Source organism: Streptomyces sp. NBC_01317, assembly GCF_035961655.1.
Taxonomy (GTDB): domain Bacteria; phylum Actinomycetota; class Actinomycetes; order Streptomycetales; family Streptomycetaceae; genus Streptomyces.
In genome coordinates this window covers 5,171,998-5,228,603 of the sequence record NZ_CP108393.1, presented here as the reverse complement: position 1 = coordinate 5,228,603, position 56,606 = coordinate 5,171,998, and the positions used below count along the sequence as shown (strand labels likewise).

The window sequence follows — 56,606 nt, the reverse complement described above, 5'->3', positions numbered from 1 at the left end:
CGCGGCCTCAAGCAGGCCGCGCCCGACGCGGACGTGACGGTGATCGGCAACACCGGTGACGACATCCATCTGTTCGGGCTGAAGGTCTGCCCCGACCTCGACACGGTGATGTACACCCTCGGCGGTGGCATCGATGAAGAGCAGGGCTGGGGGCGTACGGACGAGTCCTTCCAGGTCAAGGCGGAACTCGCGGCGTACGGGGTGGGACCGGAGTGGTTCGGCCTCGGCGACCGCGACTTCGCCACCCACATCGTCCGTACGCAGATGCTGGGCGCGGGCTATCCGCTCAGCACCGTCACCGAGGCGCTGTGTGCCCGCTGGCAGCCCGGCGTCCGGCTGCTGCCGATGTCGGACGACCGGGTCGAGACGCATGTGGCCGTCGAGGTCGACGGCGAGCGCAAGGCCGTGCACTTCCAGGAGTACTGGGTGAAGATGCGCGCGTCCGTGGACGCGCTCGCGGTTGTCCCGGTCGGCGCGGACCAGGCCAAGCCGGCGCCGGGTGTCCTGGAGGCCATCGCCGCCGCCGACGTCATCCTGTTCCCGCCGTCCAACCCCGTGGTCAGCATCGGCACGATCCTGGCCGTCCCCGGCATCCGGGAGGCCATCGCCGACGCGGGGGTGCCGGTGGTCGGCCTCTCGCCCATCGTCGGGGACGCGCCCGTGCGCGGCATGGCCGACAAGGTGCTCGCGGCGATCGGTGTCGAGTCGACGGCCACGGCGGTCGCCGAGCACTACGGCTCGGGGCTGCTCGACGGCTGGCTCGTGGACACCGTGGACGCGGCGGCGGTGGCTGGCATCGAGGGCGCGGGCATCCGGGCCCGCGCGATCCCGCTGATGATGACGGACGTGGACGCGACCGCCGCGATGGCGCGTGAGGCGCTGGCGCTCGCCGAAGAGGTGCGGGCATGACGTCGTTCCGCGTACGGGCCCTGCCGGGGCTGCCGGAGGTCCGCCCCGGCGACGACCTCGCGAAGCTGATCGCGTCCACCGAACCGGGGCTGGCCGACGGTGACATCCTCCTGGTCACCTCGAAGATCGTCTCCAAGGCCGAGGGCCGGATCATGGAGGCGGCGGACCGCGAGGCGGCGATAGACGCGGAGACGGTACGGGTGGTGGCGCGGCGCGGTCCGCTGCGCATCGTCGAGAACCGGCAGGGGCTGGTGATGGCGGCGGCCGGGGTCGACGCCTCGAACACCGCGCCCGGGACGGTCCTGCTGCTGCCGGAGGACTCGGACGCGTCGGCGCGGACGATAAGGGCCGGGCTGCGGGACACACTCGGGGTGGACGTCGGGGTGCTCGTCACGGACACGTTCGGGCGGCCCTGGCGCAACGGGCTGACGGATGTGGCGATCGGCGCGGCGGGCGTACGGGTCCTGGACGACCTGCGCGGCGGGACGGACGCGCACGGCAACCCGCTGAGCGCGACGGTGGTGGCGCTGGCGGACGAACTGGCCGCGGCCGGCGACCTGGTGAAGGGCAAGGCCGAAGGGCTGCCGGTGGCGGTGGTGAGCGGTCTGCCGCACCTGGTCGGTGACACGGACCCGTCCTCGGCGGAGGGCGCTCGGGCGATGGTGCGCGTGGCGGCGGACGACATGTTCCGGCTGGGCACGTCGGAGGCCGTACGGGAAGCGGTGACGCAGCGGCGTACGGTACGGGAGTTCACGGACGAGCCCGTCGACCCGGGCGCGGTCCGCCGCGCGGTGGCGGCGGCGGTCACGGCGCCCGCGCCGCACCACACGACACCGTGGCGCTTCGTCCTCCTGGAGTCCGCCGAGTCGCGGCTGCGGCTCCTGGACGCGATGCGGGACGCGTGGATCGCGGACCTGCGCGGCGACGCCAAGTCCCCGGAGTCCATCGCGAAGCGCGTGCGGCGCGGCGACTTCCTCCGTACCGCGCCGTATCTGGTCGTGCCCTGCCTGGTGATGGACGGCGCGCACACCTACGGCGACGCGCGGCGGGACGCGGCGGAGCGCGAGATGTTCGTGGTCGCGGCGGGCGCGGGGGTCCAGAACTTCCTGGTGGCCCTGGCGGGCGAGCGTCTGGGCTCGGCGTGGGTCTCGTCGACGATGTTCTGCCGGGAGGTGGTCCGGGACGTCCTCGGCCTGCCGCCGGGCTGGGACCCGATGGGCGCGGTGGCGGTGGGCCATGCGGCGGCGCCGCCGAAGGCCCGTCCGGCGCGGGAGGCGGGGGCGTTCATCGAGGTGCGCTGACGCATGGTAGGCGCGGAGGGGGCGACGTACGGCGTAAAGGCGTGAAACAGCCGTACCCCGCCGCCTCTAGGGTTTGCTGTACGCACATGCCGCGCAACTCCGCGCGACAACGCGCAACCCTCGCAGCCGCTCCGGGAGGAACCCTGTGTCGTCGCCCCTCAGCCCCCAGCACGCCCCGGTCGGCGATGTGGGGGCGGCGCTCATGTTGATCGACTCCCAGCTCAAGGCGGTCCACAACGGCAGAACCGCGACCGACCCCGAACAGCAGGCCCTGATCGACCAGTTCACCGCGTCCCTGGGCCCCGAGGGAGCCAACGACGTCCTGGACGGCGCCTGCACCCTCATCTACATGTTCATGACGTGGCTGCGGAAGGCCCACGAGGACGTGGACAAGGACGTCATCGAGTACGTGGTGCCGACCCTCGTCGCCTCGATGCGCAGGATGCCGAGGAGTGTCCGCCCGGAGGCGATCCCCATCATGGCGGGCCTGGTCATCGCGGCGGGCACGGGCCTGAGCCCCAACCTGTGGCGCAAGCAGTACGGGGACTGGACGGAGGAGGAGATGACTCCCCTGGAAGTCACCACGTTCCTGCTCGCGGAACACATCAACCGCATCACCGAGGACCCGGACTTCGCGACCCGCATGGTCGCGGAGGCGCTGTCCCGCTCGGACGAGGACTGACAGGGCACGCGCCCCGGCTCACGACCTCAAGAACTGGCCATCCGGGCCAAGGACTCCGCCTTCCCGGCCGCCCACCGGGGAGGCAGGACGACCCCGAAGCCCTCCAGCTTGTCGAAGACGTAGTCCTTGGTGTCGTCCGTCATGAACGGGTAGGGCGCGTCCAGCAGTTCCGCACTGTCCAGCAGCGGCTCCAACACCTGGAACCAGATCGCGTCGTTCAAGGACTTGTCAGGGCTGCGCAATCCGAGATCGACGCACGTGAAGCAGCGCGTGAGAAGTTCCTCGTGCCCGGCGGGGGATTTCAGGGCGGGCAGGACAACGGGATCGGCGAAACCGTCCCGCAGGAGGGGGTAGAGCAGCGCTTCACCGTGCTCTTCCTCCAACTGCCTGACGAATGGCGCCGCCTCCGGCACGATCTCCAGAATCACTTCCCGCACGTGCTCACGCGTCATACCGGACGGCACCATTCACGTCACCTTTCCTCGGCACCCGGCGCTGGGAAAAGCACCGCCGCGTCCACCACTCACGCCCTCATCCCGGCGGTGAAGGCGGTCGCCACCGCCCTGACCTGAGCTCCTCCAGCAGGCTTTGGCTCACCACGGTGAAGTGGTGAGTCGGGCCCAGGCCGCGCTCGCGTCCGACGACAACCTCGGCCATGAGCTCGATCCCGGCGTCCACGTACCCCAGTGCGGCCCGGGTCTGGGCGTGCAACTGTCTCGCGGCCAGGACGGCGGGATAGTCCGGCCCGAGGACGCGTCGGTAGTCCTCCACGACCTGTCGGATCTCGTCATCGGCGGCCCTGTGCCGGCCGAGCACGAACTGGGCGCGGGCGTGATTGTGCCTGGCGCTCAAGGTGACGGCGTGATCGGGGCCCAGGTGCAGGGTGCACAGCCGGGGCACCGCCAGCAGGGCGTTGTCGCCCACGTCATCGCCTTCGTCATCGGTCTCCGCCGCGATTTCGGCCGCCGACAGCATGGCCAGCAGGCTCGCACGTGAGCGCAGGGTCGCCGGGTGCCGGGCTCCCAGCACCGCCTGTCGGCCTGCCACGACCGACCGGAGGAGGGCAACGGCCTCTTCCCGTCTTCCGCTGTTGCCGAGCACGAGTTGCAGCCCTTGACCGGTGTCGAGGGTGTCCGGGTCGTCGGCGCCGAGCAGGCGGAGTTGGGTGTCCCGGACTCGGCGAAGCAACCGTTCCGCTTCCTCGTACCGTCCCAGCCGGAAGAGCGAACGGCCGGTCCTCGCGTATGCCGCGAGGACGAGCCGGTGCTCTTCGCCGAGCGTCCTCGCCGCGAGGCCGGCTGCGGCGCCAGCCGTTTCCCAGGCGGACAGGTAGTCGCCGGTACGGTGCAGTGCCACGGCCAGCCGGGTGGCTACGCGCAACGCGTCCTCGGTGCCGGACCGCTCGGTGGTCCTGCGCAGCAGGGCGAGGCAGTGTGGCGCGAGCAGCCGCAACCGTGGTTCGTACGGTCCGGCGTCGGGGACCGACGGCACCGCGGCGTCCAGCAGCCGGGCCGCCGTCGTGTCGAGCACGGCGAGGTCCGCCGGAGGCGTGGCAACGGCGACACTGTCGAGGAGTACTCCATGACTGTGCGCGCACCGCAGGCCGTCGAGATCCACCAGCTGGGTCAGCGAGTGGTCGAGCAGCACGGTCAGCGCGGCGTCGGCTCGGGTCAGGGGAAGGACCGCGCTGATGTCCTGATGGTTCAACACGGGCAGCGGCAACGGCTCGGGAGCCAGCCGGGCGAGCAGTCTCAACAGCGCGACCGTTTCGGGCAGTCCACGTGCCTCGAACGAGTCGAGCGTCAACTGCCACGTCCGGCCGACCAGATGCCGTGGGTCCTCGGCACTCAGGACGTCCGCCCCCTGGTCGATGAGACCGACCGCTTCGTCGCCTTCGAGCCGGCCTCCGTAGTGGTCCATCGTCCAGGGGTCGATCACCTGGTGGGCCAGGAAACCGCCCGCGAGAGTGAGCGCCAGTGGCAGCCGTCCCAGCCGGTCGGCGACCTCGGCCGCCTGTGCCATCGTGCCGCTGTGCGGGGCGAGGTCGCAGAGCACGCGGGCCGCGTCCTCGCGCGGGAGCACACCGATGTGCTGCAACTCCGCGCCGGGCCACCAGCGGGCGGCCGCACGGCGGGTGGTGACCAGAACGGTGCCACGCGTGCTTCCGCGCAGCCAGCCGCCGTCGCGGAGGATCGCCGGGTCGTCGGCGTTGTCGAGCACCAGGAGCCAGGGCACCGCGGATCTGTCCAGGTAGTGCCAGACCAGATCCGCCGCGGGGCGGTGTCCCTGGTGAGCGGCGAGCAATTCAGCGTCAAGGGCGCCTCGATCGGCCGCGGCGGCGAGCATCCCGGCTCGGAGAGCGGCCCGGTCGGCGGCGTTGACCCACAGGCCCACCCGGCCGTACTCAGTGGTCGCGATGTCGAAGAACGCCTGCGCGACGGCGGTCTTGCCGCAGCCTCCCATGCCGTGCAGGACGTATGTCCCGGCGCCACGGCCCGGCGCCAGGCCTTCCCGTAACCGTGCCAGCACTTCGCCGCGGTCACGCAGCGCCAGAGGCGTACGACCCACTGCCGGACGGCGGACGGAGTCCGGTCCTCCCCCGGCGGCCGGGCTGCTTCCCGCGTAGTGGTGGTGGTGTTCCGTGATGTGCTGGTCACCTGTCGTCTGATAGACGCGGCCGTCGTCCTCGGCGCGGCCGTCCATGGGGCCGCTCATCGCTCGATGATGTGCTGGTCGCGTCCTGCCTGGTAGACCCGGGCCTGCCCGGAAGCGGTCGCGTGCTGGGTGACGGCGGGAGGATCCGCCGAGGCCTGCGGGGCGATCTCGTCGAGCAGCCGGCGCAGCTCCGCCGCGGCGTCGGGCCGGGCGACGAGCAACCGCCGTAACCTGCCCTGCCATTCGGCGCGCAGCTCGCTCAGCACCTCTTCGCCGTCGGCCCCCGTGGCCGCCACGGCCTCCGCCTGGCCCGCGTCCAATTCGGCGGCGACCGCGTCGGCCCGGTGCGGCTGCGCACGCCGCCACAGCCCGACGACTCCCTCGCGGGTCGCCTGCCAGGCGTCGGACGCCATCAAGGCCACGAGTGCGGCTCCGCCGGCCTGTGCGAGTGAGGTGATTTCCGGGTCCACAGCTCTCCCCCGTGTCAGCCGGTACGGCACACTCAACGTACATGGAAATGACGTCATTTGGTTTACCGGACCGAACCGAGGAGTGGGTTGTGGCGAGATCATGGGAAGCGGATCCGGAGACGACATTCCTCAGGAGGATCGGTAAGTCCCCGCAGGAACTGGGGGTCACGTCCGACACTCCCGACTGCCCCGACATGTGGGAACTGGAGAACGGCGATGTCGCCGTCATCGGCAGGGATCTGTCAGGTTCGCTCGGTACGAAGCTGCCCGCCGGCGTCTCGATCGGTCCCGACGAACGGCTCGTGGTGATCCCCAGGAGCATGCTCATCGCGGCGAAGCCGGATATTCCCCATGTTTGATTCGTTCCCGGAGGGAGTCTCGACGCGCCTCGACCGTCCGCGCTACCACGAGGAGTACTACCGCGCCCTCGAAAGCGGAATTCGGCATCTCAACAAGCTGGAGCGCGGGCAGAATTTCAAGGAACGCGGTTTCGCGAGCTGGGAGGCTTTCGCGGCCGGACAGTGGGACACGTCCCTCTCCCTGATCAAGGAGAGGCGTGACGCCTACGTCCAGCAGGTCGAGGAGGCGGAGCGCGCCGGGATGCTCCAGCGCCGCCTCAGGGTGGTGGAGTTCCCCGTGACGCCTTATGTGCAGTGGGAACTGCACGTCCTGCGCCTGCGGGTCGAGGTGGGGGACCGGATCCGGCTGCTCGACGCCCGTACGATCGCCGGCGTCGAGAAGCACCGACCTGTTCCCGAGGTGGTGATCCTCGGCGACGTGGTCATGTTCGAGGTGCGGTACGACGACGACGGGAACGCGGCGGGCGCGAACCGGTTCACCGACCGGGCTCTGATCGAGGAGACCTCGGCGGGCTTCGACACGCTCTACGAGCAGGCGGAGGAGTACGGCGACTTCTTCGCCCGCGAGATCGCTCCTCTCCCCGAGCCGGCCGTCACCCCGTGACTGTCGTGAGTACGGTGACTGCCGGGCCTTACATGCCGGCGAAGTTTCGCAGGGGCATGCGGGGGGCGCGGCGGGCGGGGAGGTGGCCGCTGAGGAGGATCAGGCGGACCGCTCGGTGGCGGTGGCCTGCGTAGGGGGCCAGGAGTTCCAGCATTTCCTCGTCGTCGGCGTCGCGGTTGCCCGCGAGGGCGTGGCCGACGATGCCGGGGAGGTGGAGGTCGCCGACCGTGACGGCGTCGGGGGCGCCGTTGGTGCGCTGGATCACCTCGGCGGCCGTCCAGGGGCCGATGCCGGTGATCAACTGGAGGCGGGCGGCGGCCTGTTCGGGCTCCATCGCGGCGGCCTCCTCCAGGCGGCGGGCCACGCGGGCCGCCCGCAGGATCGTGGAGGAGCGTTTGGCGTCGACGCCTGCCTTGTGCCACTCCCACGACGGGATCATCGCCCAGGTGTGGGGGTCGGGCATGACGTGCAGCGTCTCCGCTGCGGGGCCCGGGGCCGGCTCGCCGTACTTGCGTACCAGGAGGCGCCAGGCGCGGTACGCCTCGATGGTGGTGACCTTCTGCTCCAGGACGGACGGGATCAGGGATTCCAGGACCAGGCCGGTACGGCACAGGCGCAGCCCCGGGCGGTTGCGGTGGGCCGTGAGGACCGCGCGGTGGCGGGGGGTGAAGGTGCCGGGGTCGTCCGACGCGCCGAGCAGGTCGGGGAGGCGGTCGAGCAGCCACTCGGCGCCGGGGCCCCAGGCCTGTGCCTCTACGGCTCCGCCTCGGTGTTCGGCGCGGAGGGTGGCGGGGCCGGCGGGTGTCCTGCTGGCCCGCCAGATCGCGCCGTCATTGGCGGCGAGGAACGTGGGGTCGCCGGGGCCCCTGCGGAGCGGGCCCAGGGCGAGACCGAGGTCGTACGGGGCGCCGTCCGGCGGGGTCCAGCGTCGGCGGAGTCCGTCGGCCGGCGGGGGCGTGGGAGTGGGGTTGGTGTGGGGCGCCGGGACGGTCGGGGTGGGCGCGGTTGTCTCGGTCCCCGGGACCGTCGAGAGCGCCGGTGTGGTCGTACGCGGCGGGATGGTCCGCGTCGTCGGCACGAGCTGGGTCGCCGGGGCGGCGGGGAGCGCCGGGGCGGTCGGGAGCGTTGATGGGCCTCGGGGGGTGGTGCGGGGGCGGGGGGCGAAGCGGCCTGCCACGGGGTGTGTCCGGGTTCGTCGGGGGCGGGGTCACTGACGAGGGTAGGCGGTGGCCCCCGGAGTGTGCTCCGCCGCCCCGTCTCTCCGCCGTGCCTCCGGCGCGGGTCGCCGGAGACGCTGGAGCATCGCGCCGTCCGCCGTGAAGGTGGTGACGACGGTGGGAAACGCGACGACGCCCGTGTTCTCGTCCTGCACCCCGGCGTACTCCTCCCACCACGGGACGTCCCCTTCTCCCCCGGTCACCCCTCTCCCCCGCTCAGCGGGCCGCGAGGCAATGCGGGCAGTTCACGGCTCGCAGCCATTGCGTGGGGTCGACGTTGGCCACAGGACAGACGGGCTCCAGCGTGGTGTGATCGTCGCCGTCCGTGACGACCTTGAATTCGTGCACCGTGAGGAGGTCGTCACCTACCGTGCCCGCTACGTACTGCGTCGTCTGAGCGTCTGCGCCTCTCATGGCCTGCCTTTCCGCCGTACCTCGTGGGGTTCCTCTTCGGCGACCAGCTCCCACCGCTCCCGGTCGGCGACCGGATCCCATCCCCGGCTCCGCCGGTTCGCCGCCGCCACGAGGGGGCGGATGCGCCGCATGGTCGGGCTGAACGACCTGTCGTCGTCCGCCTCGTGGTGTGCGCCGGCGGGGGTATCGGCGGGAGTGCCGGTGTCACTCACCCGCCAACCGCCTTCGCAGTCCGGCCTCAACGTCCCGTAGCAGGGCGGGTGTTGGCTCGGCGTAGCCGGTACGCGGCACCCACTCGGGCGCCAGCCGCCAGAATCCGCCGGCGTCTATCAGGGCGGCCAGCTCGTGGTCCGGGTCGCGGTCCGGGTTGTTGCCCGGTCCGTCGTCGGGCCCGGGGGCAGGGGGATTGCTCAGCACAGCCGACTCCTCTCCGTAGCCATTCCGCTACCAAGCGAGTTCAGCGTGGCCTAGAGTTGATACGCCTTCAACCTGTGAGGAACGAGCGAAAGGTCGGTGTCGGGGCGTTGAATATCAAGGAGTTGAACCCGGACAGCAGCCCGGCAGCCGCCTTTGGAGCACGGGTTCGGAGCTATCGCGAAGCGCGCGGCTGGAAGCAGGAAGAGCTGGCGGAGCACACGGAATATTCCAGCACGCACATCTCTGCCGTGGAAACTGGTCGCAAGATGCCAACTCTTCGCTTTTCGAGGAGTGTTGACCTTGCCTTCGGAACCACCGATACGACCGACGCGTTCGAGCGCCAGTGGCGGGAGATCCGGCACGGCTCGTTGCTGGAGGGTTTCCCGGAGTACGTCGGATACGAGGGCCGGGCCGTGGAGCTGCGGCTGTTCGAGATCGGCATCATTCCCGGGTTGTTGCAAACCCCGGAGTACGCAAGGGCGTTGGCGGAGGGAGATGTACAGCGGGGATCCATCACACGCGAGCAGGCGTCGGAGCGGGTTTCGTTTCTGGCGGAGCGGCAGGCGGCGTTGGTCCGGCCCCGTCCCCCCATGGTGTTCTTGGTAATGGACGAGAGTTGCCTTCGACGGCCCATCGGCGGCCCCCAGGTCATGGACGCACAACTTGAACGGCTGGTCGACTTCGCGGCTCGCCCCACCACCATGCTCCAGGTGGCACCTTTCGACATAGGGGAACGGCGCTCGTTCAATCTTCCGGTCAACCTGCTGACACTGTCCGACCGGTCCGTCGTCGCCTACGCGGAGTCGCAAGCTCAAGGGCACCTGGACCGGGAAACGACTTCCGTCCTCCCCATGCTGACGGCCTACCATCAACTACAGGCCGAAGCACTGTCGCAGGCGGCATCCGTAGCCATGATCAACCAGTTACGAAAGGGCACCCCGTGACGACCGAAACCCCCCGCTGGTTCACATCCTCCTACAGCTCCAACGGTGGCAACTGCGTGGAGGTCGCCACCAACCTCGCCGCCACGCACGGCATCGTCCCCGTCCGCGACTCCAAAGACCACCGCGCCGGGCAACTGACCCTGACTCCTGCCGCCTTCGCGGGGCTCATCGACCTCGCCCGCAACGGTCGCGCCGAGGCGTAACGCACCTGCTGAGCACCGCCGTTCCTCCTGAGGGACGGGCGGGGCCCAGTACGTTGGACCGGGTTACGCGGCCTGCCACGGGGGGGCCGGGTTCGTCGGGGGCGGGGTCACTGATGGGGGTAGGCGGTGGCCGTGGGCGGCGTGGTTTCTCCCCCACCCCGCCCCTTCCCGAAACCGGGGGCAGGCCCCCGGGCCCCGGTCTGCGTCGGCTGCGCGGCGCCTTGGGCGGGGGCCCCGCCCATCGGCGGAACCGTTGTCCTCAAACGCCGGACAGGCTTGATAGGGGCCCTCGGCAGCGTCCCGTAGGCGGGAAAGTGCTGGGTGGGTGCGGCCCCGGTCAACACCCGTCGTACCCGCCCCGCCCACGGGCGGAACTGTTGTCCTCAAACGCCGGACAGGCTTGATAGGCCCCTCGGCGCCGTCCCACAGGCGGGAAAACACTGAGGGGGCGCGGCCCCGGTCGACACCCGTCGAACCCGCCCCGCCCGTCGAGCGGAAACCAACGTCCTCAAACGCCGGACGGGCTTCATAGGGCACGCACGAAACCGCCGGACGGGCGTGATCCAGCCCGTCCGGCGATTGAGGACACCACGGGGACCGCCAGGCGCGCGGCCGCCTCAAGCCGTCCGGCGATTGAGGACACCACCGGACCGCCGGGTACGCAGCCACCCCGAGCCCGTCCGGCGATTGAGGACAACCACCGCGCCGCCAGGTACGACCGCCCCCAGCCCGTCCGGCGATTGAGGACAACCACCGGGCCGCCAGGGCCCGCGAGGTTCGGCTACGCGTCCGACGAGAAGCGCAGTGCCGCCGCCGGCAACACCGCGTCGCACCAGACTCGTACGCCCTCGCGCAGTTCGTTGTCCGCGCCCACCACCGCGCCGTCGCCGATCACCACCCCCGACAGGATCGTGCGGGCCCCCACACGCGCCCCCGCCCCGACCAGCGAGTCCGTGATCACCGCGCCCGCCTCGATCACCGCTCCCGCCAGCACCACGCTGCCCGAGACGCGGGCGCCCTCGCCGATCACCGCGGCCTCGCCCACCACCGTGCCGCCCGTCAGCTTCGCGTCGGGGGCGACCGAGGCGGTCGGCAGGATCAGGCGGTCGCCGCGGCGGCCCGGGACCGCCGGGGACGGGGCGCGGCCCAGGACCAGGTCCGCGGAGCCCCGTACGAACGCCTGCGGGGTCCCCAGGTCCAGCCAGTACGTGGAGTCGACCATCCCCTGGAGGTGCGCGCCGGACGCCAGGAGGTCCGGGAAGGTCTCCCGTTCGACCGAGACCGGCCGCCCCGCCGGGATGGAGTCGATGACCGAGCGGCGGAAGACGTACGCCCCCGCGTTGATCTGGTCGGTGACGATCTCCTCCGGCGTCTGCGGCTTCTCCAGGAACGCCGTCACCCGCCCGCCCGCGTCCGTCGGCACCAGGCCGAACGCCCGCGGGTCCTCCACCCGCGTCAGGTGCAGCGAGACGTCCGCCCCCGACACCTCGTGCGTCCGGACGAGCGCCTTGATGTCGAGGCCCGTCAGGATGTCCCCGTTGAAGATGAGGACCGGTTCGTCCGGCCCCGAGCGGAGCCGTCCGGCGACGTTGCGGATGGCTCCGCCCGTGCCGAGCGGCTCGCGCTCCGTCACGTACTCCAGGTGCAGTCCGAGCGACGAGCCGTCACCGAAGTACGGCTCGAAGACCTCCGCGAGGTACGAGGTCGCCAGGACGATGTGCTCGACCCCCGCCGCCCGCGCGCGGGCCAGCTGATGCGTGAGAAACGGGACGCCCGCCGCCGGCACCATCGGCTTGGGTGTGTGCACCGTGAGCGGCCGCAGCCGGGTGCCCTTGCCCCCGACCAGGAGGATCGCTTCTGTCACCGTGTCGTCTCTGCTTCCTGCTGGGGCCGGCACCGCGTACGCGACTTCGTACATATGACCGGCCAGTGTAGGCAGCTGCGCGCAGCCTGTTCGGTACGTTCCTCAGCGGCCCTGGTACTTGGCCGATGTCGTCCGCGTGGTGCCGAGCTTCTCGTAGAGCCGGCTCCCCGGGCACTCGGTGACAAAGCCGTCCCGGTGACCGGAGATGGAGTTCAGCGCGACCTTCGTGCCCTTTTTGTATTTGTTGCTCCCCCCGGACGTCAGCGTGGACTTGCCGCGCGGGTTGACCCCGTAGAGCCCCAGCTTCCACGCGGTCAGTTTGGCGATGGCGGTCGTGGCGGCCGCCGGCGGCTTGGTGCTGCTGTACGTTCCGAGAACGGCGATGCCCACGCTGTTCGTGTTGAAACCGAGCGTGTGCGCGCCCATGACCGGCTTCGCCACGCCACCGGCACGTCCCTCGTAGATGTTTCCGCACTTGTCGATGGCGAAGTTGTAGCCGATGTCGCGCCATCCGCTGCTCAGGACGTGGTACCGGTAGATACCGCGCAGGACGGAGGGCGCCTGCGCGCAGGTGTAGTTGTTCCCTGTCGCGCTGTGGTGCACGAAAGCGGCCCTGACCGACTTGGTGTAGCCGAACCTCCGCTCGCGCAGGCTCTCGTCCGCGCCCCATCCCTTGCGCGTGATGATGCGCGGACGGGCGCCGATGTACGGCTGCGCGAAGCCGACCTGGTCGGCGAGGTCGGCCACCGTCTCCGCCTTGGACTGGGCGGTGATCTCGGTCGCGCCCAGCTCCGCCAGGTCCGCGTTGACCGCCGAACTGGCTGCGTCCCCGGCCGTCATGGCGACCGGCATGCGCTCCTCCTCGGAGGGCGTGCCCGCCGTGCCGGGTACGGTGCCGGGCACCGCCGGGGTGTCAGGGGTGTCCGACGGGCCGTCGGGGCGGGCGGCCTGCGGGCCGCTCGCCGGCAGCGCCGCCGGCGGCTCCGCGCCCGGGTCGACCAGCTCCAGCCGGAGCCCCTGCGGGAGCAGCGGACGGGCCGGACCCTTGGGGCCCGCCTCCTCCACGGCGCGTACGCGCAGCTCGACGCCGTCCGAGTTGCCGACCCACAGCGGGGCCGTGGAGCCGTGGACGGTGGCCGCCGAGCGCTCCTCCGTACCGAGGTCGGCGCCGTGCTCCTGGTTGTGCGTCTCCAGGTCCTGCCAGCCGGACCACACGTGCGTCCCGGTCGCGCGGGTGCGGACCTGGACGGTGCCGTTGAATTCGTCGTCGGCGTTGTCCCAGACGACGCCGAGGAGGGAGAAGGGCCGTACGTCCCGCCGGGCGAGGCCCTGGGCCGAGGCGGCGCCGGACGCGCGGTCCGTCGCGAGCGTGGTCAGCGGGAGCGACTGGGTGGAGCCCGCCACGGCCGGGGTGGCGCCGGTGGACTCGACGGTACGGGGGGCGGCCCGGGAGACGGCCGGGTGGGGCACGGGGGCCTGGGGGGAGGCGACCGCGCCGGACGGGAGGGACAGGGGCAGGACCAGCGCGGCGGTACACGCGACGCCGATCGAAGAAGCAAGGTAGGCACGCATGTGAAGATCGTCGGCGTGTCCCACCGCCCCCGCCCGTTCAGAAACCCGCGGAAAACTGACGGGCCACCGGGCCGACCGGTGGACACCGTCACCGGTACGGCGGCGGGCCCCTCGCCGGGCCACGTACCCTTTCCCGGGTGAACGCCACCGACCGCACCCCTGCCGACCTGCTGCGATCCGCGCTCGCCACGGATCCCGCCCGCCCCTTGGTCACTTTCTACGACGATGCCACCGGAGAGCGCGTCGAATTGTCCGTCGCGACCTTCGCCAATTGGGTGTCCAAGACGGCCAATCTGCTCCAGGGCGACCTCGGCGCGGAGCCGGGCGACCGGCTCGCGCTGCTGCTGCCCCAGCACTGGCAGAGCGCGGTGTGGCTGCTCGCCTGCGCCTCGGTCGGGGTGACGGTGGAGATCGGCGGCGACCCGGCCTCGGCGGATCTGGTGGTCAGCGGCCCCGACACGCTGGACGCGGCACGCGCGTGCGGCGGCGAGCGGGTGGCGCTCGCGCTGCGCCCGCTGGGCGGCCGGTTCCCGGCGGCCCCGGCGGGCTTCGCCGACTACGCGGTGGAGGTGCCGGGGCAGGGCGACCGGTTCGCGCCGTACGTTCCGGTCGATCCGGACGCGCCCGCGCTGGTGATCGGTGGGAGTGGGTCCGCTGCCCGTACGGAGCTGACGTGGGCCGGTCTGGTCGAGCGCGCCCGCGCGGACGCCGGGGTACGGGGCCTGGGGCCCGGGTCGCGGGTGCTGTCGGGGCTCGCGTACGACACCTGGGAAGGCCTCTCGGCCGGGCTGTTCGCGCCGCTCGCCGCAGGCGGGTCCGTCGTGCTCTGCCGGAATCTCGGGGAGCTGTCGGCGGAGAGCCTCGACAAGCGGGTCGAGAGCGAGCGGGTGACCGATCGCGCGGTGTGACCGAGCGGACGGTATGACCGAGCGGACGGTATGACCGGCCGGGCGGTGCCACCACGAGCCGCGTGTGCCGCGTTAACCGACCTTTCACATATCCGTAGGACAATCCCTTCCGCCGATAACCCGTGCCGCGCCCTGCGTGCCGAGCCCTCGGCAGGGAACGTGTATCGCACGACAAGATCGGCGAAACGTGCGGCACATCGCACAACCAAGCGCGGGGTTCGCCCGTCTACCCCTGCAACCGGCGGCCCAGCGCGCCGCCGACGCCTTGAAGGATGGACGCAGACGTGACCGACAGTGCCGGCACCCCGGCCGAACCGGACAACCCGGCCGAGGACGAGCCGCAGGGCGGGGCGCCTGGGCTCGACAAGAGTGCGACGGCGTCCCCGCCACCCGATGCCGGGACACCCACGGAACCCGTCACGACGGAACCCGTCACGACGGAACCCGTCACCACGGAAGCGGGCGCGAAAGCGGAGGCGGAGGCGAAGGCCGAAGCGGAAGCCGACAACGGCACCAACGACGCCACTGACGGCGGTACGGGCAGTGGTACGGCCCCCGAGGCCGGCGCGTCCGGCCCCGACAGCAAGAAGACCCAGCTCTCCGGGGCGACCGCCCTGCCCTTCGCGCCCGTCACGCCCGCTGTCACTCCCGCCGACACCCCCGGCGCCACTCCCGCCGACAACGATGCCGCGACCGAGCCCGGCCACCCCCGCCCCCGGCGGCACTGGCTGCGGTGGACCGCCATCGGCACCTCGGTCGTCCTGCTCGGCGTCTCAGCGGCCGGCTGGTGGTTCTATCGGAAGCTCGACAGCAACATCACCACGGACACCACCGCCGCCACCGAGTTGCGTACGTACGAGAAGGAACGTCCCGTCCCCGTCGCGACCGACGCGACGAACATCCTGATGATCGGCTCCGACAGCCGGGCCGGTGCCAACGACAAGTACGGCAGGGACGACGGCGGTTCGCAGCGGTCCGACACGGTGATCCTGCTGCACCTGGCCGCGAACCGGGAGAGCGCGACCGCCGTCTCCGTACCGCGTGACCTGATGGCGGACATCCCCAGCTGCCGCAAGGCGGACGGCTCCCGCAGCCGGGCGCAGTTCGCGCAGTTCAACTCGGCGTTCGAGCTGGGCGGCGCCGCCTGCACCATCCGTACCGTCGAGAAGCTCACCGGCATCAGGATCGACCACCACATGGTGATCGACTTCAGTGGCTTCAAGGGCATGGTGAACGCGGTGGACGGTGTCGAGGTCTGCCTCGCGGAGCCCGTCGACGACGTGGACGCCCATCTCAAGCTTCCCAAGGGCCGCCAGAAGCTCAACGGCGAGCAGGCCCTCGGGTTCGTGCGCAGCCGCCACGGCATCGGCGACGGCAGCGACACCCAGCGCATGGACCGGCAGCAGCGGTTCCTGGGCGCGCTGTTCAAGAAGGTGCAGAGCAACGGCGTCCTGCTCAACCCGACGCGGCTCTACCCGGTGCTGGACGCGGCGACGAAGTCCGTCACCACGGACCCCGGGCTGAACAGCCTCAAGGACCTTTACGACCTGGCGCGTTCGATGCGGGACGTACCGACGGAAAAGGTGCAGTTCCTCACCGCTCCCCGGCAACCGTACTCAGGCAACCGCAACCGGGACGAACTGGTGCAGCCTCAGGCCGACAAGCTCTTCAAGGCGCTGCGCGAGGACGCCCCGATCTCCGTCACGGCGAGCGACGACGCGGACACCGCGGCGGCCGCGGACAGCGACGCGACGTCAACGGCGAAGCCCTCCGGACGCCCCGAGGAGAGCCCCACGTTCTCGGGTACAAATGCCGCGGTGGGGATGTGCGGGTAAAGGCGGCGCCAAAGAGAACCGGCGCCCGATGAGAACTCGATGAGGAATAGGCGTATTGCCCGCTTATAAGGAGCGTGCAATGTGTCACTGGCGTCACTGCACGCCGAACGGGGCGGATAGTGTGACGCGATCCGGTGCGTCCGGCCGTCAGGTCGCGCACTGCTGGATCGAATGACCGAGCGCCTTCGGGGGGAGGCGCCTCGCGTGGCACCGACGGAGGATTCAAGCAACCGTGGATGCGCAGAACCGAGGACAGGCGGACGAAATCGACCCCGCCGACCAGTGGGTCCTCAACCCGCGAACCGGTAATTACGAATTGCGACTGGACCACTCCGGAGGGCAGTCACCCCCGGTGTCACCGCCCCCGGGGAGGCCTTCCGGAAGGCGCGGCGCGGCGGCGGGCACACCGGCGGAGGGCCGGCCGGGGACGGGTGGTCCCCGGCGGGGCGGCACGCGGCAGAAGGGCGCCGACACGGACACCGACGCTGCCCCGGCCCGCCCGGACGTACCGGGGCAGCGCAGCCGCCGGGCCGGCAAGGGACCCGCCAACGGCAAGGGTCCCGCCAACGAGCCGCAGGCGGCGGCCGGCCGGCGCAAGCGCAAGCAGAAGAAGTCGCGCGCGAAGAAGGTGCTGCTGTGGACCGGCGGCTCGATGGCGGTGGTGGTCCTCGCCGCGTCCCTCGGCGGGTATCTGTACTACCAGCACCTGAACGGCAACATCTCGACCATCGACGTGGCGGGCGCGAGCGACAAGGGCTTCGAGAAGGACAAGCCCATCAACATCCTCGTGATCGGTACGGACAAGCGCACCGGCGCAGGCAACGAGAGCTACGGCGACTCGGGCAGCGTCGGCCACGCCGACACGACGCTTCTCTTCCACGTGTCCAAGGACCGGACGAACGCGACCGCGCTCTCCATCCCGCGCGACCTCGTCACCGGCATCCCGGAGTGCACGACCAAGACCACGGACGGCTCCGACAAGGTCATTCCGGCCACGCCGCAGAGCGGGTCGGTCCCGCGGTTCAACACCAGCCTCGGCCAGGACGGCCGTGACCCCGGCTGCACGATGGCCACGGTCAAGGAACTCACCGGCATCACACCGGACCACTTCATGATGGCCGACTTCAACGCCGTGAAGACGATGAGCTCGGCGGTGGGCGGGGTCGAGGTGTGCGTGGACAAGGCCGTGAAGGACAAGGACTCGAAGCTCGACCTTCCCGCGGGCAAGAGCACCATCTCGGGCGAGCAGGCGCTCGCCTTCGTCCGTACGCGCCACGCCTTCGGCGACGGAAGCGACCTGACCCGTATCAAGACACAGCAGCAGTTCCTGAGTTCACTGCTGCGGCAGATGGCGTCCAAGGACACCCTCACCGATGTCTCCAAGGTGACGGACCTGGCCGAGGCGGCGACGAAGTCGCTGACGGTCGACTCCGGCATCGGCTCCATCACCAAGCTCGTGTCGCTGGCGAAGGAACTCGCCAAGGTCAATCCCAAGAACATCACCTTCGCCACCATCCCGGTGCTGGACAACCCCGCCGAGCCCGCGACCAGGAGGGCCACCGTGGTCGTCAACGAGGCCCCGGCCGAGCAGCTGTTCTCGCTGATCCAGAGCGACACGTCGCTGTCCGATGTGAAGAAGAAGGAGAGCGCGTCCAAGGCCGCGCAGAACAAGCTCCTCAAGGGATCGAAGGCGGACGCGGCGGACGTACGGGTGGACGTCTACAACGGCGGCGGCCCGCAGGGCTCGGCGCAGACGACGCTCAACTGGCTCCAGAACGACGAGGGCGTGCTCAAGTCCACCAACAAGGGCAACGCGCCCGCGAACGTGGCCAGGACGACCCTCGTGTACGCGCCCAACCAGGCCGATCAGGCCCGCGCGCTCGCGGCGATGATGGGGCTGCCGGGCACGGCGATGAAGCCGGGGACCGAGGACGCGGTGGGTCTTCAGGCGATGGAGCTGACGCTGGGCAAGGACTTCAAGGGCGCGGGGGTGCCCATCACCGGCCCGGCAAAGGCGCCGGATGCCGTGCCGACATTGAAAGCCGACAAACAGGTCTGCGCAGAGTGACGCCGGAATCCCGGCTCACGCGCACGGCGGCCTGAGCAAGGGGGGCCCGCGTGGGTCACAGCAGCACGCACAGGGAGCGGTCGCGGCGGCGTCAGCCGCACGCCCGCGAACTGGGCTGGGACGACAGCCTGTACGACGCGGAGACCGACGACGGCGCGGGTACGGACGCCGAGGACGGCTCGGACGACGGGGGCGGCGGGGGCGGCGCGGGCGAGGCCGGTACGGGGCAGGGCCCGGCCGACGACGCCGGGAGCGGCGACGCCCCGGGCCGGAGAGCCGGCAGGTCGGGTGGGGCCGGCACGTCCGGCAGAGCCGCCGAGCGCCCCAGGCGGCGGGGATGGCGCATAGTCCGCTGGATCGCCGGCGTGCTCGCCCTGCTGATACTCGTGGCGGCGGGCGCCGGCTATCTGTACTACCGCCACCTCAACGGCAACATACGCACCGACGACCGCAACAACGGCGACACCGGCCTCAAGAAGCCCGCCGCCAACGAGGCGGGACAGACCCCTCTCAACATCCTGCTGATCGGCTCGGACAGTCGCGCCGATCCGGAGAACGTCAAACTCGGCGGCAGCAAGGACACCGCGGGCAACCCCCCGCTCGCGGACGTCCAGATGCTGTTCCACGTCTCCGCCGACCGCAAGAACGCCTCGGTCGTCAGCATCCCCCGCGACACCCGGGTCGACATCCCCGAGTGCAAGGACAACGCGACCGGCAAGGTCTACCCGAAGACCAACGGCATCATCAACGAGACGCTGGCGCGCGGCGGTCCCGGCTGCACCCTCAGCACGTGGGAGAACCTCACCGGCGTCTACATCGACCACTGGATGACGATCGACTTCTCCGGTGTGGTGAAGATGGCCGACGCGATCGGCGGGGTCGACGTCTGCGTCAAGGACAACGTCTGGGACCGGCCGCTGCCCGGTGTACCCGGTGGCTCGGGGCTCAAGCTCGAAAAGGGCACGACCCGTATCAAGGGCGAACAGGCCTTGCAGTGGCTGCGGACGCGGCACGCCTTCTCCAGCGACATCGGCCGCGCCAGGGCCCAGCACATGTACATGAACTCGATGATCCGCGAGCTCAAGTCGCAGAACGTCTTCACCGACTCGGTCCGGCTCACAGGCCTCGCCGAGGCGGCCACGAAGTCGCTGGAGGTGTCGAAGGAGATCGGTACGGTCAAGAAGCTGTTCGACCTCGGCATGCAGCTCAAGGCCGTGCCGACCAACCGCCTCACCATGACGACCATGCCGTGGATCGAGGACCCGCAGAACCGCAACCACGTGGTCCCCAACAAGGCCGACGCCGAGCGCATGTGGACGATGATCCGCGACGACGTGGCGTTCGACGCCAACGGCGACAAGGCCGAGGCGACGAAGAAGCCGACCGGGCCCGCGTCGAAGGAGCCGTCCGACGCGCCCGCCGACACGGGGGTCACCGTGCTCAACGGGACCGGCGGGGAGCAGGCCCCGGTGTCGGGCCGCGCGCGGGCGATCGCGGAGGTCCTCGACGGCAAGGGCTACTCCCTGGCGGAGGCGGGCAACGAGCAGAGCCCGCAGGAGGCCACCGGGATCACGTACCCGAGCGCCGACCTGGAGGGGGACGCGCAAGCCGTCGCGAAGGCCCTCAAGATCCCGCTGACGTCGGTCACGAAGTCCACGGAGGTCTCGGGTATCACCCTGGTCGTGGGCGCCGACTGGCGCGAGGGATCGTCGTACCCGGTCAAGGCCAAGCCGGAGGCGGGGGGCATCCCCGATACGGCGGACGCCATCAGCGGGTCGGACAACGACGCCTGCATGGACGTGTACGCGCCGTACCGCTTCTGAGGAGGCGGTCACGAAACACACCGAAGCGCCGCCGGAGAGGGTCCTCCGGCGGCGCTTCGGTGTGTGTACGGGGCTTTTGTTGTACGGCAACCGGCAACTGGCAACCGGCAACCGGCAACCGCGGTCAGGCCGTCGTCACGTCGTTCGCGTCCGTGGTCTCGGCGGAGCCGGTCCGCACCGGCGGGCGGCGGCTCGCGATGACCTTCTTCGCCAGGGAGCGCGGGCTGGTGAGGAAGCCGTACCCCCACGACATGTGCATCGTCGCCAGCGCCACCGGAATCCGCAGCCGGGCCGCGAGCGGCAGTCCCTTGCCCGCCGGAATCGAGCCCGCGGTGATCGCGGCGAGGTATCCGGCCGGTACGACGAAGGCCCACGGCGTGAGCACCGCGCCGGCCACGATGCCCGCGGCGATGACACACACGGCCGTCGGCGGGGCGAGGTAGCGGAGGTTGATCGAGCCCGCGTGGTAGCGGGCCACGACGTGGCGCCAACGGCCGTAGTCCTTGTACTGCTTGGCGAGCGCCCTGACCGAGGGCCGCGGGCGGTACTGGACCCGCAGCTCCGGGGAGAACCAGATCCCGCCGCCCGCCTCGCGGATGCGGAAGTTCAGCTCCCAGTCCTGGGCGCGGATGAACTCCACGTTGTAGCCGCCCGCCCGCTCCAGCGCCTCACGGCGGAAGACACCGAGGTAGACGGTCTCGGCGGGGCCGGCCTCGCCACCGGTGTGGAAGGCCGCGTTCCCGACGCCGATCTTCGAGGTCATGGCGGCGGCGACCGCGTGCTCCCAGGTGGTCTCGCCCTCGGCGTGCATCACACCGCCGACGTTCTGCGCGCCCGTCTCCTCCAACAGCCTGACGGCGGTGGCGATGTAGTTCGGCGACAGCATGCCGTGGCCGTCGACCCGTACGACGACGGGGTGCGTCGAGGCGCCGATCGCGGCGTTCAGCGCCGCCGGGGTGCGGCCGGTCGGGTTGGGGACGGTGTGGACGCGGGGGTCCTCCCGTACCAGCTCGGCGGCGATCTCGTCCGTACGGTCCGTGGAGGGACCGAGCGCGATGACCACCTCCATCTCGCCGGCGTACTCCTGCTCCAGGATGTGCCGGACGGAGTTCCTCAGATGACGTTCCTCGTTGAGCACCGGCATGATCACGGACACCGCGGGCGGCACGACAGGCATGGAGGTTCGGGGTCCTTCGGGAGACGGCGGTATGGCCGCCACGTTACCGCGAACGGGGGACAGCGACGCGCGCCGCCCGGTCGTATCCGTTGCCGCTGATCGTATGGGCCTACGGTGCTCACGATCCCTCACCCGCCCGCCACCCCGGCTTCGTCGTACCCTCGTCCCCACCGCGGAGGTGTCCCCCGTGCCCACGCCGCCCCGCTCCCCCCGTCCCGCCCGCCGCCCGGCCGCCGCCCGCCCGCGGCCGCCCGCCCGGAGAGGAGCCGGACGGCGGCCGGTACGGCGCGACGGGCGGCCCCGCTGGGGCATGCGGGCGGCGACCACCCTGTCCGTGCTCGTCCTGGGCGCCGGCGGGATCGGCCACGCGGTGGTGACCGGCCTCGACACGGGGATCGACCGGGTCGACGCGTTCAAGGACATGAAGAACCGGCCCGACCCCGGCCACGGCCTCAACCTCCTCCTCGTCGGCACCGACGGGCGGGACAGGATCACCGAGGCGGAGCGGCGGAAGTACCGGCTCGGCGGCGCGCCCTGCCACTGCACCGACACGATGATGCTGGTCCACCTCTCGGAGGACGGGAAGCGCGCCAGCGTCGTCAGCCTGCCGCGCGACAGTTACGCCGAGATCCCCGCACACACCGACACCACCACCGGCAAGAAGCACAAGACCCACCCGGTGAAGATCAACGCGGCGTACGCGGAGGGCGGTCCCAACCTGACCGTCAGGACCGTCGAGCACATGACGGGCGTGAAGATCAGCCACTACCTGGAGGTCGACTTCACCAGCTTCATGAAGACGGTGGACGCCGTCGGCGGGGTCGAGATCTGCACGCCCCGGGCGCTGAGGGACTCGTACACCGGACTCGACCTGACCCCCGGCACGCACCGGCTGGACGGCGGCAAGGCGCTCCAGTACGTCCGGTCCCGGCACATCGACGGCAACGCCGACCTCGGCAGGATGCAGCGCCAGCAGCGTTTCGTCGCCGCGCTGATCAGCCGGGCCACGAGCAGCGGGGTGCTGCTGAACCCGGTGAGGTTCCGCGATGTCACCCGGGCCCTGCTGGGTTCGGTACGGGCGGACGCGGACTTCGGCGCGCGGCAGTTGCTGAGCCTGAACAAGGCGATGCGCGGCTTCTCCCCGTCGGCCTCGGAGTTCACCTCCGTACCGCTGCTGGCCAAGGGGGTGTCGCTGCCGGGCATCGGCTCGACGGTGAAGTGGGACCCGGAGAAGTCGGAGAAGCTGTTCCGGGCGCTGCGCGAGGACAGGCCGCTGGCGCTGCCGGGGCCGCCGGTGCCACGGGACCCGGCGGCGGGTCCCGCGCCGGCTCCGTCGCGTCCGCAGCCGTCCCCGTCCGCGGCGTTGTCCTCCCCCTCCCCCGTACCGGCGACGAAGCGGCCGGCACCGGCCGGGTCGCCCAAGGCCGCGCTGGTCGACGTGAAGCCGGAGGGAATCCGGGTGCAGGTCTACAACGCGACCCGGACGGACGGCCTCGGCAAGCAGGTCGACCACGCCCTGCGCGCCGCCGGCTTCCGTACGACCGGCGCGCCGCTCACGGCGGACGTACGGGACGTCCGGCGCACGCAGGTGCTGTACGACCCCCGGTGGGACCGCTCGGCGCGGTCCCTGGCGACCGCGCTGCCCGGCAGCGAGCTGCGGGCGGTGAAGGGGCAGGGCGGGACGCTCAAGGTGCTGGCGGGGTCGCAGTACCGGGCGGTGGTGCCGGTACGGGTGGAGGCGAAGCCGGCGGGACAGTTCGAGGCGCTGACGGGGGACCAGGTGGCGTGCCCCTGACCTGGGGACCAGGTGGCCTGCCCCTGACGTCCGGACACCGGGCGGGCCGCCGACGCACCGGCCAGGTCAGTTCTGGCCCGCGTCCGGTCAGTTCTCCCGCGCGTCCCGCGTGTCGTCGAAGCCCTCGGCCGCGCGCTTCTCCCGCAGCTCCTTGATGGCGCGGCGCCGGGCGAGCCGGTGCGTACGCCGGATCTGCGCCTCCTGGTAGCGCCGCCGGTCCCGTTCGGTCTCGGGGACCACCGGCGGTACGGGGCGGGGCCTGCCGTCCGCGTCGACGGCGGCGAAGACGAGATAGGCGGTGCCGACCTGGGTGGCGGGCGTGGACTCGTTCCAGCGCTCGGCCATGACCCGTACGCCGACCTCCATGCTGGAGCGTCCTGTCCAGTTCACCTGGGCGCGTACGTGGACGAGGTCGCCGACCCTGACCGGCTCCAGGAACACCATCTCGTCCATGGAGGCGGTGACGGCGGGGCCGCCGGAGTGCCGGCCCGCGACGGCGCCCGCCGCGTCGTCCACCAGCTTCATGATCACGCCGCCGTGCACCGTACCCAGCAGATTGGTGTCGCTGCCGGTCATGATGTGGCTGAGCGTGGTCCGGGACGCGGAGGTCGGTTTCCCCGGAAGATCCGCCTGGGCTGTCATGCCTCCACCCTATGTGGGGGGTCTGTGGCGTTCCGATACGGGTCGCATTGCATCAGCTTGGCAACAGGGCCGACCCGATTCCTCACCCGCCCTGTCAGCGGCCGGGCCGTCCCCGGCACACTGGCTGACATGAACGATTGGCCCGAGGGGCGGAACGGCGGAAGCGGCGGGCGTTACGGGCGCGGCAGCACGGGCGCACAGCCCGAGGGCGCCCGCGCGATGCCCCATGTGCAGGCGCCGCAGGGCGTGCCCCAGCAGCAGGGGTACGACAGCGGCTACAACACGGGCCAGGTCTACGGCGCGCCCGCCGGGGGCGACGGCGGCGGCCGGGGCGGTTACCCCCCGCCCCCGCAGGGCTCGGCGCCCCGGCAGGCACCGGACTGGCGCCGCCGGCTCAAGATCGGCTCGCTGGTCCTGGTCGTGGCGGTCCTGGCCGTCTCCATCGGGACGTACTTCTGGGCCGACGGGAAGCTGAAGCGCGAGGTGGACCTCTCGAAGGTCATCGACCGCCCGGCGGAGGGCGACGGCACGAACTACCTGATCGTCGGTTCGGACAGCCGGGAAGGCATGTCCTCGGAGGAGAAGAAGGACCTCCACACCGGCTCGGCCGAGGGCAAGCGCACCGACTCGATGATGATCCTGCACACGGGGTCGAACGGTCCGACGCTGATCTCGCTGCCGCGAGACTCGGACGTGACGATCCCGTCCTTCAAGGGCTCGGAGTCGGGCAAGGTCTTCCCGGCGCAGCCGAACTCGCACAAGAAGCTGAACGCGGCCTACGCCGAGGACGGCCCCACTCTGCTCGTCCGCACCATCGAGGCCAAGACCGGGCTGCGGATAGATCACTACGTCGAGATCGGCTTCGCCGGCTTCGCGAACATCGTGGACTCGATCGGCGGCGTGGAGCTCGACATCCCGAAGGCCTTCAAGGACAAGAAGTCGGGCGCCGACTTCAAGGCGGGCAAGCAGACGCTGGACGGCGAGCAGTCGCTGGCGTTCGTCCGGACGCGGTACGCGTTCGCCGGCAGTGACCTCGACCGTACGAAGAACCAGCAGAAGTTCCTCGCGGCCCTGGCCTCCCAGACGGCGACCCCGGGCACCATCCTCAACCCGTTCAAGTTCTACCCGACCATGGGCGCGGGCCTGGACACCCTGATCGTGGACAAGGACATGTCCCTGTACTCGCTGGGCAAGATGTTCTTCGCGATGAAGGGCGTCACGGGCGGCGACGGCACCTCGATGAACATCCCGCTCGCGGGCAGCTCGGGCGGCAATCTCCTCTGGGACACGGCGAAGGTCAAGCAACTGGTGACCCAGCTCAACAACGACGAAAAAGTAACGGTGAAGAGCAACTGACCCCACCACCGCAGCTCGCCACCTCGCACGCGGGGGCACCCGGATCCGGGTGCCCCCGCGGTCGTCAAATGAGCCAGGTTTGCGCCGTCTTGACGTAGGCGCCCCACCGCGACGAAGCTCATGCGACAAGTCGCAACGCGCTCGACGCGGGAGAGGTAGCCATGTCTTTAGTCTTCTTCGGCAAAGACCCGGACACCGACGAGGATCATTGCCCGACCGTGTGGGTGGATGACGAGAACGGTGACTTCGTCTTTCAGGGGTGGAGAGCGGACGCCGCGACAGAGAAGAAGTGCCTGGAAGTCGGTCCGATTCCCTGCACCGAAACCGTTGTCAGGATTCCGGCCCGGATGGTGGCGCAGATCAGGAAGGCATGCGATGCCGCGGAACGCTCAGCAGCCGAGCTTCGCTGAGTGCATCCGGGGCACGGACCGCTCAGCGGTCCACCTGGAGATGCGAGACGACTACGGCGACAACGATCGGTTCGCGGCATGGCGACGTGGCGACCGGATCGACTGGGACAACTCGTCGTCGTGGTGGAGAGCGTTTCACGACCAGATCGCCGAGGCGGTCGCGCGCGGCGTGTCCGTCCGCCGGGCCAGAATCGTCAGCGAACCGGTGTCCGAATACATTCGTTGGGAGCACGAGATGACCCGGGCCAATCTCGCCGCCGGCGAGCAGGTCCGATGGGTGCCGCGGCGTCTCGCTTCAACCCTCCTGCTTCCGTGTAACGACTACTGGCTCTTCGACGACAGGCTGGCGAGGGTGCACCACTTCGCCGGGAACGGTTCGCTCGTCACAGACGAATTCACCTCGGAGCCGGACACTCTGAAGCTGTTCGCCGCATCGTTCGAATCTGCGTGGGAGCTTGGGATCCCCCACGACGAATACCAGTTCTGATCGTCTCCCTCACCTCTCAGTCAGCTCATGCCTTCGTCTTCCCTCTCCAGTGCCCAGGCGGCACGCGAGTCCTTGGCCGCGCGGCTCAAGGAACTACGCCTGGACGCCGACCTGACCATGCAAGAGCTGGCTGATCGATGCGCCTGGAACAAGGCGAAGACCTCACGCGTCGAGGCCGCCAGGACGGCCCCCTCAGATGCCGACATCCGAGCCTGGTGCGGGGCCTGCGGCGCCGAGGAGCAAGCGGCTGACCTCATCGCCTCTTCGCGTTCCGCGGACTCGATGTACGTCGAGTGGCGTCGCATGCAGCGCACCGGCCTGCGCAGGCTCCAACAGGCGAATGCCCCGCTGTACGGGCGCACGCGGCTCTTCCGCGTGTATTGCGCCCAGGTCGTGCCCGGACTTCTCCAAACCCAGGACTACGCCCACGCGCTGCTCTCCCTCATCGCGGATTTCCGCGGCCTCCCGAACGATGTCGGCGAAGCCGCCGCAGCCCGCGTGGACCGGTCGCACCTCATCCGGGACGGCCTTCACCGCGTGGTCGTACTCATCGAGGAGGACGTACTCACCCACCGCATCGGCGGCGACAGTGTGATGGCCGCCCAACTCGCCCACCTGCTGACGGCGATGGCGTATCCAGCCGTGTCGATCGGCATCATCCCCCGGTCCACGCACCGCGTCATGTGGGGCCCTGAGACGTTCACCATGTTCGATGACCAGCGGGTGCACGTCGAGTTGCTGGCCGCGAAGGTCACTGTGACCACGCCGACGGAAGTAAAGGTGTATCAGGGGGCTTTCACCCGGCTGGCCGCGATGGCCGTGTACGGCCCCCGAGCCCGAACCCTGATCAGCAGGGCGATCGACGCCCTCGACTAATTGCTCTGCAACAGCCTGCAACATCGTGGACCGGCAACTCGACTCTTTCGTAGCGTCGTTGTCGTGACAGATTCCCCGATCGACAGGAAGCGAGCCTGAGATGAGCAAGAAGGGCGGAAGCCACTCCGGGACACCGGACACCTCCAGCAGTGACGGCCACCGGGACAAGCCGCCGGGCCCGACCCGTCCCTACGAGCCGCCGCCGAAGAAGAATTGAGGCCGATGACGACACAACACCGGCTTGTTCAGAGCCTCCTGGGAAAGGGCGCGCTGCCGCCGGAGTGGCGGGACGCCGTGGCGTCGGTGGATCGGGCCCTGTTCATCCCCGAGGTGATCGGGGGCGGTGACTTCGCCGAGGAGCCGGAAGAATGGTTGCGGATCGTCTACACCGACGGGCCGGTCGTGACCCAGGTCAACGACGGGAAGCCCACGGCCGACGATGCCTTCCGGTTGCCTACGTCGTCCTCGTCCATGCCGTCGGTCATGCTGGAAATGCTCGCCCTGCTGGATGTACGGGACGGGCATCGAGTCCTGGAGATCGGCACCGGCACCGGCTACCACGCCGCATGGCTCTCCCACCGCCTGGGCGAGAGCAACGTGACCAGCGTGGAGCTGGACGAGACGGTACTGTCCCTGGCCAACGAGAATCTGAAACGGGCAGGATTCCGCCCGACGACAGTTCTCGGCAACGGCCGCGACGGCCACCACCAAGGAGCGCCGTACCACCGGATCGTCTGCACCTGCAGCATGTGGGACGTGCCAAAAGCGTGGTTGGAGCAGTGCCCGAACGGGCGGGTCGTCACGCCTTGGGGGAGCAGCTTCTTCAGCGGCTCGTTCGCCACCCTGGACGTGGTGGACGGGAAGGCCCAGGGCACGTTCTCCGGGTCTCCGGCCTTCATGTGGGATCGCACCCGTCGGGGCGGGGCCGGGCGCGTCGCAGACCTGTACCACCAGGAGCAAGGAGTGAAGGGGACGACGGACATCCCGCCGCAGAACGTCATCCAGGACGATCCGGCGTTCTTCATCGGCCTGGCCGTCACCGACGCGTGGTTCCGGTGGTGCGACGCGGACGACAACAGCGGGGAGGCCACCCTGTGGTTCTTCGCCGACGACGGCACGTCATGGGCGACGGTGGAGTACGTCCCGGACGCGGACACTTACGAGGTCGAGCAGTACGGCCCTCGAACGCTGTGGGACGACGTACGTGAGGTGTTCCTTCGGTGGCATGACCTGGGGAAGCCCGAACGGTCCCGCTTCGGGTTGTCGGTGGACGGGAACGGCCAGCGGGTGTGGATGGACGACCCCCACCGCCCCGTCGACCAGCCCTGGCGGCTGTAGATCCCAAGCGGGCGGCACGCACACCGCCCGCCCGCTTGCTTGCTTGCTTGCTTGCTTGCTCCAAGAAAGCGTCCGACCTGCGAAGTCCCCTACGGCAGGTTCCTCGCCATGACGATGCGCTGGATCTGGTTCGTGCCCTCGTAGATCTGGGTGATCTTGGCGTCGCGCATCATGCGTTCCACCGGGTAGTCGCGGGTGTAGCCGTAGCCGCCGAGGAGTTGGACCGCGTCCGTGGTGATGTCCATCGCCGCGTCCGAGGCGAAGCACTTGGCCGCCGCGCCGAAGAAGGTCAGGTCCTCCTTCGTGCCGCCCGCCGTGACGCGTTCCGAGCGGGCCGCCGCCGCGTAGGTGAGCTGGCGGGCCGCTTCCAGCTTCATCGCCATGTCGGCGAGCATGAACTGGACGCCCTGGAAGTCCGCGACCGGCTTGCCGAACTGTTTGCGTTCCTGGACGTATCCCTTCGCGTAGTCCAGGGCGCCCTGGGCGATGCCGAGGGCCTGGGCCGCGATCGTGATGCGGGTGTGGTCCAGGGTCTTCATCGCGGTGGCGAAGCCCGTACCCTCCGCGCCGATCAGGCGGTCCGCGGGGATGCGGACGTGGTCGAGGTAGACCTCGCGGGTCGGGGAGCCCTTGATGCCGAGCTTCTTCTCCGGGGCGCCGAAGGACACGCCCGGGTCGGACTTCTCGACCACGAAGGCGCTGATGCCCTTGGTGCGCTTGTCGGGGTCGGTGACGGCCATCACCGTGTAGTAGTCGGACACGCCGGCGTTGGTGATCCAGCGCTTCACGCCGTCGAGGACGTAGTGGTCACCGTCCCGTACCGCCTTCGTCTTCATGCCGCCCGCGTCCGAGCCCGCGTCCGGTTCGGAGAGGGCGTACGAGAACATCGCGTCGCCCTTCGCCAGCGGGCCGAGGTACTTCTTCTTCAGGTCCGGGGAGCCGGAGAGGATCACCGGCAGCGAGCCCAGCTTGTTCACGGCGGGGATCAGGGACGACGAGGCGCAGACACGCGCGACCTCCTCGATGACGATCACGGTGGCGAGCGCGTCGGCGCCCGCGCCGCCGTACTCCTCGGGGACGTGGATGGCGTGCAGGTCCGAGGCGACCAGCGCGTCCAGCGCCTCCTGCGGGAAACGGGCCTCCTCGTCGACGGCGGCGGCGAACGGGCCGATCTTCGCCTCGGCGAGCGCGCGGACGGTCTCGCGGAGCATGTCGTGCTCTTCGGACGGGCGGTACAGGTCGAAATCAGCCGATCCGGCCACGGTCATTCACTCCCCAGGGATGCTAACTACCGTTAAGTAACTCGATTTTAGGGGCCTGGTGCGGAAGGGGCCTACGTGAGTTTGGTGACAGCTGTCCCACGGCCGCCCCGTACAGCTGGAATGCCCCTGCGGAACGCCCGTGACACGCGGCTATGCTCAGGCACCGCACCCCGCCCGCACCCCCAGGAGCTCCGCATGGCCCTCAAGATCACCGTGATCGGCACCGGATACCTCGGCGCCACGCACGCCGCGGCCATGGCGGAACTGGGCTTCGAGGTGCTGGCGCTCGACGTGGTGCCCGAGAAGATCGAGATGCTCTCGGCGGGCCGCGTCCCGATGTACGAACCCGGGCTGGAAGAGCTGCTCGGCAAGCACGTCGCCGGCATCGAGGGATCGAGCGGGCGGCTGCGCTTCACGATGGACTGGGCGGAGGTCGCGGAGTTCGGCGACGTGCACTTCGTCTGCGTCAACACCCCGCAGAAGCACGGCGAGTACGCGTGCGACATGAGTTACGTCGACTCCGCGATGGAGAGCCTCGCCAAGCACCTGCACCGGCCCGCGCTGGTGGTCGGCAAGTCCACCGTCCCCGTCGGCAGCGCCGAGCGGATCGCGGCCCGTATCGCCGAGCTGGCGCCCGCCGGCGGCGAGGTGGAGCTGGCCTGGAACCCCGAATTCCTGCGCGAGGGCTTCGCCGTACAGGACACTCTGCACCCGGACCGGGTGGTGGCCGGCGTGCGCAGCGAGCACGCGGAGCGGGTCCTGCGCGAGGTGTACGCGACGCCGCTCGCCGAGGGCTCGCCGTTCGTGGTGACGGACTTCCCGACCGCCGAACTGGTGAAGACCGCCGCGAACTCGTTCCTCGCCACGAAGATCTCCTTCATCAACGCGATGGCGGAGGTCTGCGAGGCGGCGGGCGGGGACGTGCAGAAGCTGGCGGAGGCGCTCGGGTACGACGAGCGGATCGGCAAGAAGTTCCTGCGGGCCGGGATCGGCTTCGGCGGGGGCTGCCTGCCGAAGGACATCCGCGCGTTCATGGCGCGCGCCGGGGAACTGGGCGCCGACCAGGCCCTGACCTTCCTGCGCGAGGTCGACTCGATCAACATGCGCCGCCGCCGCGACATGGTGGAGCTGGCGCGGGAGGCGGTCGGCGGCGACTCGTCGTTCCTCGGGAAGCGGGTCGCGGTGCTGGGCGCGACCTTCAAGCCGGACTCGGACGACGTACGGGACTCCCCCGCGCTCAACGTCGCCGGCCAGATCCACCTCCAGGGCGGTCAGGTGACGGTGTACGACCCCAAGGGCATGGAGAACGCGAAGCGGCTGTTCCCGACGCTCGGGTACGCGGACTCGGCGGTGGAGGCGGTACGGGGCGCCGATGTCGTCCTGCACCTCACGGAGTGGCGGGAGTTCCGGGAGCTGGACCCGGCGGTCCTGGGGGCGGCGGCGTCCCGCCGGCTGATCCTGGACGGGCGCAACGCCCTGGACCCCGAGGTGTGGCGCGCGGCGGGCTGGACGTACCGGGCGATGGGGCGGCCCCGCGCCTGACCCGGGGGCCGTGCCCGGCCGCCCGGCGGGCTCATCTGCCGTCCAGGTCCTCCCTCATCGCGGTCGACGGACCGCGCCGCTGCCGCGCCGCCCGGGCCGCGAACTCCGCGTCCCGTACCACCCGCGCCGCATTGCCCCAGGTCAGGGCCGCCAGATCGGTCTCGTCCCAGCCCCGGTCGAGGAGTTCCGCGATCAGCCAGGGGTAGCGGGAGGTGTCCTCCAGACCGGCGGTACGGGGGCCTTCGGCCTCCAGACCGTACGTCCCCGACAGGCCAACGGACTCCGGGCCCGCCACCTCCCGTACGTGCTCGACATGGTCGGCGACGTCCCGGACGGACGGCCGGCCCGTGGCACGGGTGACCTGTTCCGGGGCGAAGCTCACCATGCAGACGCCGTGGTTGGCGGGGAGCAGTTCCAGGACGGCGTCGGCGACGTTGGCCGGGTGGTCGGTCAGGGCGCGGGCCGCCGAGTGGGTCAGCAGGACGGGCGCCTTCGCGACCGCGAGCGCGGCGCGCGCCGTGGCGGAGGTGGTGCCGGACAGGTCGACGAGCACGCCGAGGCGGTTCATCTCCCTGACCATCTCCTGGCCGAAGCGGGTCAGTCCGTCGGCCGCCCAGCCGGCGCCGGCGAGCGCGACACACCGTACGCCCAGCGCGTGGTAGCCGCGCAGGGTGCCGATCGAGTCGCCCAGGGCCGGCCCGGCGACCGGGCCGAGCAGGGAGGCCACCCGGCCGCAGTTGCGGGCGTCGGCCAGGTCACCCGCGTTCAGCGCGAGGCGCAGGCCTTCCGGGCAGTTCGAGATCAGCGACCGTACGAGATCGATCAGCTCCAGGGTGGAGCTGATCGCCCGGTTCTGGTCGACGGCCTGCCCGGGGACGGCGAGGGACCAGAACTGCCCGCCGACGCCTCCCGCGCGGAGGCGCGGGAGGTCGGTGTCGAGTGCCGCCTCGCCCAGCTCCACGTCGTGCGGGCCGGTGTGCCGGAGCGCCTGGGCCAGGCTGTTGTGGCCGTCGATGACGGGGTGGGCGGCGAGCAGTGCCCGGGCCCGCTCGTCCGAGCCCGGCTCGGTGGGGGCCGTGTCCGTCGTTCCGGACGGATCGGCCGAGGAAGGGGAAGAGGGCGTGCTCGTGGTCGTGGTGAATGGATCGTCTTGCAGATCTGCCATTACGAGGCTCCGGGGTCGTCGGTGACGGCAGTTCTGCCACCGTGCCACGGGAGTGCCCAGGGGTCGCGGCGGACGGGGCGTTCGGGCGTACGGCCTCCGGCGGGCGGGGAGGGCGCGCGCGTGACCTCCGGCCCCGGCGGGAAATGTCAGAAACCTGTCAGGAACCGATGGCCGGTCGATGGTCCCCGCCCCTTGGGGCCCCTCCCGCCCCTCCTGACCCGCGCCCGTTCCTAGACTCGCACGCATGTGCGCGCACGTGGTGGTCGCCGAGGACGACAAGAAGCAGGCCGAACTGGTCCGCCGCTATCTGGAGCGGGAGGGCCACGACGTGGTGGTCGTGCACGACGGCAGGGCGGCGCTGGAGCAGGTACGGCGCAGGCCACCGGACCTCCTCGTCCTGGACGTGATGATGCCGAAGGTCGACGGTCTTGACGTGTGCCGGATCCTGCGGACCGAGTCCGACCTGCCGGTGCTGATGCTCACCGCGCGCTCCAGCGAGGACGACCTGCTGCTCGGGCTCGACCTGGGGGCGGACGACTACATGACCAAGCCGTTCAGCCCGCGCGAGCTGATGGCGCGGATCCGTTCGCTGCTGCGCAGGAGCGCCCGTACGGCAGCCGCCGCGCCGCCTCCCGACCCCGTCCTGACGGTCGGGGCGCTGCGGGTCGACCCCGGGCGGCACGAGGTGTGGGCGCACGGGCGGCGGATCGAGTGCACACCGGGCGAGTTCCGGCTGCTGGAGGTGCTGGCGGAGCGGCCGGGGCAGGTCTTCACGCGGGCCCAGATCCTGGAGCAGCTGCACGGCTTCGACCGCTACATCACCTCGCGGACGGTGGATGTGCACGTGATGAACCTCCGTAAGAAGATCGAGCCGCGTCCGCGTGCGGCGCGCACGCTGGTGACGGTGTACGGGGTGGGGTACAAGCTCGCGGACGACGGGGGGCCGGGGCCGAATCCGGGTCCCGGTGGGGGCGACGGGCACGGGCGTCCGGGGAGGCCCGCCCATGCGTCGTAACGCCGAGGCCGCCCCCGGCACCGGCGGGGACGTACCTCTGCGCCGGAGCCTGTTGCTGCGGCTGCTGGCGGTGACCGTGCTGGTCTCCGTCTGTTCGGTCGCCGCGACCGCGTGGGTGGTCGTCCGGACGACGGCCGTCGCGATCCAGAAGGAACAGGGCCAGGCCCTCGCCGACGACACGAAGATCTACGACCGTCTGCTGGGTTACGCGGCGACCCATCCGAGCTGGGACGGGGTCGGCCCCACGGTCGCGTCCCTCGCCGAGGAGACACAACACCGCATCGTGCTGCGGCAGGGCGAGGTGGCGGTGGCCGACTCCGTACCGGCGCCGGGGCATCCGTACCGGCCTCCGTCGAAGCCGACCGCGATCGTCAACCCGCTCTCCGTCAGCCCGGACCTATCACGGACCGGCTCGGCCGACCGGATCGATCCGCGCGCGGTGGGCCCCTTCCGGCTGCCCGTGAAGGAACGTGAGACCTTGCGCAGGGCCGCGTCGCGGAGTGCGAGCTGCCTGCGCGACACCCTGGGCGTCACCGCCCAGGTCACGGACGAGCCCAACGGCCGGCCGCGTGTGGTGGTCCCGAACGGCGACCTCGCCGCGGGGCAGCGCTGCACGGACGCGGCCCTGGACGAGTCGACGCGTACGGAGAGCAGGGCGCTGGGGGCGCTGAGCACCCTGGTGAACAAGTGCCTGGACCGGGTGCACGCGCCGCCGGTGGTGCTGGCCAGGGACTACACGTGGACGCCCCCGTCCTCGACGACGGTGCCGGTGCCGGTGCCGGCGAAGGTCCAGGAGCCGCGCGACGGGTGGGCGGGGGCGGGGGCGCCTCCGGTGGCGGGGGCCGTTCCGGGCTCGGGCGCGACCTTCGCCCCGGGCGCCGTTCCTGGCCAGGGCGCCGCCTTGGCGCCGGACCCCACCTTGGCCCCGGACCCCACCTTGGGCACGGGCCGCGCCTTGGCCCCGGGCGGTGCCTTGGCCCCGGGCCGCGCCTTGGGTTCCGATGCCGCTTCTGGCCGGCCCGCGCCCCAGGACCCGGGTGCCACGCCGAGCGCGAGCGTTCCCCCGGCCGTGGGCGGCGCCCCCGCCAAGGCGCCCTCCGAGGATCACACCTCGCTCGTCAACACCTGCGTCAGCACCAGCCGCGCGGAGCAGCTCGCGCCGTACGTGGCGCCCGTCGCCCTGCTGTACGTCAGCAGCCCCGCCCGCGCGGCCACGACGTTCTTCGACCTGTCCCGGGGCAACCGGGCCCGGATCGCCGGGGGCGCGGCGCTTGTCCTCCTGCTGACCGTCACGGTCACGACCCTGGCGGGCATCCGGCTCGTGCGGCCCCTCCGGGCCCTGACCCACGCGGCCCGGCGCATGGAGGACGGCGACACCTCCGCGCGCGTGCGCGTGACCGGGGGCGACGAACTGGGGCGCCTCGCGGTGGCGTTCAACTCCATGTCGGAGCGGCGTGAGCAGCTGGAGTCCGTACGGAAGGCGATGGTCAGCGATGTCGCGCACGAGCTGCGGACGCCGCTGAGCAATATCCGGGGGTGGCTGGAGGCGGCGGAGGACGGGGTCGTCGCGCACGACCAGCTCCTCCTGACGTCCCTCCTGGAGGAGGCGCTGCTGCTCCAGCACGTCATCGACGACCTGCGGGACCTGTCGGCGGCGGACGCGGGTGAGTTGCGGCTGCGGAAGGAGTGGGTCGATGTGGGGGAGCTGCTGGCGCAGGCCGGGGTCGCGCATCGCGTGAACGCGGAGGGGGCGGGGGTGGTGCTTTCGGTTTCGACGGAGTCCTTGGCGCCGTCCGGGGCCTCTCCCCTGCCGGGGCTGCTCCTGGAGGCGGATCCCGTACGGCTGCGCCAGGCGGTGGGCAACCTGGTCTCGAACGCGATCCGGCACACCCCACGCGGCGGCGTGGTCACGCTACGGGCCCGTGCCGACGGCCCCCACGTCCTGATCGAGGTCGAGGACACGGGGAGCGGGATCGCCCCGGACGAACTCCCCCACGTGTTTGACCGTTTCTGGCGCGCGGAGAAGTCGCGGAGCCGTCTGACGGGTGGGAGTGGGTTGGGTCTGTCGATCGTGCGGAAGCTTGCGGAGGCGCATGGGGGTGGGGTGGGGGCGAGTAGTGAGGTGGGCGTAGGGACGGTCTTCACGTTGACGTTGCCGACGTAGCCGTGGGCGCCCGCCCTTGTCCTCAATCGCCGGACGGGCTTTGTTTGTGGCGTCTGCCCGGTGCGCGGGCGCGGCTTACTGATTGTCCTCAATCGCCGGACGGGCTTGGTTGTGCCCGCTGCGGGCCGGTTGCGTATGCGCGGGTTGTTGCCGGGGGCCGGGCAGGGGTCGTGTCCTGCACTGCATGTTTTACGTCGCGTTCGGGACCTTGCTTTGTTCGGGTTCGCCACGCGACACAAAACACGCTCTACGTTCCGGACACGACCCCTGCCCGTCCCCCTTCCACGCCCGCGTTCAAGACAACCCCGGCCCGCCCCGGCGTCGGAGGACACCGGGGCCACTTCCAGCCCGTCCGGCGTTTGAGGACATCGGTAACCCGCACCCGCGCACCGCGCAGGGGCACACCCCAGCCCGTCCGGCGATTGAGGACATCGGTAACCCGCGCTCGCGCACCAGGCAGGGGCACACTCCAGCCCGTCCGGCGCTTGAGGACGTTGGTAAGCGGCACCGTCCACCGGGCAGAGGTGAGGCGCCCCGGGCGGGCGGGGTCGTTGCGTCTCCCGTCGGCGTGAGGGGGGTGGGGTCGGAGGAGGTGCGTGTGTCCGGACGTAAAGCGTGTTTTGTGGCGCATGACTACCGGTGAACTGGACGAGTCCCTGAGGCGCCGTAAAACATGCAGTCCGGACATACGTACCTCCGCAGGCCCCGGCCCCCGTCACCACGGCACACCCAGCCCGTCCGGCGATTGAGGACATCAGTAAGCCGCGCCCACCACCGGGGCGCAGACGCCCGTCCGGCGCGAGGACAATCAGTGACCCGCGTCCAAAGACACGACCGTCGCCTGCGAAGGCGCCCGTTCCGAGGACAAGGAACGAGCAACATCCTCCGCCCCCCGAAGCACCCGCACCGCATTCGCCCACGTCAGCTTCGACACGTCCGACCGCGACCACCCCCGCGACAGCATCTCCGCGATCAGGTTCGGGTAGCCCGACACATCGTCCAGGCCCACCGGCGTGAACGGCGTGCCGTCGAAGTCGCCGCCGATGCCGACATGGTCGACGCCCGCGACCTCCCGCATGTGGTCCAGATGGTCCGCCACCGTGGAAACCAGGGCCCGCGGCCGCGGATTCGCCGCCTCGAACGCCTCGTGGACCTTCATCGCCTCCGCCGTCCTGTCCAGCGCGTGCAGCCCGTGCGCGGTCATGTTCTCCCCCGCCGCGGCCGCCCACGCCACCGCCTCCGGCAGGACGAACTGCGGTACGAAGGTGACCATCGCGACACCCCCGTTCGCGGGGAGCAGCGCGAGGACGTCGTCAGGGACATTGCGCGGATGGTCGCAGACCGCCCGCGACGACGAGTGCGAGAAGATCACCGGCGCCTCGGTCACCGCGAGCGCGTCCCGCATCGTCGTCGCGGCGACGTGCGAGAGGTCGACCAGCATGCCGAGGCGGTTCATCTCGCGGACGACCTCGCGGCCGAACTCCGAGAGGCCGCCCACCGAGGGCACGTCCGTCGCCGAGTCCGCCCATGCGAGGTTGTCGTTGTGGGTCAGCGTCATGTAGCGCACGCCCAGCGTGTACAGCGCCCGCAACGTGGCCAGCGAGTTGTTGATCGAATGCCCGCCCTCCGCGCCCATCAGGGAGGCGATACGGCCCTGCCGGCGCGCCGTCTCCATGTCGTCGGCGGTCAGCGCGCCGACCAGGTCCCGCGGATAGCGCGCGAGCAGCCGGCCGACGACGTCGATCTGTTCCAGCGTCGCGCTGACCGCGTCGTCCCCGGCCATGTCGGACCTGACGTACACGGACCAGAACTGCGCGCCGACCCCGCCCTTCCTGAGCCGGGGGATGTCCGTGTGCAGATGGGCCGACTGGTCGTCGGCGATGTCCAGGCGGTCCAGGTCGTACCGGACCTGCTCACGCAGCGCCCACGGCAGGTCGTTGTGGCCGTCGACCACGGGGAACTCGGCCAGCAGGTCGTGCGCCTCTTCGAGGAAGTGCGTGGAGTCCATGGCGGTTATTTCCCGAAACCGAAGCTGTCCACACCCTGGACCTTGGCGCGCAGCCGCTTGCCCTTGTCCGTCGCCTGCTCGTTGAGGTCCTGGAGGAAGTCCCGCATCCGGGCCTGGAGCTCCGGGTCGTGCGCCGCGAGGATCCGTACCGCCAGCAGCCCCGCGTTGCGCGCCCCGCCGACCGACACGGTCGCCACCGGGATGCCCGCGGGCATCTGGACGATGGACAGCAGCGAGTCCATGCCGTCCAGATACTTGAGCGGTACGGGGACGCCGATCACCGGCAGCGGGGTCACCGAGGCGAGCATGCCGGGCAGGTGGGCCGCTCCCCCGGCGCCCGCGATGATCGCGCGCAGGCCCCGGCCGGCCGCCTGCTCGCCGTACGCGATCATCTCGCGCGGCATCCGGTGCGCCGAGACGACGTCGACCTCGTACGGGATCTCGAACTCGTCGAGGGCCTTCGCCGCGGCCTCCATGACGGGCCAGTCGGAGTCCGAGCCCATGACCACGCCGACGACAGGGGTGCTCATTCTGTGATCGTTCCTCGCAGGTAGCCGGCGGCATGGCGGGCGCGCTCCAGCACGTCCTCCAGGTCGTCGCCGTAGGTGTTGACATGCCCGACCTTGCGGCCCGGCTTCACGTCCTTGCCGTACATGTGGATCTTGAGCTGCGGGTCCCTGGCCATGCAGTGCAGGTACGCCTGGTACATGTCGGGGTAGTCGCCGCCGAGGACATTGCACATGACGGTCCAGGGCGCGCGCGGCCGGGGGTCGCCCAGCGGCAGGTCGAGCACGGCCCGCACGTGGTTGGCGAACTGCGAGGTGATCGCGCCGTCCTGCGTCCAGTGCCCGGAGTTGTGCGGGCGCATGGCCAGCTCGTTGACGAGGATCCGGCCGTCGGCCGTCTCGAACAGCTCGACCGCGAGGTGGCCGACGACGCCCAGTTCCTTGGCGAGGCGCAGGGCGAGCTGCTGGGCCTCGCCCGCCAGCTCGTCGGAGAGGCCGGGCGCGGGCGCGATGACCGTGTCGCAGACCCCGTCCACCTGCTGCGACTCGACCACGGGGTAGGCGACGGCCTGGCCGTGCGGGGAGCGGACGATGTTCGCCGCCAGCTCCCGTACGAAGTCGACCTTCTCCTCCGCGAGGACCGGGACGCCGGCCCGGAAGGGCTGCTCGGCGTCGCGCTCGGACCGTACGACCCACACGCCCTTGCCGTCGTACCCGCCGCGCACGGTCTTGAGGACGACCGGGAAGCCGCCCACCTCCGCGGCGAAGGCCGCCGCGTCGGCGGGGTCGGCCACGATGCGGTGGCGCGGGCAGGGCGCGCCCAGCTCGGTGAGCCTGGCGCGCATCACCCCCTTGTCCTGGGCGTGGACGAGCGCGTCGGGACCCGGGCGTACGGGGATGCCGTCCGCCTCCAGCGCGCGCAGATGCTCGATCGGCACGTGCTCGTGGTCGAACGTGATCACGTCACACCCTCGCGCGAAGTCACGCAGCGTGGCCAGGTCGTGGTAGTCGCCGATGACCACATCGCCGACCACCTGGGCCGCGGAGTCCTGGGGGGTGTCACTGAGGAGCTTGAATCTGAGGCCGAGGGGGATGCCCGCCTCGTGGGTCATACGGGCGAGCTGACCGCCGCCGACCATGCCGACTACCGGGAACGTCACGCCCCCAGAGTATCCGGCGTGCGAAGGGGCGGAGTCCGCGAGCCGTCCCGGAGGGGTCGGGGGGCGTCAGGACGGGCCTCTGTGCGGCCTACAGCGCGTCACATCCGCCCCAGGTGTGTCCTGGGCCACGGACCCGGCCCCGGGTCGGCCGACAGGGTCGCTGGTTAGCATGGCCGCACAGGACATCGACCGGACGGGGCTGAGCGGGCATATGGGCGAACGGGGCGCACTCCGCGCGCGACTGGACCGGCTCGTGCGCGAGGCGGCCAAGTTCGGTGCGGTGGGCGCCGTGGGGCTGCTGGTGAACCTGGTGGTCTTCAACCTCGTACGGCACGGTACGGACGTGCCGGTGGTACGGGCCGGCATCCTGGCCACCGTCGTGGCGATCGTCTTCAACTACGTCGGCTTCCGCCACTTCACGTACCGGGACCGCGACAAGACCCGGCGTACGAAGGAACTGTCACTGTTCCTGCTGTTCAGCGTGGTCGGCCTGGTGATCGAGAACGGGGTTCTCTACGCCGCGACGTACGGGTTCGGCTGGGACACCCCGCTCCAGAGCAACGTGTTCAAGTTCCTGGGCATCGGGGTCGCGACGCTGTTCCGCTTCTGGTCGTACCGCAGCTGGGTGTTCCGGTCCGTGCCGCTTCCGGCGGAGGCGGGCGAATCGTTCCTGGAGCGCAGTCCTGACCGGATACAGAGCTGATCGGTGAGCTGATCCGTACCAGCTGATCAGCGGACCGGGCGGTCGCCGCCGTCCTCGCTCCTCGGGGTGTGCGGCGCCTTGCGGGTACGCGCCTCCCTGCTGAGGAAGAGCGCGAAGACCGGCGGGTGCTGCTGGAGCAGTTCGAGCCGGCCGCCGTCCGCCTCCGCCAGGTCGCGGGCCACGGCCAGCCCGATGCCGGTGGAGTTGCGGCCGCTGATGGACCGCTCGAAGATCCGCGCGCCGAGGTCGGCGGGCACGCCGGGGCCCTCGTCGGTCACCTCGATGACCGACTGGTTGCCGGTGACGCGCGTGCGCAGCGCGACCGTACCGCCGCCGTGCATCAGTGAGTTCTCGATGAGGGCGGCGAGGACCTGGGCGACCGCGCCGGGGGTACCGACGGCCCGCATGCCGTTGCGGCCCGAGCAGACAATCGCCCGTCCCGCGCTGCGGTAGGCCGAGCGCCACTCCTCCAGCTGCTGTTTGACGACTTCGTCGATGTCGAAGGCGACGGCGGAGCCGGTACGGGGGTCTCGCGCGTTGGTGAGCAGCCGCTCCACCACGTCCGTCAGCCGCTCGACCTGCGTGAGCGCGATCGTGGCCTCTTCCTTGACGGTGTCCAGGTCGTCGGTGGCGGAGATCTCCTCCAGCCGCATGGACAGGGCGGTGAGAGGGGTACGGAGCTGGTGCGACGCGTCCGCGGCGAGGCGCCGCTCGGCGGTGAGCATGCGCGCGATCCGCTCGGCACTGGAGTCGAGGACGTCGGCCACCCGGTCCAGCTCGGGCACCGAGTACCGCTTGTGGCGGGGGCGCGGGTCGCCGGAGCCGAGGCGCTCCGCGGTCTCGGCGAGGTCGGTGAGCGGCGAGGCGAGCTTGTTGGCCTGCCGTACGGCGAGCAGGACGGCGGCGATGACGGCGAGGAGCGCCACTCCGCCGATGATCAGGAGGGTACGGCCGACCTCACGGTTGACGGAGGAGCGGCGCTCCTCGACCACGACCTTCTCGCCCTGCTCGCCGGTGGCCTTGCCCCGGATAACACTGCCGGTGGGGTGGTCGCCGAACTGGACGGGCGGGTGGCCGGGGATGTCGACGCGGGCGTAGCGGTCCTTGCTGATCTGGTCGGCCAGCATGCCGGGGGTGATGTTCTCGCCGCCGAGCAGGCGGCTGTCCACGATGCTGCCGATCCGGACGGCCTCGTTGTCCACGCTCTCCTGGGCGCTGCTGGTGATCGTGCGGGTCTCGACGATGACGAGGGACACGCCGAACACCGCGATGACGACCAGCACCACCGCGAGCGTGGAATTGATGAGACGACGGCGCAAGGTGCCCTTCCGGCTAGCTCTTCTCGAAGCGGAAGCCGACGCCCCGTACCGTCGCGATGTAGCGGGGGTTCGCCGCGTCGTCGCCGAGCTTCTTGCGGAGCCAGGAGATGTGCATGTCGAGGGTCTTGGTGGACGACCACCACGTCGTGTCCCAGACCTCGCGCATCAGCTGGTCGCGGGTGACGACCCGGCCGGCGTCACGGACCAGGACCCGGAGCAGGTCGAACTCCTTCGCCGTGAGCTGCAGCTCCTCGTCGCCCATCCAGGCGCGGTGCGACTCGACGTCGATCCGCACGCCGTGGGTGGCGGGCGCCGGGGCGGGGTCGGTGGCGCCGCGCCGGAGCAGGGCACGCACGCGGGCGAGCAGTTCGGCCAGGCGGAACGGCTTGGTCACGTAGTCGTCGGCGCCGGCGTCCAGCCCGACGACGGTGTCCACCTCGTCGGCGCGGGCGGTGAGCACCAGGATCGGCACGGTGTGGCCCTCGGCGCGGAGCCGGCGGGCGACTTCCAGGCCGTCCATTCCGGGCAGGCCGAGGTCGAGGACGACCAGGTCGACCCCACCCTGGAGGCCTGCGTCCAGGGCGGTCGGACCGTCTTCGCGGACCTCGACCTCGTAACCCTCCCGGCGCAGGGCGCGGGCCAGCGGCTCCGAGATGGATGCGTCGTCCTCGGCGAGCAGTACACGGGTCATGGGGTGATGGTAGTCCGCGCCGGGCGCGCCTTGGGTAGCGATCGGCGGCACCTGCGGGTCAGGGAGGCGATCCCGTGAAGCGCCTTCGAATGCGAAGGGATAGTTCCGCGTATGCCTGTGGTCCATCTCTCAGCAGACGGCTCACAGGAGAGGGACAGGGACGGACCGCTCGCGACGGTGGTACCGCTCGTCACGACGGTGGCGCCGCCAGCTCCGCCCAGACCGTCTTCCCGGTCTCACCGGGGTTCCGTACGACACCCCAGTCGAGGCAGAGCCGCTGGACGATGAACATGCCGTGGCCGCCGGGGCGGCCCGCGCGGTGCGGGGTGCGGGGTTCGGGCTGGCCTTCGCCGTGGTCCGTGACCTCCAGGCGCAGGACTTTCGCGTTGGTCGAGACGCGCAGTTCCTCCGGCCCTTCGGCGTGCAGGCACGCGTTGGTGACCAGCTCGGAGACCACGAGCAGGACGTCTTCCGCGGCCGCCCGCCGGTCGGGGGTCGCCGCAGGGAGCCAGCCCCAGTCGTACAGCGCCTGGCGGGTGAAGTCGCGCGCGAGCGGGACGACCCCGCTCGCGTCGGACAGCGCGAGCGCGCGTACCCGCCCGTCGGACGGCGCGAAAGGGGTTCCCGCGTCGTCCGGCTCGGGGCCGAGGTCGCCCGGCGGAGGCTGCCGGGTGGTGCTCATCAGCGCTTCACCTCACCGATTCACCGAATTCCAGTTCGTCACTACAGATCACTTCAGATCACCACAGATCACTACACATCACAGACCGGTTCGGGGAGAGCTGGGCCGGTGGGCCTGCGGGGAGACTCCTGCCCCTGCGTATCGTGACAACACCCACATCACCGGTGCGAAAGTCAGCAGGACCCGTCCGGCGGAGACCGCGGCCGGCCCGGACGGTGGCGGGGCGGGGAGAGTAAGAGGCCACGTACCCGAGTCCGCCTCAGTCCGCCAAGGCGTCTTCGACGGAATCATGGAGGGTGAAGACCGCGTCCGCCCCCGTGATCTCGAAGACCCTGGCCACGACGGGCAGCATGCCCGCCAGATGAACCCCGCCGCCGGCGGCGTCCGCCGTCAGACGGGCACCGAGCAGTACGTTGAGCCCGGTGGAATCGCAGAATTCGAGCTGCGAGCAGTCGATGACCAGGCGTACCCGGCCCTGCTCCAGCGCCGTCTCCAGCGGGACGCGCAGGACGTCCGCCGTGTGGTGGTCCAACTCGCCGGCCGCGGTGACGACCTCGCTCCGGCCCTCGGTCCGAACCTCGACCCGAAGCCGGCCCCGGTTGGCGCTGCCGACCGTCTGCCGGTCCATTCCCGTCCCTCTTCGTGTCTGGTAGCCATTAGCCATCGTCGGAAGTTCGCGCGCGCGGCATGCCTTTGGCTGCCGTCGACGCCGGTCGAACATTACGCCTTTCACAGGCCGACCGGTAGCCGAAGTCCCCCACAATAAGGGCAAACAGAACAATTAACACTTGCAACTGCCTGTACCGACCGGGTAGGGCTAGGAGGGACACATTCCAGAGGGACACATTCCACACGACCGGCTTCGGAGGCGCCGCAAACCGTAGCAACGTGTAGGGGCATCGGCGGCCACATGCCGAGAACGATGGAGGAGACCATGGCACCCCGGCTCGACGAACCGCTTTCCGAACCGCGTACCAAGGGCGGACCCCGCACCGGGGATCTGGAGAACCTGCCCAGCGAGGGTCTGGTGAACCTGCCCACCGAGGGCCTGGAGAACCTGCCTGGCGAGGGTCTGGAGAACCTGCCCGAGATCCCGCCCTTCGACGAGGTAGGGGCGGTTGATGCCCGGGCCCTGTCCAAGACGCTCTTCGCCCGTCTCGAATCCCTCGAAGAGGGCACGTACGAGCACGCATACGTCCGCAACACCCTGGTCGAGCTGAATCTCGCCCTGGTGAAGTTCGCGGCCTCCCGCTTCCGCTCCCGCAGCGAGCCGATGGAGGACATCGTCCAGGTCGGCACGATCGGCCTGATCAAGTCCATCGACCGCTTCGAGTTGAGCCGTGGCGTGGAGTTCCCCACGTTCGCGATGCCGACGATCGTCGGCGAGATCAAGCGTTTCTTCCGCGACACGTCGTGGTCGGTACGGGTGCCACGCAGGCTCCAGGAGCTGCGCCTGGACCTCGCCAAGGCGAGTGACGAACTGGCGCAGCGCCTCGACCGGGCACCGACGGTCGACGAGCTGGCGGAGCGGCTCGGCCTCACCCACGACGAGGTGGTGGAGGGAATGACGGCGAGCAACGCGTACACGGCGAGCTCGCTGGACGCCCAGCCGACGGAGGACGACTCCGAGGGCGCGCTGTCGGACCGCATCGGCTACGACGACCACGGCCTGGAGGGCATCGAGTACGTCGAGTCCCTCAAGCCGATGATCGCGGAACTTCCCCAGCGGGACCGCCACATCCTTTCGCTGCGGTTCGTGGCCAACATGACGCAGTCGGAGATCGGCGAGGAACTGGGCATCTCCCAGATGCATGTGTCGCGCCTGCTCACGCGGACGCTGGAGAAGCTGCGTAAGGGCTTGATGGTGGAGGAGTGAGACCTGGGCTTGGGTTGGGGGTGGGGGTGGGCGTGGGTGCGGGTGCGGGTGTGGGTGTGGGTGCGGATGCGGATGCGGATGCTGCTCAGTGCTCGGGTTCGGGCCGAGGGGTAGTCGGGGTGTCCGGCGTCGAATGAGGCGGGTGGGGCCGCCCCTTGCGGTTGAGTGTCGCGGTTTCGGGGCGGGCGTCAAGGGCGCTCCTGCGTCGCGTCGGCTTCGCCGATTCCACTGCGTTCCACCCTTGACCCCCACCCCGAAACCGCAAGGGAAGGCTGGGGGGGCGGCCCGGGGGAAGGGTCCCCGGGGGCCAGTCTGTTGTCGGGGTTTCGTCGCGGGCTGCGGCTTTCGGCGGGGGTTTGCGCACCACTTGAATGGGGCAGCCGGTCTCGTCTCGGCGGCTGACGACCGCCCGTTGGCCAGCGCACAAGCACCGTGTCTGAGATCCGTGGTCAGCTGCGGGGTCGGGCAGGGCCCCGGCCCGCCCTGGTGGTCAAATGCCCTATTTGCCCAGGCTTTGAGGCTCATTGGGGGCCTCTTTCGCCTGGTCTTGCGTCCTGTGTTTCGTTAAGGGGATCTGCCAGCACACAACCCACCGAAACGGGCCCGGCAGCCTCCCCACCCGCGGCGTATACCCCCACCACCCACTCGGCTCCGGCTTGACGCCCGCGTACGGGCCGGTGGGCGGCAGTCGGCCGCCAAGACTGCCCACCATCACACCCCACCAGGCCAAATGCACCAATTGCCCTAGCTTTGAGGACTCCCGGGGGGCTCGTCCCATCCAGTCTTGTGTCCTGTGTTGCGTTAAAGGGCTCTCAGAGCAAACAACCCACCGAAACAGGCCAGACCAGCCGCCTGTCCCTACCCCTTCCGCCCCACCACCCACTCACCACAGACACGGTGCTTGTGCGCCCGCCAACGGACGGTGGTCAGCCGCCGAGACGAGACCGACTGCCCCATTCAAGTGGTGCGCAACACCCCGCCGAAAGGCGCGGACCGCGACGAAACACCAGGGACAGACAAGCCCCCGGGGACCCCTCCCCCCGGGCCGCCCCCCCCAGCCTTCCCTAGCGGGGCCGGGGTGGGCGTCAAGGGTGGAACGCAGTGGAATCGGCGAAGCCGACGCTCCGCAGGAGCGCCCTTGACGCCCACCCCGGCCCCGCGACAATCAACAACAAGGGGCGGCCCCACCCGAACCACACAACCCGGCCACCCCCGACTACCCCTCGGCCCGAACCCGCACCCAAACCCAAACCCAAACCCCCTCCCAAACCCCACCCTCACCCCCACCCCCGCCCCCTCACCCACGCACCCGCCTCCCCCGGCCCACCGAACCGCACCACCCTCAGTGGGGCGAAGCGGGGATTCGTCGTCCGGGCGTGTATGTCCGTCCGCCGCGCTCCGTGCTGGGACCACGCCCACCACGCCGGGTGGTCTCGGCTGAACCAGCCCGCCAGCGTCTCCCTGTTGCCGCCGAAGATGCGTTCCCGGCGTACGGTCCGCCTCAGCGATCTCCGCAGCACCCTGGGCATCACCACCCGCCTCGGGTAGTCCAGCCAGATCACCGTGTCGGCGTGTTCCCACAGCAGGTCGCGGACCTCGGGGTAGCCGAACGAGTCGAAGATCCAGGCCGGGGAGGCCGCGATGTCGGCGACCCGCGACGCGAAGTCCTCGTCCACCGCCCAGTCGGGGCCTGTGAAGTGCAGTGCGTCCATCTCGTAGTAGGGCAGGGCGAGTTCGCCGGCCAGGGTCCGCGCCAGCGTGGACTTGCCGGCCCCGCTGATGCCCACCACCAGAACGCGCCGCATCTGTGGATCGTACCGACAGCGGCCGGGGGGTCCGGTCCTGCCGCCTTATTGACGGGGCCGTCCGGTATGGGCCACATTGAGCCCGGGGCAGGGGGGAATCGGAATGGCTCTTGGGGAGAGCTGCCCGGCGGAGTTCAGTGCGCGCACGGTCTACTCCGGTCTGGAGTCGCTCATGCGCCGTCGCCTCGGCAGGGAATGTCTTTATGTGCCGTCGTGCCGGTTCGGGCTGTACCTCGCCCTGCGCCACTGGTGCCCGCCCGGCGGGCGGGTCCTCATGTCGCCGGTCAACGACGACGTCATCTTCTTCGTCGTGCTCGCCGCCGGACTGCGGCCCGTACAGGCCCCGTTGCATCCGCACGACGGGTCGATCGACCTCGACCGCGTGCCGGACTCCGACTGGCGGGGACTGTCCGCCGTACTGACCACCAATCTGTACGGCAATCCCGATCCGGCACCCGAACTGCGTGCCCGCTGCGACACGTTGGGGATTCCGCTGATCGAGGACGCCGCGCACGCCATCGGCAGTGCGGTGGCGGGACGGCCCGTCGGCGGCTTCGGGGACGCGTCCGTGTTCAGCCTCTCCAAGCACGTGGGGGCCAAGACCGGTGGTTTCCTCGCCGTCGCGGATCCCGCTCTTCGTACGGAACTGGCCCTGGCCCGCGATGAGTTGCTGATGCCCACCCGGCTCCGCGCCGAACTCGCCTACGCCGTACGCCCCTACGCCGAGGCCGGCGTACGCGCGCTGCGTCTCGTACGGGCCGCCCGCGCCGCGTTACGCGCGCTCGGCCAGGAGGAGCGCGAGGCGATCCGGATGCCGCTGCGGGCCGGTGACCTCAAGCAGGCGCTGGCCGGGGAGCCGGGGCTGAGCGAATTCCACTCCTGGGTGCGCGTCGACATGCACGACTACCGGCTGCGGCCGGGGCGCACCCGTCTGAGACGTACGGAACGGCTGCTCTCCGGACTCGACACCCGCCTGGACGCCCACCGGGCGGGCACGGAAAGGCTGTGGGACACCCCCTGGGGTGGCCGCCGGAGTCAGGATCGGGGCGAGGTTCAACCCCTCTTCCGCGTCCCCCTCCTCGTCGAAGACCGTGACGCGGCCATCGCCGCCCTCGCCCGGCGCCGTATCACCACCGGCTACCTCTACGACCCCCCGCTCGACACCTACGCGGGCGAGGTCTTCACCGATCCGTCCCCGCACCCCGCCCCCGCCGCCTGGTTCGCCCGGCACGCCCTGCCCGCCGACCCGCGCCGCGCCGACGAGATCATCCGCGTGCTCACCGCGACCGGCGCCCGGCCGGCCGTGTGGGACGGGCGCGGCTGAGGTGGCCGAGACCACCCGGCTGCGCGGTCCCGCCGGCCCGGCCGGGGGGAAGCCGGACGCCGCCGCGCGGGCCGGGCACGACTCGATGTTCCGTAACGCCTACGCGCTCATGCTCTCCACCGGCGTCTCCGCCGCCCTGGGCCTGGGATTCTGGCTCGTCGCCGCCCGCTACTACACGGAAGAGGCCGTCGGGCAGGGCTCCGCCGCCATCGCCGCGATGCGGCTGCTCGCCTCGATCACCGCCACCACCATGATCGGCGCGGTGGTGCGGTACGTGCCCCGGGCCGGGCGCGCCACCGGCTCGCTGGTCCTGCGCGCGTACGCCGTCAGCTCGCTGGTCGTCTGTGTCGCCTGTGTGGTGTTCCTGCTGACCCTCGACCTCTGGGGTCCGTCGTACGCGCCTCTCGACGGGCTCACCGCCGGACTCGTCTTCACCGCGTCCTGCGTGACCTGGGCGCTGCTCACCCTCCAGGACGGTGTCCTGACCGGCCTGCGGAAAGCCTTCTGGGTGCCGGTCGGCAACGCCGTCTTCTCCATCGGGAAGCTGCTGCTGCTCGTCGCGTTCGCCACCGCGATGCCCGTGCTCGGGGTTTTTGTCTCGTGGGCCGCCGCCATCGCCCTGTCCGTCCTGCCGCTCGGCTGGCTGATCTTCCGCAAGCTCATCCCCCGGCAGGCCGCGGCCGACCACAACCGTGAACCGCTCAGCCTCTCGGACATCGGGCGGTTCCTCGCCGGGGATTCCGTGGGGGCGCTGTTCAGCCTCGCGATGATCAATCTGCTGCCGGTGATGGTCGCGGTCCGCTTCGACGCGGCGCACAACGCCTTCTTCTACACGGCGTACACCGTCGGCGGCACGATGGAGTTCATGGCCATCAACATGGCCTCCTCGCTCACCGCGCACGCCTCGCACAGCCCGGAGCGGCTGGCCGAGGGGGTACGGGGGGCGCTGCGCCGGATGGCGGTCCTGCTGGTGCCCGTCGTCCTGGTGCTGGTGGTCTTCGCGCCGCAGGTGCTGGCTCCCTTCGGACCCGACTACGCCGAGCACGGCACCACTGTGCTGCGGCTGCTGGCCGCCGCCGCCCTGCCGCGCGTGGTCGTGGAGTTGTACATCGGGGTGCTGCGGGTCCAGGGCCGTACCGGCATGCTCGCCGTCCTCCAGGGCGCCATGTGTCTGCTGGTGCTGGGCAGCGCGATGTTCCTGCTCGGGCCGACGGGGATCTCCGGGGCGGGCCTGGCGATGCTGGGGTCGATGACGCTGGTCGCGCTGGTCGCGGCGCCGGGGCTGCGGGCGGCGCTCAGCGGCCGGCCGCCGCGTGCCACCTGGCTGACGCGGGTGGTGCGGCGGCGGGAGGATCCCCGGCGGGGGACAGTACCGGCGGACGACGAGTACGGCACCAACTGGGCGCGGCAGGCGGCGTATCCGCACAGCGTGCGCCACCACCGCGACACGGGCAGACCGGCTCTCGGGATTGCGGTGGGGGCGGTCGGGCCGGCGCAGGCGCCGAGGGCGGTCGTACGTAGGCGAGCCGCGCGGCCGCCCGTGTCCCGGAGTCGTGCTCGCGAGCGTGAGGAGCGCTGGATCACTCTGCTGTGGCTGCTGCTCGGGCTGGGCGCCGGGCTGTTCTGGTCCCCGCTGGCGCGCGTGGTCCCGCTCGGCCAGGACCGGCTCACCGGGCGGGAGTTGTTCGACGCGCTGCCTCCGCTCACCGTCGCCGGGGGTGTGTTGCTGATCGTCGTCCAGTGCGCCGCCGCCTCGCTGGTCCGGCCCCGGCCGATGCTGCTCGGGACCGGGTTGCTGATCAGTTTCGCTTCGCTGCACTCGGCGCCGCCGCTGCTGGGCGTACAGCCGGACCGGGCGTCGGGGCTCTGGCACGGCCCGGTCGTGGACGTCCTGGCGGACCTACTGGATCTCTACGTGGGCGGGGGGCGGTTCGACCGGGACGACGTCCTGCGCGCTCTGCCGGTGGCGCTGCAACTGCTGTGTCTCGGGCTGGCCGCCCTGGCCCTGTGGGCGGTACGGGCCGACGGCCGGGTCACGGCCGGGGTTTTGTGGGTGCTGGTGATCACCGGCTGGGCGGCGCAGCAGCCGTTCGCCGCCGCGCCTGTGCCGGTGTTCGTGGGGCTGGCGGGGGTGGCGGGCGCGACGCTCGCCGTGAGGGCCTTTCTTGTACGGGCTACCGCCGGGGCAACGGCTGATTGAAGTAGCCGTCACGGCCCGCCTCCCGGTAACCCTCCAGTGCCGGGCCCTTGTTGACGGTCAGGTCGCAGTGGGCGCCGGGTATCGGACGGTTCCAGTGCACCAGCGCCTTCACCTTCGGCAGGGTGGGTGCCGTCTTGGGGATGGCCTCGTACCAACCGCGTTGCCGGTCGGGCGTGGCCGGGTCGGGCGCCGTACTGAACTCGGCGAGCATCACCGGCTTGGAGTCGGAGATGTTCGCGCGGAGCCAGTCGTACGACGGGCGCTGGCTGCGGTCGAAGTCGAGCCAGTCCGGGGAGTCGTGGCACTGGAAGTAGTTGTACTGGTCCATGCCGATCCAGTCGACGTACGCGTCCCCCGGGTAGAGCTTCTTCATCAGCCCGGCGTTCCCGAGGTAGCCGGACACCGTCCACACCCACACCACGTTGTCCACGCCGAGTTGCCTGAACCGGTCGTGGATGTGGCGGTAGGCGGCGACGAACTCCTCGGGGGTGCCGGCGTCGGGGGTGCGGAAGTCGGTCTCCTGGTCGAAGGAGAAGAAGACGCGTTTGCCGTACGCCTTGAGGCGGCGGGCCTGCGGATCGATGATCTCCTCGTCGAAGTCACCGGCGGCGACCTTGTCCCAACCGAGTTGCTTCTCGGTCCAGTTGCGGTGGTGCGGCTCGGTCCACACGGTGGACTCCCAGGCGAGCATCAGCATGCGGTCCTCGCCCAACTCCTTCTCGTCGGGGGTGAGCAGCGTCCCGTCGCGGGCGGTGCCGGACATGTCGTGGTAGTTGTAGACAAGGTCGAGCCTGCGCCCGATCTTCTTCTCCAGGCTGTGGACGGCGTCGGTGAGCGACCCGTTCTTCGCGTACGGGACGTAGGCGCCCCACCAGGCTCCGCACGGCGGTTCCAGCAGGGTGGTGGGGGCGCAACTCGCCTGTGGAGTGGGCGCGTTCTCCTGCCGGTCGATCCAGAGCCCGGCTCCGGTGAGCAGCGCGCCGACGGCGGTCAGGGCGAGAGCGAGGAGGGCGGCCCCACGGGCGTCCCGGTGCGGCCGCTCGGTCATCGAGGCGCCTCGGGGTCAGGTGCGGGAGTCGGATCCGGTTCGGGCGTCCCGCGCTCGGCGGCGCCGCGTGTCGCGGCGGGGAGCGGGAGGGCCGGCAGGAGGCTCGCGAGGGTGGTGACGGTGGCGAGCGAGGCGAGGAAGAGGGTGGCCGAGAAACCGGACACCAGGAACAGCGCGGTGGCGGCGAGCGTCGCGAGGGACAGACTCAGGGGCGCGGCGAGCGCCAGCACCTCCAGCCGCGCGGCGGGGCGCGGCGGCTGCGGGAGCAGCAGGGCGAGGCCGGGGCCGAGGCCGACGAAGAGGAGAACCGGTATCCACCGCAACGGCGCCCCGTCGGGCAGCGCGGTGGCGGCGAGGGCCGCCCAGCCGGAGAGTGCGAGGACGGTCCGAAGAGCGAAGTGGTCGCGCGGCGGGAGGATGCCGGGGGCGCGGCGGGGGAACGCGGGGGCGGGGGGCGCGGCGGCCACCGCGGCCGGAGCGGCCTCGACGGGTCGCTCAGACGCGGCAGACGCAACCGGCGGCCCGGGCTCGACGGACGCTACCGCCGCTGCGGGCGAGTCGGGCCCAGCAGGCGACTTGGGCGCCACAGGCGCGGCAGGCGCAACCCGAGGGCCGGGCTCGACGGACGCCACCGCCACTGCGGGCGAGGCGACCTCGGCGGGCGGTTCGGGCGCCGCAGGCGCGGGAGGCGCGATCGCCGGGGCCGGTTCGGCGGATGCTGCGGGCGAGGCGGGCTCGGCAGGTCGGTCAGACGTGGCACGTCGCTTGGGTGCCGCAGGGCGCCCAGGCGCGGTCAGCGGCGCCGTGGGTACCGCCCCCGCCTTTGGGTCGGCGGGCTTCGGGCGCGGGCCTGCGGGGGCGGGGTCCGCGGCGTCCACGGCCGCGCGCGCCCGCTCGGTGGTCGCGTCTCCGACGCGCGGCGTCCCGCCCGTGGCGAGGTCGTTCTCGGGGTCTCCTGGTCGCATCGCGGCGGCCTCCACGTCAGGGGGTGGCGGGTGCGGTGGGGGCGGGGGGCTCGACGTGTTCCAGGACCAGGCCGTACCGGCTCTCCTCCACCACGCGGAAGTGCGGTGAGCGCTTCAGCGCCTCGCTCATGCGCGCGAAGCTGCCGGCCGGCAGGTAGCCCTCGCCGATGGTCGCCTCCTCCTGCGTCGGGGTGAGGATCACGTACGCGGTCCGGCCGGGCGGGATGCCCGCGTCCAGGTAGCCCGCCGGGTCCTTGAGCATCTTCAGGTTCTCCGGCACCTCCTGCTCCGTGAAGAACCACCGTTCGTACCGGTCGTAGCGGTGGTACGCCCCCGGGAAGGACCCCGTGGTCGCGAGGATCAGCGATCCCTCCGGCGCCCGGTCGTAGGCGCGTTCGACCAGCGCGGTCTCCTCGGGCGGCGCGTACTGCATGCCTTCCTTGCCGTAGTACGAGGGCAGGAAGCCGGCCAGCAGGGCGACCAGCGCGACCGGCAGCGCCACCACCGCCGCCCGGCGCGCGAGGCGGCGCGCCCGGCCCGCCCCGGCGACCGCGGGGACCAGCGCGGCGGCGGCGAAGAACGCCGTGCCCGGCAGCCCGAACAGGTAGACGCGGAACAGCATTTCGCCGCCGTAGTCGTTGACCGCGAAGAGCGGCACCGGCGCCGCCGCCGCCAGCAGCAGCGGCAGCGCGCTGTGCGTCAGCCTGCGCCGCAGCAGTACGGCCGCCCCGGCCAGCACGGCGAGCGCGGCCACCATGAGGATGTTGGCCGCGCCCACCAACTCCGGCCCGGGACCGCTCGGTTCACCGGCGAACCCGGGGCGGGAGTTCTGGAGCAGCTGGCCCGCCGAGTCCCGCAGCGTACCGAGCGTGTCCAGGAACAGCGGGCGGCCCATCGTCAGGTCCCAGACGAGCATCACCACCCCGGTCACCACCAGCAGCCCGAGATTGCGGTAGCGGCGGGTGAGGCAGAGCGCCATCAGGGTCATGCAGAGCATGACGGGCGTCAGTTGGTGCGAGGCGTTGACCGCGGCGATCAGCGGGACGAGCACCGCCACCCCGATCGCCCGCTGACGGCGCGTGGCGGACGGCGGCACGGACGCCGCCGCCGGGTCGAGATGGGCGCGTTCACGCAGCCGCCCGGCCGAGCCCGGCCGCACGAAGTGCCGTACGACCACGGCGAACACGGTCAGGAACAGCAGATACGCGAAGGCCTGCGGAGCCAGGTAGTCCTGGCCCACCCAGTTGGCGAGCTGAAAGATCCAGACCGCCGTCCACACCAGGCGCCGGTCGTCCGTGAACGTGCGGTAGATGAGCACCAGGACCGGCATCATCAGCAACCCGAAGGCGACCGGCGCCCAGTTGGTGTACGCGGCGGCGCCCTCCACCCCGAACGCCCTGATCAGCGCCGCGTTGAGGGAGAAGAAGCCGGGCCACTGGTCGTACGCCGACATCCCGCCGGACAGTTCGGTGTACGGATGGAAGGTGCCCTCGGCCAGCAGCCGGGCGATCACGGCGTCGTGCTTCGACGCCCAGGCGTAGCGCACCGAGTCGTACAGCAGGGCCGGTGGGGCCTTGAGCGCCACCAGCATGGCGACGCAGTAGGTCAGCGGCCACCAGGGCGCCGTACCGGCCCGGCGCAGGCTGACCAGGAAGCCGGCCGAGAGGACGACCAGCGAGACGTAGAAGACGACCGGGAAGCGGTCGAGGAGCCCGAACTCCCCGATGTCGCGGAACCCGATCCGGGGTAACGACCACGCCCACAGCCCGCCGCCGACAACCAACGGGAGCCAGGAGAAGAGCCGTTGGGGACGGAACGGAGTCTTCGTCGTGCGCCCGGGGAGTGGCTCGTCCACCGTCCGGGAGGTGTCCGCCGCCTTTGGTACGGGCTCCTGTACGGGGGGCGGCGCGCCGCTCCCCGAGACCGGTGTGGACACACGTTGCTGCACAGTGCGACTCCCCCCACAGATGTGGTCGCGGCCGTCACGCCGCTGTCCCTGAAGCGAAGTATAAGAACCGTCATCGTGTTTGTGTTGTTCTCGTACGCCCCTGTTGCACAAGGGAGTTGGGGTGCGCGCGGACCGTACTACCCCGCGAACTCCGGTCCGCGCAGGCGCCCCCGCGCCCTGCGGTACAGCCGCCACCCCAGCGTGGGCAGCGTGTCGTCGAACGGCGCGACCCGCACCCTCTCCCCCTCCGCCGGTCTGCCGTCCATCCACCGCTCGACGTCCCGCACGGTATGCCGGCGGCGCAAAATGAGCCGGGCGATGCGGTACGACTCGTCGCGGTACGAGGAGAGCGCGTGCCGTACGGCGACGGCCGAGGCGTACCCGGCAGCGGCGGACGCGCGCCGTACAGCAGGGCTGTTGTAGCCGTGCGGATAGGCGAGGTGCGCCACCTCGTGGCCGAGGACGTCCTCCAACGCAAGCTTGGAATCGCGGAGTTCGCGGTGCAGCTCGCGGGCGGGGAGCGTGTCCAGCTGGGGGTGGGTGACGGTGTGCGCCCCCACCTCGATCCCGTACGACTCCAGTCGCGGCGCCTGCGCCAACCGCATCATCGGGGCCGGCGGGAGGAGGCTGACGCGGCCCGGGGTGATGGCCCCGGTGGTCAGGTACGCGGTCGCGGGCAGATGGCGGGCGGCGAGCGCCTCGGCCGTGGGGCCCGGCAGGTCTGCGAAGCCGTCGTCGAAGGTGAGGACGACGGGCCGGGACGGCAGGGGGCGGCCGTCCACGAGGTGGCGGACGAGCGCGCTGATCGGCACGGGCGTACGGCCACTGGCCGCCACGGCGTCCAGCTGCGCCGCGAAGTCCTGTGGTGCGACGGTGAATTCGGCGATCCACGGAGGTGGGTGGTCCGTCACGGCGTGGTAGAGGAGGACGGGTATCGGTTGGGTGGTGCGCGTACCGCCTCCGCTCATGGCCTGCTCCCGCGCTGCCGCAGGCGCGCCTTGAGGTAGCCGAGGGGGCCGTGGAGCATCCCCCGGCGCTCCAGCCGCGACAGGCTGCGCGGCCAGGGATGGGCCTGGGCGCCGTGGGCGCCGGGCGCGCTGCCGGTGCCGTTCGGTGGGGCGCCGGGGGTCACTCCCCCGTCCGGCCCCGCCCGGTACGCGGTGATCGCCCGGGCATGGGCGAGGCCGCGCGGCAACTTCCGCACGAGCGAGGGCAGTAGCGCGGGGCGACGGACCAGGAGCGCGGTGAGGTACGCGGTGAGGCCGACGCCGTATCCGTATGCCTGATTCCTCAAGTCCTGCCAGGTCTCCCGGTGGTGGTGCCAGACGAGCGCCCCCGGCGTGTACCGCAGGCGGTGTCCCGCGCTCAGGACCCGGACGAAGGCGTAGAGGTCGTCGCCGCCTCTGGCGGGTGTTCCGGTGCCGGTGGCGGGGTCGAATCCGCCTACGGAGGCGAGGACTTGGGCGCGGAAGGCCATGTTGGCGCCCGAGCCGAAGCTGCCCGCGGTGAAGGGGAAGAGCGGTTCGTCGGAGGGCGGCGCGGCCGGGTCGTACAGCCGTGGTGTGAAGCCCTTGGCGAAGCCGCCGTGGCTCTCCAGCAGGATCTGGGCGGGGGTGGTGAGCCGGGCCGGGAGGATCAGGCCGGTGGTGCAGCCGAGGCGGGGGTCGGCGGCGAAGGGCTCGGTGAGGGCGGTGAGCCAGTGCGGATCGGCGATGACGTCGTCGTCGGTGAAGGCGAGCACCTCCCCCCGCGCGGCGGCGATGCCCCGGTTGTGGGCGGTGGCCAGGCCCGGGACCGGCTCCAGGACGTAGTCGACGCGGCCCGCGTAACGTCCCTGGACGAGGTCGCGGGTGGCGGTGGTGACGGGCGCGTTGTCGACGACGAGGACCTGGAAGTCCGGGTGGTCCTGGGCGAGGAGGGAGTCCAGCGCGCGGGCGAGCCGCGCGGCGCGCTCGCGCGTGGCGACGACGACGGTGGCGCGGGGAAGCGGCGGGGTGGGGCGCTCGGCACACGGCGGGGGTACGGGCTCGGCGCGCGCCCGGTGTTCGACGGACCGGCCCTGCGCGTTGTGCCGCTTCCGTACGGCCCACTCGGCGCGGAACGCCGCCGCGAGCACCTCCGCCGCGTCCTCACCGGCGCGCACGTGGGCGAGGACGGTCGCGGCCGGGCGGCCCCGGAGTCGTACGAGCGCGTACACCCCGCCCTCGCCCAGCGGCGGGCCGCCGGGCGCCGGCCTCAGCGACAACACCTCCCCGTCGGGGCCGTCGAGATCGATCTCGGCGACCGCGAGCGGCGGCAGGTCGGGCAGTTCGGCGCCCACCGCCGCCCCCTCGGTCATCGTGTCCGGTGTACGTGTTCGGTCGGGCACCGCTCACTCCCCCCGTCTGCTCCGCCGTGGTCACCGGTCACGCAGGCGGCCCACCTGGTTCAGGGTCCGCTGCGCGTAACCGGCCAGCCTGGGCCGGTTCCGTACGAAACTGTGCGCGCGGCGGGCCGGTTCGCGGCCCAGCCAGGAGATCGCCGCCCGGGGTCCCGGCCGTACGGACGAGCCCTCGTACACGCGCAGCGCGCCGGTCTTGAGCGCGTCCTTGTACTCCGCCGCGCCGCGCCCCAGGTCGAGCAGGCCGATCCCGTCGGCGGCGGCGGCCTCCGCCATCCGCAGATGGAGGATCAGGCCGGGCGAGAACTTGGCGAACTCGGGGTCGTACGCGGGGAACCAGCACGACAGGACCGTGCGCGAGCGGAGCCCGAAGTGCGCGGCGACGGGCCGGTCCGCCGCGTACAGGACGGAGAGCACACCGGAGCAGCCGGGCGCGCGCGTGACCGCCAACTGCCGTACCAGCTCGGTGATCCACTCCTGGGCGAAGCGGTCGCGGCGGCCCGTCCTGCGGTACTGC

The 56,606-nt window shown here is 71.1% G+C and carries 52 protein-coding genes (2 of these 52 only partly in view); 24 read left to right on the top strand and 28 right to left on the bottom strand.

All coding sequences use genetic code 11. The features are described 5' to 3' along the window. From cofD to OG349_RS22670, 3 genes are all read left to right on the top strand, one after another. Positions 1 to 909, top strand: the 3' portion of a protein-coding gene (gene cofD, locus OG349_RS22680; RefSeq protein WP_327236355.1) for a 2-phospho-L-lactate transferase. The gene continues 48 nt to the left of window position 1, outside the view; 909 of the gene's 957 nt are visible here — the last part of the coding sequence; its start codon lies beyond the left edge, outside the window; the stop codon is at positions 907 to 909. Further along, positions 906 to 2,210, top strand: a complete 1,305-nt coding sequence (locus tag OG349_RS22675) for a coenzyme F420-0:L-glutamate ligase (RefSeq protein ID WP_327236354.1) — start codon at positions 906 to 908, stop codon at positions 2,208 to 2,210. The genes cofD and OG349_RS22675 overlap by 4 nt, the downstream gene beginning before the upstream one ends. Before the next feature lie 145 nt (positions 2,211 to 2,355). Next, entirely contained in the window at positions 2,356 to 2,892 is a 537-nt protein-coding gene (locus tag OG349_RS22670) for a hypothetical protein (RefSeq protein WP_327236353.1), read from the top strand. A gap of 26 nt (positions 2,893 to 2,918) precedes the next feature. On the opposite strand, the gene OG349_RS22665 is transcribed toward OG349_RS22670, so the two are convergent. From OG349_RS22665 to OG349_RS22655, 3 genes are all read right to left on the bottom strand, one after another. After that, a complete protein-coding gene (locus OG349_RS22665) occupies positions 2,919 to 3,344 on the bottom strand; it encodes a hypothetical protein (RefSeq protein ID WP_327236352.1) in 426 nt (141 codons plus the stop codon). Positions 3,345 to 3,423: 79 nt separating this feature from the next. Next, positions 3,424 to 5,607, bottom strand: coding sequence for a tetratricopeptide repeat protein (locus OG349_RS22660; protein ID WP_327236351.1), 2,184 nt, complete (start codon positions 5,605 to 5,607; stop codon positions 3,424 to 3,426). Further along, entirely contained in the window at positions 5,604 to 6,017 is a 414-nt protein-coding gene (locus tag OG349_RS22655; RefSeq protein ID WP_327236350.1) for a hypothetical protein, read from the bottom strand. Before OG349_RS22655 ends, OG349_RS22660 begins: the two co-directional genes overlap by 4 nt. A gap of 89 nt (positions 6,018 to 6,106) precedes the next feature. Between OG349_RS22655 and OG349_RS22650 the strand changes: the two genes are divergently transcribed. Beyond that, positions 6,107 to 6,376 (top strand): hypothetical protein, encoded by a 270-nt coding sequence (locus tag OG349_RS22650; protein ID WP_161313062.1) that lies wholly within the window; start codon positions 6,107 to 6,109, stop codon positions 6,374 to 6,376. Beyond that, the gene (locus OG349_RS22645; protein ID WP_327236349.1) at positions 6,369 to 6,980 is read left to right on the top strand and encodes a DUF6879 family protein; all 612 of its coding nucleotides are present in this window, start codon (positions 6,369 to 6,371) and stop codon (positions 6,978 to 6,980) included. Before OG349_RS22650 ends, OG349_RS22645 begins: the two co-directional genes overlap by 8 nt. A gap of 28 nt (positions 6,981 to 7,008) precedes the next feature. On the opposite strand, the gene OG349_RS22640 is transcribed toward OG349_RS22645, so the two are convergent. Genes OG349_RS22640 through OG349_RS22620 form a run of 5 tightly spaced genes read right to left on the bottom strand, consistent with a single transcriptional unit; the run spans position 7,009 to position 9,028 of the window. Continuing rightward, a complete protein-coding gene (locus tag OG349_RS22640) occupies positions 7,009 to 8,157 on the bottom strand; it encodes a DNA-3-methyladenine glycosylase family protein (RefSeq protein WP_442806293.1) in 1,149 nt (382 codons plus the stop codon). Positions 8,158 to 8,187: 30 nt separating this feature from the next. Continuing rightward, entirely contained in the window at positions 8,188 to 8,400 is a 213-nt protein-coding gene (locus tag OG349_RS22635) for a hypothetical protein (protein WP_327236348.1), read from the bottom strand. A 13-nt stretch (positions 8,401 to 8,413) separates the two neighbouring features. After that, positions 8,414 to 8,611 carry a hypothetical protein gene (locus tag OG349_RS22630; RefSeq protein ID WP_327236347.1) on the bottom strand — a complete coding sequence of 66 codons (198 nt, stop codon included), beginning with the start codon at positions 8,609 to 8,611 and terminating at the stop codon, positions 8,414 to 8,416. Next, entirely contained in the window at positions 8,608 to 8,823 is a 216-nt protein-coding gene (locus OG349_RS22625; RefSeq protein ID WP_327236346.1) for a hypothetical protein, read from the bottom strand. Before OG349_RS22625 ends, OG349_RS22630 begins: the two co-directional genes overlap by 4 nt. Continuing rightward, a complete protein-coding gene (locus OG349_RS22620; RefSeq protein ID WP_327236345.1) occupies positions 8,816 to 9,028 on the bottom strand; it encodes a hypothetical protein in 213 nt (70 codons plus the stop codon). Before OG349_RS22620 ends, OG349_RS22625 begins: the two co-directional genes overlap by 8 nt. A gap of 107 nt (positions 9,029 to 9,135) precedes the next feature. Between OG349_RS22620 and OG349_RS22615 the strand changes: the two genes are divergently transcribed. Next, positions 9,136 to 9,972 carry a helix-turn-helix domain-containing protein gene (locus OG349_RS22615; protein WP_327236344.1) on the top strand — a complete coding sequence of 279 codons (837 nt, stop codon included), beginning with the start codon at positions 9,136 to 9,138 and terminating at the stop codon, positions 9,970 to 9,972. Further along, entirely contained in the window at positions 9,969 to 10,175 is a 207-nt protein-coding gene (locus tag OG349_RS22610) for a DUF397 domain-containing protein (RefSeq protein WP_327236343.1), read from the top strand. Before OG349_RS22615 ends, OG349_RS22610 begins: the two co-directional genes overlap by 4 nt. 781 nt (positions 10,176 to 10,956) lie before the next feature. Here OG349_RS22610 and OG349_RS22605 read toward each other — a convergent pair. Then, positions 10,957 to 12,093, bottom strand: coding sequence for an NDP-sugar synthase (locus tag OG349_RS22605; protein ID WP_327236342.1), 1,137 nt, complete (start codon positions 12,091 to 12,093; stop codon positions 10,957 to 10,959). A 48-nt stretch (positions 12,094 to 12,141) separates the two neighbouring features. Beyond that, the gene (locus OG349_RS22600) at positions 12,142 to 13,611 is read right to left on the bottom strand and encodes an N-acetylmuramoyl-L-alanine amidase (protein WP_327236341.1); all 1,470 of its coding nucleotides are present in this window, start codon (positions 13,609 to 13,611) and stop codon (positions 12,142 to 12,144) included. Between the two features lie 137 nt (positions 13,612 to 13,748). Here OG349_RS22600 and OG349_RS22595 point away from each other — a divergent pair, with 137 nt between their 5' ends. The 4 genes from OG349_RS22595 to OG349_RS22580 all read left to right on the top strand — a co-directional run bounded on the left by OG349_RS22595 (position 13,749) and on the right by OG349_RS22580 (position 20,245). Then, on the top strand, positions 13,749 to 14,519 hold the full coding sequence (locus OG349_RS22595) for a TIGR03089 family protein (RefSeq protein ID WP_327236340.1): 771 nt from the start codon (positions 13,749 to 13,751) through the stop codon (positions 14,517 to 14,519). Between the two features lie 272 nt (positions 14,520 to 14,791). Further along, positions 14,792 to 16,354 (top strand): LCP family protein, encoded by a 1,563-nt coding sequence (locus OG349_RS22590; RefSeq protein ID WP_327236339.1) that lies wholly within the window; start codon positions 14,792 to 14,794, stop codon positions 16,352 to 16,354. Between the two features lie 232 nt (positions 16,355 to 16,586). Then, complete coding sequence (locus tag OG349_RS22585) at positions 16,587 to 18,422, top strand: LCP family protein (RefSeq protein WP_327236338.1); 1,836 nt, start codon at positions 16,587 to 16,589, stop codon at positions 18,420 to 18,422. Between the two features lie 50 nt (positions 18,423 to 18,472). Next, the gene (locus tag OG349_RS22580) at positions 18,473 to 20,245 is read left to right on the top strand and encodes an LCP family protein (protein WP_327236337.1); all 1,773 of its coding nucleotides are present in this window, start codon (positions 18,473 to 18,475) and stop codon (positions 20,243 to 20,245) included. 124 nt (positions 20,246 to 20,369) lie between these two features. On the opposite strand, the gene OG349_RS22575 is transcribed toward OG349_RS22580, so the two are convergent. Next, a complete protein-coding gene (locus OG349_RS22575) occupies positions 20,370 to 21,422 on the bottom strand; it encodes a glycosyltransferase family 2 protein (RefSeq protein WP_327236336.1) in 1,053 nt (350 codons plus the stop codon). Positions 21,423 to 21,609: 187 nt separating this feature from the next. Between OG349_RS22575 and OG349_RS22570 the strand changes: the two genes are divergently transcribed. Then, complete coding sequence (locus OG349_RS22570; protein ID WP_442806292.1) at positions 21,610 to 23,217, top strand: LCP family protein; 1,608 nt, start codon at positions 21,610 to 21,612, stop codon at positions 23,215 to 23,217. Positions 23,218 to 23,304: 87 nt separating this feature from the next. On the opposite strand, the gene OG349_RS22565 is transcribed toward OG349_RS22570, so the two are convergent. Beyond that, positions 23,305 to 23,859 (bottom strand): acyl-CoA thioesterase, encoded by a 555-nt coding sequence (locus OG349_RS22565; RefSeq protein WP_327236335.1) that lies wholly within the window; start codon positions 23,857 to 23,859, stop codon positions 23,305 to 23,307. Between the two features lie 129 nt (positions 23,860 to 23,988). Here OG349_RS22565 and OG349_RS22560 point away from each other — a divergent pair, with 129 nt between their 5' ends. From OG349_RS22560 to OG349_RS22540, 5 genes are all read left to right on the top strand, one after another. Further along, entirely contained in the window at positions 23,989 to 25,215 is a 1,227-nt protein-coding gene (locus tag OG349_RS22560) for an LCP family protein (RefSeq protein ID WP_327236334.1), read from the top strand. A gap of 161 nt (positions 25,216 to 25,376) precedes the next feature. Beyond that, positions 25,377 to 25,625, top strand: a complete 249-nt coding sequence (locus OG349_RS22555) for a hypothetical protein (RefSeq protein WP_327236333.1) — start codon at positions 25,377 to 25,379, stop codon at positions 25,623 to 25,625. Positions 25,626 to 25,665: 40 nt separating this feature from the next. Then, positions 25,666 to 26,112 carry a DUF6879 family protein gene (locus tag OG349_RS22550; RefSeq protein ID WP_327236332.1) on the top strand — a complete coding sequence of 149 codons (447 nt, stop codon included), beginning with the start codon at positions 25,666 to 25,668 and terminating at the stop codon, positions 26,110 to 26,112. 27 nt (positions 26,113 to 26,139) lie between these two features. Next, on the top strand, positions 26,140 to 26,988 hold the full coding sequence (locus OG349_RS22545; protein WP_327236331.1) for a helix-turn-helix domain-containing protein: 849 nt from the start codon (positions 26,140 to 26,142) through the stop codon (positions 26,986 to 26,988). A 222-nt stretch (positions 26,989 to 27,210) separates the two neighbouring features. Next, positions 27,211 to 28,326: a methyltransferase domain-containing protein gene (locus OG349_RS22540; RefSeq protein ID WP_327236330.1), complete on the top strand. Its 1,116-nt coding sequence runs from the start codon at positions 27,211 to 27,213 to the stop codon at positions 28,324 to 28,326. Positions 28,327 to 28,415: 89 nt separating this feature from the next. Here OG349_RS22540 and OG349_RS22535 read toward each other — a convergent pair whose 3' ends face one another. Further along, positions 28,416 to 29,594: an acyl-CoA dehydrogenase family protein gene (locus OG349_RS22535; RefSeq protein WP_327236329.1), complete on the bottom strand. Its 1,179-nt coding sequence runs from the start codon at positions 29,592 to 29,594 to the stop codon at positions 28,416 to 28,418. Between the two features lie 189 nt (positions 29,595 to 29,783). Here OG349_RS22535 and OG349_RS22530 point away from each other — a divergent pair, with 189 nt between their 5' ends. After that, positions 29,784 to 31,130 (top strand): UDP-glucose dehydrogenase family protein, encoded by a 1,347-nt coding sequence (locus tag OG349_RS22530; protein WP_327236328.1) that lies wholly within the window; start codon positions 29,784 to 29,786, stop codon positions 31,128 to 31,130. 31 nt (positions 31,131 to 31,161) lie between these two features. Here the strand turns inward: OG349_RS22530 and OG349_RS22525 are convergent, their stop codons facing one another. Next, complete coding sequence (locus tag OG349_RS22525) at positions 31,162 to 32,295, bottom strand: dipeptidase (protein ID WP_327236327.1); 1,134 nt, start codon at positions 32,293 to 32,295, stop codon at positions 31,162 to 31,164. A gap of 244 nt (positions 32,296 to 32,539) precedes the next feature. Here OG349_RS22525 and OG349_RS22520 point away from each other — a divergent pair, with 244 nt between their 5' ends. Together OG349_RS22520 and OG349_RS22515 are read left to right on the top strand one after the other, a co-directional pair. Next, positions 32,540 to 33,310, top strand: a complete 771-nt coding sequence (locus OG349_RS22520) for a response regulator transcription factor (RefSeq protein WP_327236326.1) — start codon at positions 32,540 to 32,542, stop codon at positions 33,308 to 33,310. Further along, positions 33,300 to 35,474: a sensor histidine kinase gene (locus OG349_RS22515; RefSeq protein ID WP_327236325.1), complete on the top strand. Its 2,175-nt coding sequence runs from the start codon at positions 33,300 to 33,302 to the stop codon at positions 35,472 to 35,474. The genes OG349_RS22520 and OG349_RS22515 overlap by 11 nt, the downstream gene beginning before the upstream one ends. Positions 35,475 to 36,282: 808 nt before the next feature. Here the strand turns inward: OG349_RS22515 and OG349_RS22510 are convergent. From OG349_RS22510 to OG349_RS22500, 3 genes are read right to left on the bottom strand one after another with little or no spacing between them, the layout of a single operon-like run. Beyond that, positions 36,283 to 37,482 carry a dipeptidase gene (locus OG349_RS22510; protein ID WP_327236324.1) on the bottom strand — a complete coding sequence of 400 codons (1,200 nt, stop codon included), beginning with the start codon at positions 37,480 to 37,482 and terminating at the stop codon, positions 36,283 to 36,285. 5 nt (positions 37,483 to 37,487) lie between these two features. Beyond that, a complete protein-coding gene (gene purE, locus OG349_RS22505; RefSeq protein ID WP_327236323.1) occupies positions 37,488 to 38,012 on the bottom strand; it encodes a 5-(carboxyamino)imidazole ribonucleotide mutase in 525 nt (174 codons plus the stop codon). Further along, positions 38,009 to 39,148 (bottom strand): 5-(carboxyamino)imidazole ribonucleotide synthase, encoded by a 1,140-nt coding sequence (locus OG349_RS22500; RefSeq protein ID WP_327236322.1) that lies wholly within the window; start codon positions 39,146 to 39,148, stop codon positions 38,009 to 38,011. The genes purE and OG349_RS22500 overlap by 4 nt, the downstream gene beginning before the upstream one ends. Before the next feature lie 211 nt (positions 39,149 to 39,359). Between OG349_RS22500 and OG349_RS22495 the strand changes: the two genes are divergently transcribed. Then, on the top strand, positions 39,360 to 39,851 hold the full coding sequence (locus OG349_RS22495; protein WP_327238673.1) for a GtrA family protein: 492 nt from the start codon (positions 39,360 to 39,362) through the stop codon (positions 39,849 to 39,851). Positions 39,852 to 39,877: 26 nt separating this feature from the next. Here the strand turns inward: OG349_RS22495 and OG349_RS22490 are convergent, their stop codons facing one another. The 4 genes from OG349_RS22490 to OG349_RS22475 all read right to left on the bottom strand — a co-directional run bounded on the left by OG349_RS22490 (position 39,878) and on the right by OG349_RS22475 (position 43,171). Next, on the bottom strand, positions 39,878 to 41,170 hold the full coding sequence (locus OG349_RS22490; protein ID WP_327236321.1) for an ATP-binding protein: 1,293 nt from the start codon (positions 41,168 to 41,170) through the stop codon (positions 39,878 to 39,880). A 13-nt stretch (positions 41,171 to 41,183) separates the two neighbouring features. Then, positions 41,184 to 41,861: a response regulator transcription factor gene (locus OG349_RS22485; RefSeq protein WP_327236320.1), complete on the bottom strand. Its 678-nt coding sequence runs from the start codon at positions 41,859 to 41,861 to the stop codon at positions 41,184 to 41,186. A 190-nt stretch (positions 41,862 to 42,051) separates the two neighbouring features. Next, positions 42,052 to 42,543: an ATP-binding protein gene (locus OG349_RS22480; RefSeq protein ID WP_327236319.1), complete on the bottom strand. Its 492-nt coding sequence runs from the start codon at positions 42,541 to 42,543 to the stop codon at positions 42,052 to 42,054. Positions 42,544 to 42,802: 259 nt separating this feature from the next. Continuing rightward, on the bottom strand, positions 42,803 to 43,171 hold the full coding sequence (locus OG349_RS22475) for an STAS domain-containing protein (protein ID WP_327236318.1): 369 nt from the start codon (positions 43,169 to 43,171) through the stop codon (positions 42,803 to 42,805). Positions 43,172 to 43,477: 306 nt separating this feature from the next. Between OG349_RS22475 and OG349_RS22470 the strand changes: the two genes are divergently transcribed. Then, positions 43,478 to 44,419, top strand: a complete 942-nt coding sequence (locus OG349_RS22470) for an RNA polymerase sigma factor SigF (RefSeq protein WP_442806409.1) — start codon at positions 43,478 to 43,480, stop codon at positions 44,417 to 44,419. Positions 44,420 to 45,696: 1,277 nt separating this feature from the next. On the opposite strand, the gene OG349_RS22465 is transcribed toward OG349_RS22470, so the two are convergent. Beyond that, entirely contained in the window at positions 45,697 to 46,224 is a 528-nt protein-coding gene (locus OG349_RS22465; protein WP_327236316.1) for an AAA family ATPase, read from the bottom strand. Between the two features lie 172 nt (positions 46,225 to 46,396). Between OG349_RS22465 and OG349_RS22460 the strand changes: the two genes are divergently transcribed. Next, complete coding sequence (locus OG349_RS22460) at positions 46,397 to 47,548, top strand: DegT/DnrJ/EryC1/StrS family aminotransferase (RefSeq protein WP_327238672.1); 1,152 nt, start codon at positions 46,397 to 46,399, stop codon at positions 47,546 to 47,548. Between the two features lies 1 nt (position 47,549). Next, on the top strand, positions 47,550 to 49,748 hold the full coding sequence (locus OG349_RS22455; RefSeq protein ID WP_442806291.1) for a lipopolysaccharide biosynthesis protein: 2,199 nt from the start codon (positions 47,550 to 47,552) through the stop codon (positions 49,746 to 49,748). Here the strand turns inward: OG349_RS22455 and OG349_RS22450 are convergent. From OG349_RS22450 to OG349_RS22425, 6 genes are all read right to left on the bottom strand, one after another. Further along, positions 49,723 to 50,796, bottom strand: a complete 1,074-nt coding sequence (locus OG349_RS22450; RefSeq protein WP_327236315.1) for a glycoside hydrolase family 26 protein — start codon at positions 50,794 to 50,796, stop codon at positions 49,723 to 49,725. The two genes, OG349_RS22455 and OG349_RS22450, sit on opposite strands and share 26 nt — an antisense overlap. Continuing rightward, entirely contained in the window at positions 50,793 to 51,263 is a 471-nt protein-coding gene (locus OG349_RS22445; RefSeq protein ID WP_327236314.1) for a hypothetical protein, read from the bottom strand. Before OG349_RS22445 ends, OG349_RS22450 begins: the two co-directional genes overlap by 4 nt. A gap of 514 nt (positions 51,264 to 51,777) precedes the next feature. Then, positions 51,778 to 53,709, bottom strand: coding sequence for a hypothetical protein (locus OG349_RS22440; protein WP_327236313.1), 1,932 nt, complete (start codon positions 53,707 to 53,709; stop codon positions 51,778 to 51,780). Between the two features lie 137 nt (positions 53,710 to 53,846). Next, positions 53,847 to 54,677 carry a polysaccharide deacetylase family protein gene (locus tag OG349_RS22435; RefSeq protein ID WP_327236312.1) on the bottom strand — a complete coding sequence of 277 codons (831 nt, stop codon included), beginning with the start codon at positions 54,675 to 54,677 and terminating at the stop codon, positions 53,847 to 53,849. Continuing rightward, positions 54,674 to 56,047 (bottom strand): glycosyltransferase, encoded by a 1,374-nt coding sequence (locus tag OG349_RS22430; RefSeq protein ID WP_327238670.1) that lies wholly within the window; start codon positions 56,045 to 56,047, stop codon positions 54,674 to 54,676. Before OG349_RS22430 ends, OG349_RS22435 begins: the two co-directional genes overlap by 4 nt. Before the next feature lie 60 nt (positions 56,048 to 56,107). After that, a protein-coding gene (locus OG349_RS22425; RefSeq protein WP_442806290.1) for a GNAT family N-acetyltransferase crosses the window boundary here: on the bottom strand, positions 56,108 to 56,606 show its 3' portion. Its footprint extends 662 nt past the window's final position; the window shows 499 of its 1,161 coding nt (coding positions 663-1,161); the start codon falls outside the window, past its right edge — the gene reads right to left on this strand; its stop codon occupies positions 56,108 to 56,110.

What these genes read in the sequence shown, in the direction of transcription:
- OG349_RS22575 (WP_327236336.1), bottom strand. Translation starts at nt 21,422, where the DNA reads ATGCCTGTCGTGCCGCCCGCGGTGTCCGTGATCATGCCGGTGCTCAAC.
- OG349_RS22645 (WP_327236349.1), top strand. Translation starts at nt 6,369, where the DNA reads ATGTTTGATTCGTTCCCGGAGGGAGTCTCGACGCGCCTCGACCGTCCG.
- OG349_RS22470 (WP_442806409.1), top strand. Translation starts at nt 43,478, where the DNA reads ATGGCACCCCGGCTCGACGAACCGCTTTCCGAACCGCGTACCAAGGGC.
- OG349_RS22520 (WP_327236326.1), top strand. Translation starts at nt 32,540, where the DNA reads ATGTGCGCGCACGTGGTGGTCGCCGAGGACGACAAGAAGCAGGCCGAA.
- OG349_RS22465 (WP_327236316.1), bottom strand. Translation starts at nt 46,224, where the DNA reads ATGCGGCGCGTTCTGGTGGTGGGCATCAGCGGGGCCGGCAAGTCCACG.
- OG349_RS22495 (WP_327238673.1), top strand. Translation starts at nt 39,360, where the DNA reads ATGGGCGAACGGGGCGCACTCCGCGCGCGACTGGACCGGCTCGTGCGC.
- OG349_RS22530 (WP_327236328.1), top strand. Translation starts at nt 29,784, where the DNA reads ATGGCCCTCAAGATCACCGTGATCGGCACCGGATACCTCGGCGCCACG.
- OG349_RS22525 (WP_327236327.1), bottom strand. Translation starts at nt 32,295, where the DNA reads ATGGCAGATCTGCAAGACGATCCATTCACCACGACCACGAGCACGCCC.
- OG349_RS22450 (WP_327236315.1), bottom strand. Translation starts at nt 50,796, where the DNA reads ATGACCGAGCGGCCGCACCGGGACGCCCGTGGGGCCGCCCTCCTCGCT.
- OG349_RS22435 (WP_327236312.1), bottom strand. Translation starts at nt 54,677, where the DNA reads ATGAGCGGAGGCGGTACGCGCACCACCCAACCGATACCCGTCCTCCTC.
- OG349_RS22480 (WP_327236319.1), bottom strand. Translation starts at nt 42,543, where the DNA reads ATGAGCACCACCCGGCAGCCTCCGCCGGGCGACCTCGGCCCCGAGCCG.
- purE (WP_327236323.1), bottom strand. Translation starts at nt 38,012, where the DNA reads ATGAGCACCCCTGTCGTCGGCGTGGTCATGGGCTCGGACTCCGACTGG.
- OG349_RS22555 (WP_327236333.1), top strand. Translation starts at nt 25,377, where the DNA reads ATGTCTTTAGTCTTCTTCGGCAAAGACCCGGACACCGACGAGGATCAT.
- OG349_RS22545 (WP_327236331.1), top strand. Translation starts at nt 26,140, where the DNA reads ATGCCTTCGTCTTCCCTCTCCAGTGCCCAGGCGGCACGCGAGTCCTTG.
- OG349_RS22630 (WP_327236347.1), bottom strand. Translation starts at nt 8,611, where the DNA reads ATGAGAGGCGCAGACGCTCAGACGACGCAGTACGTAGCGGGCACGGTA.
- OG349_RS22550 (WP_327236332.1), top strand. Translation starts at nt 25,666, where the DNA reads ATGCGAGACGACTACGGCGACAACGATCGGTTCGCGGCATGGCGACGT.
- OG349_RS22665 (WP_327236352.1), bottom strand. Translation starts at nt 3,344, where the DNA reads ATGACGCGTGAGCACGTGCGGGAAGTGATTCTGGAGATCGTGCCGGAG.
- OG349_RS22675 (WP_327236354.1), top strand. Translation starts at nt 906, where the DNA reads ATGACGTCGTTCCGCGTACGGGCCCTGCCGGGGCTGCCGGAGGTCCGC.
- OG349_RS22605 (WP_327236342.1), bottom strand. Translation starts at nt 12,093, where the DNA reads ATGTACGAAGTCGCGTACGCGGTGCCGGCCCCAGCAGGAAGCAGAGAC.
- OG349_RS22430 (WP_327238670.1), bottom strand. Translation starts at nt 56,047, where the DNA reads ATGACCGAGGGGGCGGCGGTGGGCGCCGAACTGCCCGACCTGCCGCCG.
- OG349_RS22475 (WP_327236318.1), bottom strand. Translation starts at nt 43,171, where the DNA reads ATGGACCGGCAGACGGTCGGCAGCGCCAACCGGGGCCGGCTTCGGGTC.
- OG349_RS22540 (WP_327236330.1), top strand. Translation starts at nt 27,211, where the DNA reads ATGACGACACAACACCGGCTTGTTCAGAGCCTCCTGGGAAAGGGCGCG.
- OG349_RS22515 (WP_327236325.1), top strand. Translation starts at nt 33,300, where the DNA reads ATGCGTCGTAACGCCGAGGCCGCCCCCGGCACCGGCGGGGACGTACCT.
- OG349_RS22660 (WP_327236351.1), bottom strand. Translation starts at nt 5,607, where the DNA reads ATGAGCGGCCCCATGGACGGCCGCGCCGAGGACGACGGCCGCGTCTAT.
- OG349_RS22560 (WP_327236334.1), top strand. Translation starts at nt 23,989, where the DNA reads ATGAACGATTGGCCCGAGGGGCGGAACGGCGGAAGCGGCGGGCGTTAC.
- OG349_RS22460 (WP_327238672.1), top strand. Translation starts at nt 46,397, where the DNA reads ATGCGCCGTCGCCTCGGCAGGGAATGTCTTTATGTGCCGTCGTGCCGG.
- OG349_RS22535 (WP_327236329.1), bottom strand. Translation starts at nt 29,594, where the DNA reads ATGACCGTGGCCGGATCGGCTGATTTCGACCTGTACCGCCCGTCCGAA.
- OG349_RS22485 (WP_327236320.1), bottom strand. Translation starts at nt 41,861, where the DNA reads ATGACCCGTGTACTGCTCGCCGAGGACGACGCATCCATCTCGGAGCCG.
- OG349_RS22565 (WP_327236335.1), bottom strand. Translation starts at nt 23,859, where the DNA reads ATGACAGCCCAGGCGGATCTTCCGGGGAAACCGACCTCCGCGTCCCGG.
- OG349_RS22600 (WP_327236341.1), bottom strand. Translation starts at nt 13,611, where the DNA reads ATGCGTGCCTACCTTGCTTCTTCGATCGGCGTCGCGTGTACCGCCGCG.
- OG349_RS22510 (WP_327236324.1), bottom strand. Translation starts at nt 37,482, where the DNA reads ATGGACTCCACGCACTTCCTCGAAGAGGCGCACGACCTGCTGGCCGAG.
- OG349_RS22590 (WP_327236339.1), top strand. Translation starts at nt 14,792, where the DNA reads ATGGACGCAGACGTGACCGACAGTGCCGGCACCCCGGCCGAACCGGAC.